This is a genomic window from Pseudarthrobacter sp. NPDC058196 (assembly GCF_042882685.1).
GTDB lineage: Bacteria > Actinomycetota > Actinomycetes > Actinomycetales > Micrococcaceae > Arthrobacter.
Genome location: NZ_JBHVVN010000009.1, coordinates 111,141 through 158,649, shown reverse-complemented (window position 1 = coordinate 158,649; position 47,509 = coordinate 111,141). Strand labels below are relative to the sequence as shown.

The following is a 47,509-nucleotide window of genomic DNA, read 5'->3' as shown; positions in this document are numbered from 1 at the left end:
TACAAGACCACCCGCGTTCCCGCTGTGAAACTTCGGGCCCCCCCCCCCAAACACCTGGGGCGGCCCACCTGCAACAGGTGGGCCGCCGCCGTCGTCTACCGGATTCCGCAGGGACGTGTCAGTCGTTGATGAGGTCGTTCACCACGATGGTCTGGTCACGGTCCGGGCCAACGCCAATAGCGGAGAACCGGGTCCCGGACAGCTTTTCCAGCGCGAGCACGTAGTTCCTGGCATTTTCCGGGAGGTCCGCGAGGGTGCGGGCGCCGGTGATGTCCTCGGTCCAGCCATCGAAGTACTCGAAGATGGGCTTGGCGTGGTGGAACTCTGTCTGCGTCATGGGCATCTCGTCGTGGCGGACGCCGTCGACGTCGTAGGCCACGCACACGGGGATCTGCTCGATGCCGGTGAGCACGTCCAGCTTGGTCACGAAGTAGTCCGTGAAGCCGTTTACGCGAGACGCGTGGCGGGCCAGGACGGCGTCGTACCAGCCGCAGCGGCGCGGACGACCGGTGTTGACACCGAACTCACCGCCGGTCTTCTGCAGGTACATGCCCATCTCGTCGAAGAGCTCGGTGGGGAACGGGCCGGCCCCCACACGGGTGGTGTAGGCCTTGATGATGCCGATCGAGCGGGAAATCCGGGTGGGACCGATGCCGGAGCCCACCGACGCGCCACCGGCCGTGGGGTTGGAGGACGTCACGAACGGGTAGGTTCCGTGATCAACGTCCAGGAACGTTGCCTGGCCGCCTTCCATCAGGACTACCTTGCCCTCATCCAGGGCAGTGTTCAGGACCAGGGTGCTGTCGATGACCAGCGGGCGGAGGCGGTCGGCAAAGGACAGGAAGTACTCAACGATCTCGTCCACCACCACGCCGCGGCGGTTGTAAACCTTGACCAGGAGTTCGTTCTTCTGGCGCAGCGAGCCTTCCACTTTCTGGCGGAGGATGGACTCATCGAAGACGTCCTGCACACGGATGCCCAGCCTGGCCACCTTGTCCATGTAGGCGGGGCCAATGCCGCGGCCGGTGGTTCCGATGGCGCGGCTGCCGAGGAAGCGCTCGGTCACCTTGTCCAGCACCTGGTGGTAGGGGGCCACCAGGTGGGCGTTGGCAGATACCCGGAGCCGCGAGGTATCGGCGCCGCGGGCCTGGAGTCCGTCGATCTCCTGGAAAAGGGCTTCGAGGTTCACCACGCAGCCATTGCCGATGATAGGGACCGCGTTGGGGCTGAGAATGCCTGCGGGCAGCAGTTTGAGTTCGTACTTTTCACCGCCTACGACGACGGTGTGCCCGGCGTTGTTGCCGCCGTTGGGCTTGACGACGTAGTCAACACGGCCGCCCAGAAGGTCGGTGGCCTTGCCTTTTCCTTCGTCGCCCCACTGGGCTCCTACGATCACAATTGCTGGCATGGGATCCTCCCCCATTCGTTCGGGCTGCCCGGGGCCGGCCGCGGGGAGCGGACCTGCGCAGCACCGTTCATGAGAATGCCCCGAACAGACCGGCCTTCGCCGGACCGCAGGGCGGCGCAGCGATGGAAGAGTTCCGGGGCTCTTACCACCCAAGTTTAGCGGATCAGGCACTTTGTCCACTCGATGGGCCCGCCGCGGCCCCGCAATTGCAGTCAGACACATTCTGAACCGCGTTTGCCTCTGACCACGCTCCTGGATTTAGGTGGGAGTGGACCATCCGGAGCGGCTGAGAGACCTGGCTCAATGACGCCGCAGCAACCACGGTCCGGCAGGAATTCTGCCGGCCGATGGTGCTACTGCCAGGACCGATGGAAAGGAAGATTCCAGCATGCCCCTCAACACCGACCACATTCGTGCCACCCACGCCGGGTCCTTGCCCCGCACCCCTGAACTCATCGCGGCCAATACGGCAAAGGAATCCGAGGGGGTCACCCCCGCGTTCCTGGAGCTCCTGGAAGACTCCGTTGTGGACGTGGTGCAGCGCCAGAAGGACCTGGGAATCGACATCCCCAACGACGGCGAGTATGGGCACACGATGTCCAACTCCGTTGATTACGGGGCCTGGTGGAACTACTCCTTTGCCCGGCTCGGCGGCCTGGAGCCGACGAACGTGGACCGGTGGGCAGAAGCCGAAGTACGGCGTTCCTCCCCCGGAAATGTTGTCCTGACATCCTTCCCCGACCGGCGGGACCGGCAGGCCTTCAACGAGGCGTACAACGACCCTTCCTCCGGGATACTCGCGCACCGGAAGAGCGTGTCCCAGCCCAAGATCGCCGGGCCCCTGACCTATACCGGCCATGACCTGGTGGCCTCGGACATCAAGAACCTGAAGACCGGGCTCGCGGCGGCCGGCCTCACCGGAGGGTTCGTGGCGTCCCTCTCCCCCGGTTCCTGCGCCCGCGTAGCCAACGAGTATTACAAGAACGATGAGGAACTCGTCTACGCCTGCGCAGATGCGATGCGCGAGGAATACAAGGCCATCATCGACGCCGGCCTGACGGTCCAGCTCGACGATCCGTGACTGGCCGAGAGCTGGGACCAGATCAACCCGGAGCCGTCCCTGGAGGACTACCTGAAGTTCATCCAGCTGCGCGTGGAGGCCACCAACTGGGCGCTGCGGGACCTTCCGCAGGAACAGATCCGGCTGCACGTCTGCTGGGGCTCCTGGCACGGTCCGCACACCACGGATATCCCGTTCGCGGACATCATCGGCTCAGTGCTGCAGGTCAACGCCGGCGCCTACTCCTTCGAGGCGGCCAACGTCCGCCACGAACACGAATGGCGGGTCTGGGAGGACACCGCACTTCCTGAGGGCAAAGTGATCATCCCCGGCGTAGTCTCGCATGCCACCAACGTGGTGGAGCACCCGGACCTCGTGGCTGACCGCATTGTCAGGTTCGCTGAACTGGTGGGCCGGGAAAGCGTGATCGCCTCGACCGACTGCGGCCTGGGCGGCCGGGTGCATCCGCAGATCGCATTCGCCAAGCTTGAGGCGCTGGGCGAGGGTGCCCGCCGCGCCACCAAGCGCCTCTGGTAGGTATCCGCCCGTTCCGGGAGTGACCGCCGGTCCAACGCGCCACGAATGAGGTGCGCTGGACCGGCGTTTCGTTTCCCCGGGCTTGGTAAACTGGCAGAGGCCGACCCGGAATCGGCCCACCCCAACTAACCACCGTTGAAGAGCTGCGCCGCCGTGCGCCCATTTTCAGCGGTGGACGCAACATCAATCCCCGCAGGAGAACCAGCCCTTCATGACCGCACTGGCCCCCGAAACATTCCACGAACAGCTCATGAGCCGCCGCTACGAACCCAGCGTTGCCGCTGTCAACGAGCTGTGTGATTCCCTGCAGGAAGCAAAGCCCGGAACCGTGGTGCCCTACGTGGACCCCATGCACGATGTTGAGGAATGCCGCATCATCAGCCTGTACTCCAACATTGGCGAGATGGACCAGTCCGGTTTCATCACCGCCGGTGACCAGGACGCCGCGACCCGCATGCTGGGCATCCAGTGGAAGCTGGCCCTGCGCCCGGAATTCGTGATGCCCTGGAATGTCCACCCGTGGCACGTCCCGGGCGAGGCCAACGGAAAATTCACCCCGGACCAGGTGCAGGCCGGTTTGAAGCCGCTGCTGAAGTTCCTGGCCCTCGTCCCCCGCGCCTCCGTGATCGTGGCGCACGGCACCGAGGCCAACCGCCTGGCCAACCTGCTGCTGAAGACCGAAGTTCCGCTGCTGTGGCGCCGAGGCCTCAAGACCTACAAGGTCCGCTCCCTGAGCGGACGCGCCTTCGCCGGTTCCCCGGCCCGCCAGGAGGAGTTCCTGGCGGACATGCGCACGGCCTACGCCGACGCCATGGCACGCACCGGCATCGCCCAGCAGGCCTAGGGTTTTTCGACAGGCTCAACCACCGACGACGGCAGGTCACCTTCCCTGGGAAGGTGACCTGCCGTCGTCGTAATTATTCGAATCTAGCCCTCGATGGCTGCCTTCGCCGCGGGGTCCGAGTCGTTCAGGAACTTCTCGATCCGCTCCGGCTCGTCAGCTTCCCCGATAGCCGAGGAAGCCCTGCCCAGCGAGTAGAGCGCACGCAGGAACCCGCGGTTTGGCTCGTGCTCCCACGGGATGGGCCCGACGCCGCGCCAGCCGTTGCGGCGCAGCGCGTCCAGTCCGCGGTGGTAGCCCACCCGGGCGTACGCGTAGGAGTCGATGGTGCGGCCCTCGGTCCACGCTTCCTCAGCCAGGATCGCCCACAACAGCGAGGACGTCGGGTGCTTTTCCACCAGGTCCAAGGCCTCGTGGCCGGCCTCCAGCTGCGCGTTGACCTCGGTTTCGGCAGGCAGGAGCGTGGGCTCAGGCCCCATCAGGTTCCTGCGGAACTCATCCGACATTTAGAACGTCTTTCCGGCCGAACCGAGCTGCTTGGTGGCTTCCACCACGCGGGCCGCCAGGCCGGCTTCGGCGGAGGCGCCCCAGACGCGGGGGTCGTAGGTCTTCTTGTTGCCTACTTCGCCGTCGACCTTCAGGACGCCGTCGTAGTTCTTGAACATGTGGTCGGCCACCGGACGGGTGTAGGCGTACTGGGTGTCGGTGTCGATGTTCATCTTGATCACGCCGTAGGAGACGGCGTCGGCGATTTCCTGGTCCGAGGATCCGGAGCCGCCGTGGAACACGAGGTCGAACGGGTTGTCCTTGCCGATTTTCGCGCCCACCTGGGCCTGGATGTCCTTGAGGATCTCCGGGCGCAGCTTGACGCCGCCGGGCTTGTACACGCCGTGGACGTTGCCGAAGGTCAGTGCGGTGATGTAGCGGCCGTTTTCGCCGGCGCCCAGGGCGTCGATGGTGGCCAGGGCGTCCTCGACCGTGGTGTAGAGCTTGTCGTTGATGGCGTTCTCGACGCCGTCTTCCTCACCGCCGACCGTGCCGATCTCCACCTCGAGGACCATCTTGGCGGCAGCCGTGCGCTGGAGCAGGTCGCGGGCGATGCGCAGGTTCTCCTGCAGGGTTTCCGCGGAGCCGTCCCACATGTGGGAGTTGAACAGCGGGTTGCGGCCGGCCTTGACCTCAGCTTCGGAAGCCTCAAGCAGCGGCAGGACGAAGCCGTCCAGCTTGTCCTTGGGGCAGTGGTCCGTGTGCAGGGCGATGTTGACGCCGTAGTTCTTGGCAACTTCGCGGGCGAAGGCTGCGAAACCCAAGGAGCCGGCAACCATGTCCTTGGTGGAGGCGCCGGACCAGTAGGCGGCGCCACCGGTGGAGACCTGCACGATGCCGTCTGACTCCGCCTCCGCGAAGCCGCGCAGTGCCGCGTTCAGCGTCTGCGAGGACGTGACGTTGACGGCGGGGAAGGCGAATCCGCCCGCCTTCGCGCGGTCGATCATCTCGGCGTAGATCTCTGGGGTTGCAATGGGCATGCTGGCTCCTCTGCTGAGTTTCGTCTGTGGGTGGATGACCCTCAAGTAGACCGCTTACGGCTAGGCACCATCCTAGCCATTCCCGGGCTGGCAGGGTGTTTCGGGTCACCGGTCGGTAATACTCAGACGTGCTGGCCGAAGACGTGCCGGCGGACCCAGGCGTGCATGGCGATGGCGGCTGCGGAGGCGGCGTTGATGGACCGGGTGGAGCCAAACTGCTCGATGGACAGGGTGGCGACAGCGGCCTCGTGGACCTCCGGAGTCAGGCCCGGGCCCTCCTGGCCGAAGACCAGCACGCAGTCCCGGGGCAGTTCGTAGGTCTCCAGGGGGACGGAGTCCGGGAAGATGTCGATCCCGATAATGGCGAGACCCTCCCCGTGCGCCCACTGGACGAAATCCTCCACGGTGGGGTGGTGGCGGACGTGCTGGTAGCGGTCGGTGACCATGGCACCGCGCCGGTTCCACCGCCGTCGGCCAATAATGTGGACCTCCTTGGCGAGGAAGGCGTTGGCGGTGCGCACCACCGTGCCGATATTGAGGTCGTGCTGCCAGTTCTCGATGGCCACATGGAAGTTGTGCCGCCGGGAGTCCAGCTCCGCCACGATCGCCTCGTGTTTCCAGTAGCGGTACTTGTCCAGCACGTTGCGCCGGTCCCCGTCCGCCAGGAGGTCAGGGTCCCAGTGGTCGCCTTCGGGCAATTCGCCCTCCCAGGGCCCGACGCCGACCTCCGCCTTGGCGGGTTCGGCATCCCCGGGCGCGTGGTTGGGTTCGTCTGTCATCCCGGGCGTTTGGTTCACCCTTCAACACTAGACTGGACCACTGGAGCATTCATCACCGGTGGAGGTAGACGTGGCAGAAGAAGTCCAGGCAGCAGGAAACCCCGCGGTTTACCGCAACGGCCAGGAGATTGAATGCTGGCTGACGGACATGGACGGCGTCCTGGTCCACGAGAACCAGCCTATTCCGGGCGCTGCGGAGCTGATCCAACGCTGGGTGGATACGTCCAAGCGGTTCCTGGTGCTGACCAACAACTCGATCTTTACCCCGCGCGACCTCGCCGCCCGCCTGCGCTCCTCCGGCTTGGAAATCCCGGAGGAGAACATCTGGACCTCGGCGCTGGCCACGGCCCAGTTCCTGAAGGATCAGGTGGGCGGCTCGGACTCCGGAAACCGCGCCTACACGATCGGCGAGGCGGGGCTGACGACGGCGCTGCACGAGGCGGGCTTCATCCTCACGGACCAGAATCCGGACTTCGTGGTGCTCGGCGAGACGCGCACCTACAGTTTCGAGGCGATAACCACGGCCATCCGGCTGATCCTGGCCGGCGCCAGGTTCATCGCCACCAACCCGGATGCCACCGGCCCGTCCAAGGACGGCCCCATGCCCGCTACCGGCGCCATTGCCGCCCTGATCACCAAGGCCACCGGCCGCGAACCGTACATTGTGGGCAAGCCGAACCCGATGATGTTCCGTTCCGCCATGAACCAGATCGACGCCCACTCCGAAACCACCGCCATGATCGGTGACCGGATGGACACGGACATCATCGCCGGCATGGAGGCAGGCCTGCACACTGTGTTGGTGCTCAGCGGCATCACGCACAAGGACGATATTGCCGCCTACCCGTTCAGGCCCAACCAGGTGCTGAACTCGGTGGCGGACCTGAAGAACCAGATCTAGAAGATACTCACCCGGGAGCCGCCCCGCGGCAAGGGGAAGTATTCATCCAGCAACTCCGTCAGGAGGGGCCGGTAGATCTGCGGGTTCCAGCCGGGGCTGGCGTGGGCCGGCGCGGCTCCGATGGTTTGCAGGCCGCTGGAGACCATGTTGTCTTTGAACGCCACCGCCCACGTCTCCGACGCGGTCTCGTAGTCGACGGTCTGGTCCTTGGGGTTGCCGAGATAGGCCATCTTGGCGGTTCCGAGCTGCCCCGCGAACTGGCTGCCTTCGAAGTGGTAGATGTAGGCCGACTCGGTTTGGATGAGCACGCTGGAGGGTGCGATCGGCGACAGTTGTTCGAGCGTCTGGTCCAGGATCTGGCGCCAGCTCCGCTCGTCCTTGTGGATGATCCGCTCCCCCAGTTCGTAGCCGCCGCGGAGGGTGGACGGGAACCTGAAGCCGCGCTCGTAGAGGAACACCACGCCGTCGAACCAGCTCTGGTCCAGGACGTCATGCGCACTGTAGGGGCTTGAGTCCAGCAGGATGAACTGCACCTGGATGCCTGCCACGGCAAGGAGCCGGGCGGCCACCTGGGTGGCCAGCATGCCGCCGAAGCTGTGACCGTAGAAGAACAGCTTGGTGATCTTCTCCACCGCTACGTACTCGGAGATCGCGCGGACCACCTCGGTGACGTCGAGGCCCAGGTTGGAATAGCCGACGGCGGCGAGCCGGGCCCGCTTGTTCAGCGAGCCGCGGAGGGTGTTGAGGATCCACTGGGCCTCTTCCCAGCTGGTTTTGTACCCGGGGAAGAGGAACCAGCAGGCGTCCGGGTAATAGGCGTCGGCGAAATCATCCGGGACTGGCAGGATTTTTGTGGTTTGGCGCTGCGACTGCACTTCACGGGTCAGCAGCATGTCCGCGGCGAGCAAACCGGAAGCCCCGGCGCCGGCGAGTAACGTCCGACGGGAAAAGCGTTTGAGGGCAGCGGCCTCCGCCAGCAGCCGGGCCTGGGGGACCCCGCGCCGGTTCTGTGGACCTGTCTCCCCCTCATACGGCACACCACTACCGTAAGCACACCTGAAGTAAACGCCGCAAGGAGCGGCACGTAACCATTCCGCGACGCAGCGGTCAGCTTGCCGCCTGGCCCTCCGTGGCGGGGAAAGGAGCCTGGGGTTTTTGCTGCCGGCGGATGATTTCCAGGCCGATGTCGTTGTAGCGGCCCAGCAGGTCCGCGCCGTCGAACGCCTGCGGGTTATCCAGCAGGGCGAAAACGGAATCGCTGGCGTTGAACAGTTCCTCGTCCGAATACTCGGCCAGTGGGCGGCCGTACAGGACTTCGAAGAAAATCACCGGCAGCTGCGGGAGCCCCTCGGCAAAGTCACCGCCGCCGGTGAACAGCTCCGTGACGTCGTCGTCCATGAGGAGCGGTTGGGTGGTCGAAGGGCCTTCGGGCTTGCGGCCGTAACTTGCGGACACAAGCTGGAGGGTCACCCCGGCGGACGGAAGGCCTGGCAGGGAGTTGGTGTCCATGGCGTTCAGGTCGCCGCGCAACCCGGACAGCGCGGATGATTCAATGAGGTCAGCCTGCGAAAGGTCAACACAGATGCGGCAACGCAGGCCCATCCGCCGAACACGTCGAATAATGTGGACGAGTTCCGCACGGGTGTCGTGGCGGAGGGTTCCCCGGACTTCAATCCGGACGATGTCAGCAGAGACATCGAGGTCAACAAGTGCGTCAAGCGCGCGGTCCATAGGTACTCCAAATGAGGTTCTATGGCCGACGGCTCAACCTCCGCAAGCGTAACCTCCAGCGGGAGCCCCGCACAAGCCGTCCCTCAGGCGCTCTGGCCCGGCCTGATGCTGCCCGGCTCCTGGTAGTGGGTGTGCGCGCCTGCGCCGCCGACGGAATCAACCAGCGACTTGGCGATGTCCCGCAGCTTGGTGTTGCTGTTGCTGGAGGCCTCCGTGAGGATTTCGACGGCGGCCGCTTGGCTGCAGCGGTTTTGCGCCATGACAATGCCGATGGCGATGTCGATGATGGTCCGCGATTCCAGGGTGGCGCGGAGATTGGAGGCGCTGTCCGCATGCAGTGAGAACCTGACCGCGAGGCGCAGCGCCTGCGAGATCTCCCTGGTGAAGTCCCGCGCACGGGCAGCCGCCTGGCCATCGAACTTGTGCGGGACATCCGAGTAGAGGTTCAGGGCAGCCTTGGCCTCGCCCTGCAGGTTAAAGGGCAGTGAGAGCACCGACCGAAGCCCGTGGGACGCAACCGCGGTGGCGTAGTCCGGCCCCCACCGGTCCTCCTGGAAAAGGTCCGGAACGTAGACCTCACGTTCGTCCTTTGCCGCAGTAAGGCACGGCCCCTGGGACAGGGAGTACTGGATTTCATCCACTTCCCGCGCCGAGTCACTGCTCCAGCCGATCGTGGCTGCCTTGCGGTCACGGAGCAGCGTGATGCCGCACAGGGCGTCGTCGCCGTCGCCTGCCATCTGGTGCGCGGAAAACCGCGCAAGCTCGTTGAGGAAGTCCTCAAAGTCAGCGCTGTCCAGGATCAGGTTCTGGACCTTGTCGGTAGCGCTCAAAGGCTGTTCTGTGGTGGGCAAATGCATGGTCTCCAAGCAACTGAAGGGTGATAAGGCAAATATTAGGTCACCCGGTGTCCCTGACCAAGTGCGGCCCACAGTCCGCTTCGACGCGACGTGAGCCGCTGCCCTTACCGGGTACTAGGCGAGGCCGAGCTCGTCCTTGCCAAACGCGAACAGGTAGGGAACGCCCGTTTCGGCCTCGATCTTTTCCTTGGCCCCGGTGTCGCGGTCAACGATGACGGCCACGGCCACCACGTTCCCTCCAGCCTTCCGCACGCCTTCCACTGCCGTCAGCGCAGATCCTCCGGTGGTGGACGTATCCTCCAGGACCAGCACGTTCCGTCCTTCGACGGACGGGCCCTCCACCTGGCGGCCCATGCCGTAGGACTTCTGTGCTTTGCGGACCACGAAAGCGTCAACGGGCCGGCCAGCGTCAACCGCGGCGTGCATCACCGCGGTACCGACGGGGTCTGCGCCCATGGTGAGGCCGCCTGCGCACTCAAAGTCGATCCCGGCGTCGTCAGCCAAGGCCAACATCACCTGGCCCACCAACTTGGAGGCTTCGTGGTGCAGGGTGATCCTGCGCAGGTCGATGTAGTAGTCGGCCTCGGCCCCGCTGGAAAGGATCACCTTGCCGCGGACAACGGCGAGTTCCTTGATCAGTTCGAGCAGTCGGGCGCGGGCAGCGGCAGCGTCTGGCGCAGTATGAGTGGGCGAAGTCATGGGCTCCAGTTTAGTGGGTGAGCGGGCGGGCAAAGCCTGGCGCGTGCTCCGGACGCGGACCGAAGGCGATGACCCGCGGCAGGATCCGCCTCAACACCGGGTTGTGCCGCATTACGAAAAGCAGCGCCTGGCGGAGCCGCGACGTGTTTCCGGCTGCAGCGGCTGCCGGAAACTTCCCCGCGAACAGCGGAACGAACACTGCCCGGTGCATGATCCGCTGCACCGTTTGCACCACCACCGTGGGCATCCAGCGGCGGCGCTGGACCGCAATAAGGGTGGCGGTGCGCACCTGTCCGCGGCGCAGGTCCGGAGCCAGCCGCTTCGCCGCGGCCACCGCGTCCTGGATGGCCAGGTTGATTCCTACGCCCCCGGCCGGGGACATGGCATGCGCGGCATCCCCGACACACAGGAAACCGTCGGCATACCACCGGTGCAGGCGGTTCAGCCTTACATCCAGCCAGTGCAGGTCCTCCACGCTGCTGATCGAACCGACGCTGTCCGCCAGGTCGGGGCGGAGTGCGGCCACACGCCGGCGGAACCTTTCCACACCCTCGGCCCGGATCCTTGCATCCGCGCCTTTCGGGGCGAGATATCCCATCTGGTAATAGTCGGTCCTGGTCAGTGCGATCATCGCTTCCCGGTCACCGAACGCCGGGACCACCCCGGCCACCTCACCCCCTCCTGACGCCCGGCGCGGAAGTCTGAACCACCACACATCAAATGGCACCGGATACTCCTTCGGGGACAAGCCCGCGGCCCGGCGCAACACCGAATGCCGGCCGTCAGCCGCCACCACCACATCGGCGTGAAGCACCTGCTCCCCGCCGGCCGCGGTGTCACCGGCGGCCCGGAAGCGCACCCCGGTGACGCGTCCGCCGTCGTCGATCTCCAACCCCGTAGCTTCGCATTCCATCAAAAGGGTGAATGTCGGTTCAGCCTTGGCGGCGGATGCAAGGAAATCCAGGAAGTCCCACTGCGGCATCATGGCCACGTAGTTGTACGGGGGCTTCAAGGAGTCGAAATCAGCCAGGGTGACCAGGCCGGCGCCCGGCACCGGGAATGCGACATTCTGCAAGCGGCTCTGCGGCAGGGCGCGGAATCCGGGGCCCAAACCCAGCTCGTCCATCAGCCGGATCGTGGACGCATGCACCGTGTCGCCGCGGAAATCCCGCAGGAAATCGCCGTGTTTCTCCAGGACGGCCACGTCCACGCCGGCCCTGGCCAGCAAGAGGCCGAGCATCATTCCCGCCGGGCCGCCGCCCACCACTGCACACCCCGTCCGCTCCATGCAGTTACGCTACGCCGGGCGCCGCGCGTCTGGAACAGTTGAGGGTTGTTGACAGCGCTGGCTAGGCTGGACCACATGCGCGAACTCCAGGCCAAGATCATTGAAGAAATGGGCGTTCTGCCCCGGATCGACCCCGCAGGGGAGGTGCGCAAGCGCGTCACATTCCTCAAGGAATACCTCAAGGCAACGCATACCAAGGGCTTCGTCCTGGGCATTTCCGGCGGGCTGGATTCCTCCCTGGCCGGGCGCCTTGCGCAGCTGGCGGTGGAGGAACTCCAGTCCGAGGGCGTGGAAGCGAACTTCGTGGCCGTGCGCCTGCCCTATGGCGTGCAGCATGATGAGGATGACGCGCAGGCAGCCCTGGACTTTATCAAGGCCAAGACCGAGTGGACCTTCAACATCTCCGCTGCGGTGGACGGTTTTGAGGACGAGTTCGAAAAAACGGTTGGTTCGGAGATTTCCGATTTCCACAAGGGCAACACGAAGGCCCGCACCCGCATGATCGCCCAGTACGCACTGGCTGGGGAATTCAACTACCTGGTGATCGGCACCGACCACGGCGCCGAATCCGTGACCGGCTTCTTCACCAAGTACGGTGACGGCGGCGCAGACATCCTGCCCCTGTTCGGCCTCAACAAGAGGCAGAACCGGGCCCTGTTGGCCGAACTCGGAGCGCCGGCCCGCATCTGGGAGAAGGTGCCCACCGCGGACCTCCTCGATGACCGGCCCGGCCGCACTGACGAAGACGAACTCGGCATCAGCTACGACCAGATCGACGACTACCTCGAAGGCCGCGGCGTTCCGGAAGCGGTGGCCGAATCGATCGAACAGAAGTTCCTCCGCACCCGGCACAAGCGCACGGTTCCGGTGACCATCTTTGACACCTGGTGGAAGGACCAGCTGCCGGAGTAGCCCCGCGCCGGACCCTACGAGCGTTTCCCGGACCTGCATATCAGCGGGTACGCCTCCCGCCGTCCGCACCGCCGCCCAGCTGCTGCGTAATCCGGTGCGCCTCCGCCATCAAAAGGCCGCCCAGTTCCTCCTGCCGTTCCGGTTTGAAGCGAGGCTCGATGCCGGTCAACGACAAAGCCCAGGCCGGCTTCCCGGATCGGTCGAACACAGCAGCGCCCATCCCCCAGCTTCCTTCCAGGACCAGGCCGGGGTTCACCGCGTAGCCGGCCAGCCGGGTGCGGGCAAGGCTCTTCCGGACCATCGCGGCGGTGTGGTTCGCCGCAAATGCCCCTGCGTGGTCAGTCCAGCGGTCCAGCAGTTCCTCCTGCTCGCTTTCCGGGAGGAAGGCCAGGATGGCTGTGCCTGCTGACGCGACTCCCAGCGGGAACCGCACGCCCTCATGCAGGACGAAGGAACGCACGGGGAAGCTTCCCTCCTCGCGCAGCAGGCAGACCGTCTCGGCGCCGCGCCGGATCGAAAAGAAGGCGCTCTCCCCTGTGGCCTCGGCAAGCCGTCGAAGGCTGGGGCGGGCAATGTCCTCCATCGGAAACCGTGCCGCGGCCACCGACCCCATGAGCAGCACCTCCGGGCCGAGCACCCAGTTGCCGGTGGCGGGATCGTGGTCCAGCAAGCCTTCAGAGGCGAGGGACGAAAGGAGCCGGTGGACCGTGGGGCGGGTCAGCCCTGATTCGCGGACCAGCCCGGCCAGCGGCATACCCTCCGCGCTTCGGCCCACCAACCGCAGCAGTCCGGCAATCCGCGTCACCACCTGGGCGCCCTGCACCGGTGTCGTGGTCACAACTCCTCCTCTTGTCCACAATATGGATGCTTTGAAGCATACCGTCCATACTGTAATTCGCCGACAATGTTTCCTTGACACGCTCCGTGGGCCGCCCGTAGTCTCCAGAAGCAGATCCTGCGTCCACTAAGTGGACGCCATACTGCGCTCAACGAGGAGACGTCATGAATAAACTCCAGCCTTCTGCCATCGCAGCCCTGGAAGGCGCATTGCGGGACGGGATGACCCTCGCCGTCGGCGGCTTTGGCCTGAGCGGCATCCCCGCTGACCTGATCGAAGCCGTGCGCGACTCCGGCGTGAAGGACCTTACCGTCGTCTCAAACAACATGGGTGTGGACGGCAAGGGCCTGGGCATCCTGATCGAAGCCGGCCAGGTCCGCAAGGTCATCGCTTCCTACGTCGGCGAGAACAAGCTCTTCGCGGAGCAGTACCTCGCAGGGAAACTCGAGGTGGAGTTCACTCCGCAGGGCACGCTGGCAGAACGCCTCCGCGCCGCCGGCGCCGGTATCCCGGCGTTCTACACCAAGACCGGCGTGGGTACCCTCGTGGCCGAGGGCAAGCCGCACGAGGTGTTCGACGGCGAAACTTTCGTCCAGGAGCGCGCCATCAAGGCCGACGTCGCACTGGTCCACGCGCACACCGCGGACACGGACGGCAACCTCACCTACCGCTACACTGCCCGGAACTTCAACCCGGTGGTGGCAACCGCCGCGGTCCTCACCATCGCCGAAGCGGAAGCCGTCGTCTCCCCCGGCGAACTGGACCCGAACCACATCGTCACCCCCGGTGTCTTTGTCCAGCGGCTGGTCCAGGCCACGGCCCGGGCGAAGGACATCGAGCAGCGGACTGTCCGTCAGCGCACCGTGGCTGCCGGTGCCGATGCGCTGGCCGTCTGAGCCGGGGCCCGGAAACTCAATGGAGGGAACCACCTCATGACCAGCACGCAACCCGATGACCTGGATGTCCGCCAGAAGGGCCTGGCCCGGATGGCGGAGAAGCTGGCCGGATGGACACAGAAATGGTTCCCGGACGCATACATCTTTGCCCTGGCAGGCGTCCTGCTCGTAGCCGTCGCCGCGTTGGCGGCAGGCGCTTCACCCAAGGCCGTGGTGGATTCCTTCGGCAACGGTTTCTGGGACCTCACCGCTTTCACCCTGCAGATGTCCATGGTTGTCCTGACCGGCTACGTCGTGGCAACCTCACCCCCGGTGGCCCGGCTGATTGAACGCCTGGCCCAGGTCCCCGGCTCCGCGCGGACCGCCGTCAGCTTCGTCGCCGTCATGTCCATGTCGGTGTCATTCGTCAACTGGGGCCTGAGCCTGATTTTCGGCGGACTCCTGGCCCGTGCTGTGGCCCGGCGAGCGGACCTCCGCGTCGATTACCGGGCCCTCGGCGCGGCGGCGTTCATGGGACTGGGCGCAGTCTGGGCGCTGGGCATGTCCTCCTCCGCGGCCCAGCTCCAGGCAACCAAGGCTTCCATTCCGCCGGCGCTCCTGAAGATCACCGGCATCCTGGATTTCGGCGCCACCATCTTCACCTGGCAGTCCCTGCTGACGCTCGTCATCCTGATGCTGCTGACCACCGTCATTGCCCACTTTTCCGCGCCGACCGGGAAGGCCATCAAAACGGCCGCAGATCTCGGCGTCGACCTTGACGACCAGCCCGAGCCGCCGGACGAAAAGTCCCGGCCCGGCGAGTGGCTCGAATACAGCAGGGTACTGCCCATCCTGGCGGGTGTGCTCACCCTCGGCTGGCTGGTGTCCCAGCTCCTGACCCTGCCCATCCTGAGCGTGGTCAGCTCACTGAACGGTTACCTCCTGGTCTTCCTCATGCTGGGGCTGGTGCTGCACGGAACGCCGCGCAGGTTCCTGCAGTCAGTGGCCAAGGCGGTGCCCGCAACAGCCGGAATCCTGGTCCAGTTCCCGCTCTATGCCGCGATGGCGGCCATCCTCACCAAGGCGACGGGCGCCGGCGGCCTCTCCGTATCCGAGCACCTGGCGCAGTTCTTCACCAGCATCGGCGGTAACGGGGCGTTCGCCATCATCATCGCCCTCTACACAGCCTTCCTGGGGATGTTCGTCCCTTCCGGGGGAGGCAAGTGGCTGGTCGAGGCACCCTATGTCATGCAATCCGCGACGGACGTGAACATGAACCTTGGCTGGACCGTGCAGATCTACAACATGGCCGAGGCACTCCCCAACCTGGTCAACCCGTTCTTCATGCTGCCGCTGCTGGCCGTCCTGGGCTTGCGGGCTCGAGACCTGGTGGGCTTCACGTTCCAGCAGTTCCTGTTCCACCTGCCGGTAGTGCTGCTGTTGGCCTGGCTGCTGGGCATGACATTCGAATTCGTGCCGCCGGTTATACCCAACTGACCACAGACACCCGATTACTGCGAGAAAGAAAAGGAGTTTCGCCATGGCATGGACCAGGGATGAAATGGCTGCGATTGCGGCCGAGGAACTGAATGACGGCGACTACGTAAACCTGGGGATCGGCATCCCCACGCTGGTGGCCAACAACCTGCCCGAGGGCGTGCGGGTGGTGCTGCAGAGCGAGAACGGGCTGCTCGGCATGGGGCCGTTCCCGTACGAGGGCGAAGAAGACGCGGACCTCATCAACGCCGGCAAGCAGACCGTCACGGTGTTGCCCGGCGGCAGCATCTTCGACTCCGCGACCTCGTTCGGCATGATCCGCGGCGGCCACGTCAAGGTGGCCATCCTGGGCGCCATGCAGGTCTCCGGCAACGGTGACCTGGCCAACTGGACCATCCCCGGCAAGATGGTCAAAGGCATGGGCGGGGCCATGGACCTGGTGGCGGGAACCCCGCGGGTGGTGGTCCTCACCGAACACAACGCCAAGGACGGCACCGCCAAGATCGTCCGCGAATGCACCCTCCCGCTGACGGGGCTCAGCTGCGTGGACCGGATCATCAGCGACCTCGCCGTGTTTGATCTTTACAAAGCGGACGACGGCGGGCGGCAGCTGACGCTGACCCGCCTGGCACCGGGCGTCACCGAAGAGGAGATTCGGGAAAAGACCGACGCCGGTTTCGATGTCCGGCTTGAGAATGAGGACGTGGCAGCATGAGCCTGAAGGAACAGTTCGGCAAGGATGTACTGATCACCGGCTGGGGGCACAGCAGGTTTGGGAAGCTGGTGGACGAGACCCTCGAATCGCTGATTGTGCAGGTGGCCACGGACGCCATCAGCACTGCGGGCGTCGAACCATCGCAGATCGACGAGGTCTACGTGGGCCAGTTCAACGCCGGCATGATGCCGCTGGCCTTCCCCTCGTCGCTGGCCCTGCAGGTTTCCCCGGACCTGGCCAACGTCCCGGCCACCCGTGTGGAGAACGCGTGTGCTTCCGGCTCGGCGGCCTTCCAGCAGGGCACCAAGTCGTTGCTGGCCGGTACCGCAAGGACGGTCCTGGTGATCGGCGCGGAAAAAATGACCCACGCCGGGGCAGACGTGGTGGGCGCCGCGCTGCTCGGGGCCGACTATGACATGGCCGGGAAACAGTCCACCACCGGTTTCACCGGGCTCTTCGCCGAGGTGGCAAAGCACTACGCCAAGCGCTACGACGCCGCCGGCAGCCTGGGCGACGTTCTGGGCAGCATCGCCGCGAAGAACCACCGCAACGGCGTTGACAACCCGTACGCCCAGCTCCGCAAGGACCTTGGCGAAGAGTTCTGCCGGACCGTCTCGGACAAGAACCCGCTGGTGGCCGATCCCCTGCGCCGCACCGACTGCTCCCCCGTCTCGGACGGTGCAGCCGCCGTCGTACTGTCCGCCTCCCCCACCGGCGGGGCCACGGCTCCGGTCCGGCTGGCCGGCTTCGGGCAAGCCAACGACTTCTTCCCCACCGACCGCCGCGACCCCACGGCGTTCGAGGCCACCCGGGCCTCCTGGCAGCGCGCCTTGGCGATGGCCGGCGTCGGACTCGAAGACCTGGACCTGGCCGAAGTCCACGACTGCTTCACCATCGCGGAACTGCTCATGTACGAGGCCATGGGCCTGACCGCCCCCGGCGAAGGTGCCCGCGCCCTCGAGGAAGGCTGGGTGTACAAGGACGGCAAGCTGCCGGTCAACGTCTCCGGCGGCCTCAAGGCCAAGGGCCACCCTGTGGGCGCCACGGGCGTCTCGCAGCATGTGCTCGCCGCGATGCAGCTGACCGGCACGGCCGGCGACATGCAGCTGGCAGCCCCACGCAGGGCAGCGGTGCAGAACATGGGCGGCGTCGGCATCGCCAACTACGTAAGCATCCTCGAGGCCGTCTGAGGCACCGGGATGACCAGGCGTTGACGCCCGGACGGGCAGGCGGTATCGCTGCCGCCATCCGCCGTGAGGGGAGGCGTTAACAACACATTATTGCCGCCACCCTTGCACCCGGGGCCTGCGCCCCGTACGTTGGGGACTGTGGGGGATTAACTCCCGCGCACCCCGGGACGATTCCGGGGAGAGAATCAGAGTCACATGAAGGAATGCAGCCATGGCAACAGGCACAGTTAAATGGTTCAACGCCGAAAAGGGTTTTGGCTTCATTGCCCCCGATGACGGGTCCGCTGACGTATTCGCCCACTACTCGGCAATCGCCACCAGCGGCTACCGCTCACTGGACGAAAACCAGAAGGTCGAATTCGATGTGACCCAGGGCCCCAAGGGTCCGCAGGCAGAGAACATCCGCCCGCTCTAAGTCTTCGGCGGCTCCGGCACCTGCCGGGACCCCAACCAGCGGCCCCTCCAACGAAAGTTGGAGGGGCCGCTGTTTTTCGTCGGCAGAGTTATTCGCCGCATTGCGGGTTTGGGATAATTGACCCATGACCGGAAAGGACCAGGACAAGGATCCGTGGGTCGAGTTCGACGCACTCGGTCCCGCCGCACCCGACCGCGTCCCGGGCCAGCCCGGAGGCGAACCCCACGGCTTCGGATTCCGCACCGGCGTACGCAGCGCCCGGGTCGCCGTCGGCTTTGCCGTCTATGCCCTGGCGTTGGGCACCATCCTGGCCCTGACCGGTTGCATCGTGTTCATCGCCCGGCAGCAGTGGCTGCTGGTGGGCCTCATGCTGATGTTCGAATCCATCTTTGTCTTTGCATTCACGCGGCTTGTGGCCCAGGCGCGGCACCGGACACCGCGAGACGGTCCGGCCAAATAAGCGGACAAGTGCCCTTGACCTTGACGCTGCGTCAACCCGTAGGCTCAGGGGCATGGAAGGAATCCGCGGCAACGGCGTAAGGGATTGGCCCATCCAGGATGTGGCCAGGATGGCCGGCACCACCAGCCGCACCCTCAGGCACTACGACGACATCGGGCTCTTGAAGCCCAGCCGGGTGGGCGGGAACGGCTACCGATATTACGACGGCGCGGCCCTCCTTCAGCTGCAGCGCATCCTTTTGCTGCGGGAACTGGGCCTGGGCCTGCCGGCCATCGCCGAGGTCTTCGAGCGCCAGGCCGACCCCGTCGCGGCGCTCTCCCGCCACCTCGAGTGGCTGGGAAAGGAGCAGCAACGGCTGGACCGGCAAGCGCAGTCCGTGCGGCAAACCATCGAAACAGTGAAGGCAGGAGGCCAACTGATGGCTGAGAACATGTTTGACGGCTTTGACCATACCCAGTACCGGGATGAGGTCGAAGAACGCTGGGGCAAGGACGCCTACGCGGCGTCGGACGCGTGGTGGCGGGGGATGGACGCCGCAGAAAAGCGGGCGTGGAAGTCCAAGGTGGAGGATCTGGGAAGGGACTGGATCGCCGCCGGCGCTTCAGGGGTGCCGGCGGATGGACCTGAGGCCCAGGACCTGGCACGCAGGCACGTGGCCTGGCTCCAGTCCATTCCCGGAACTCCGGCTGCAGCCGCCGGCGGCGACATCAGGGCATACGTCACAGGACTCGCTGACATGTACGTCGCGGATCCGCGCTTCGCCGCCAACTACGGGGGCAAGGACGGGGCCGCCTTCGTGCGGAGCGCCCTTCGCATGTTTGCGGAGAAACACCTCTAGGGCACCTGTTAGCGGTTGGCGTTGACCCGCTTGGCCCTCTTGACCCGCCGGACGATGAGCAGGACCACGGCAACGGCGAGAGCCGCGTAGACGGCGTAGTTCAGGAAGTGTGAGTACTTCTCGATGAGCTGGTACTGGGTGCCCAACAGGTAGCCAAGGCCAATGAGGGCCCCGTTCCACAGCCCGCTGCCGGCGAGGGTGAAGAGGCTGAAGGTCGCCGGCGGCATGGCCGCGGCCCCGGCCGGCAGCGAGATCAGGCTGCGGATACCGGGGAGGAGGCGGCCAAAGAAAATAGACGATTTGCCGTGGCGGCGGAACCAGGCTGTGGCCTGTTCAAAGTCCTCCCGGTCCACCAGGGGCAGTTTGGAAAGCCACCGGATTGAACGTTCCAGGCCCAGTTTCGCGCCGAGCCAATAGAGCAGCAGGGCACCCAGGTACGCGCCCAGGGTGCTGGTGGCGAAGACGAGGAGGAGGTTGAGGGAACCTTGCTTGGCAAGGTAGCCCGCCAGGGGAAGGATCACCTCGCTGGGGATGGGAGGCACCCCGTTCGCTGGCATGGCATGGCCGTCTGTTAACCGTCATGTCCACACTACGGGCCGCGGAATTCGTCGGGCGCCACCGGGTCCCGGACAGGGCGCCCAGTGGTCACCGGTGCTTGAACTGCGGCTCACGCTTTTCTGCGAACGCCGCCATCCCTTCCTTTTGGTCATCGGTGGCGAACAGCGAGTGGAAAAGCCGCCGTTCGAACAGGACCCCTTGGGCCAGCCCGGTTTCGAAGGCTGCATTCACGGCTTCCTTTGCCGCCATGGCTGCCGGCTTCGACTTGGCAGCGATCAGCCCGGCCGCCTTGAGGGCCTCGGACACCACCTCCTCCGCCGGGACCACCCGGGAGACCAGTCCGCACCGGTCCGCTTCCTCGGCGCCGATGAACCTGCCGGTGAGAATCAGGTCCATGGCCTTGGCCTTGCCGATCGCGCGGGTGAGCCGCTGCGAACCGCCCATCCCGGGGAGCACGGCAAGGTTGATTTCCGGCTGGCCGAACTTGGCGTTGTCCCCCGCAATGATGAGGTCGCACATCATTGCGAGCTCGCAGCCGCCGCCCAGGGCAAACCCGGACACGGCTGCGATGGTGGGGATCCGCAGCCGGGTGAAATCCTCCCAGCCGCGGAACCAGTCCGCGGTGTACATGTCCATGTAGCCTTTGTCCGCCATCTCCTTGATGTCGGCTCCGGCAGCGAACGCCTTAGCCGAGCCCGTGATCACCACGGCGCCTACGCCGGGATCGGAGTCCATCACGGTAACGGCGGCGACCAGTTCTTCCATGGTGGCCTTGTTGAGCGCATTCAGCGCCGATGGCCGGTTGAGGGTCACCAGTCCCACCCTGCCTTGTTGCTCCACCAGGATGTTGGCGTATTCAGTCATTCGGGGCTCCCGTCGTCGTGTGCTGCCGTGGTCCGGCTCCGGCCCGTTGCGTCCGTTCCTGTTCCCGCCGCCGCTGCGGTGTCCGCGGCAGCCGGTTCCGCGCTGGCGCGGATGTCCGTAATGATGGCGGAGAAGTCTCGGCCGGCGCCGCCCTCCGCGGCAAACGTATCGTAGATGCGGGCGGCGAGCGCCCCCATCTGTCCCGCCACTCCCGTGCTGTTGAGGGCGTTGACCGCCAGGTTGAGGTCCTTGGCCATCAGCGCCGCCGCGAAGCCCGGCTGGTAGTCCCTGTTGGCCGGGCTGGCGGGAACCGGTCCCGGTACCGGGCAGTTGGTGGTCAGCGCCCAGCACTGGCCCGAGGCCGCGGAGGCGACGTCGAACAGGGCCTGGTGGCTCAGCCCCAGCTGTTCGCCGAGGACAAAAGCCTCGCTGACCGCGATCATGGACACGCCCAGGATGAGGTTGTTGCAGATCTTGGCAGCCTGGCCCGCGCCGTGGCCGCCGCAGTGGACCACGCGTCTTCCCATCACCTCCAGGAGCGGCCGCACCGACTCGAAGTCCCGCACCTCGCCGCCGGCCATGAACGTCAACGTCGCCGCTTCGGCGCCCACGACGCCGCCGGAAACAGGCGCGTCGATGGAACGGTGGCCGGCATCACCGGCCAGGCGCGCAGCTTCCCGTGCCTCATCGACATTGATGGTGGAGCAGTCCAGGAACATGGTGTCCGGCGGTGCGGCGGCCAGCAGTCCAGGTTGTCCGGCTCTGCCGCGGTAGGCGTCCAGGACGTGTCCACCGCTGGGGAACATGGTCAGCACGACGTCGGCCCCGGCGACGGCGACAGCCGCGCTGTCCGCGACCGGCACACCACGTTCCCGTGCCGTTTGGACGGCTGCAGGCACCACGTCGAAACCAACTACCGTATAGCCGGCCCGGACCAGGTTCACGGCCATGGGGCCACCCATATGCCCCAGGCCGAGGAAGGCCACGGTTCCCTTGTCAGGCATGGTCCGCCTCCTCGGGTGCACGTTCCGGGTGCAGGTCCAGCTCTCCGCCGTCCAGCGGTTCGAAGAACCTGTCCACCTGCCCGGGAAGCACGTCACCCAATGTTGCCGGTTTCCACTGCGGATTCCTGTCCTTGTCCACCACTTGGGCGCGGATGCCTTCGCGGAAGTCAGGACCGGCCAGGAAGCGGATCCCGGCACGGTACTCCTGGGCAAGCGCTTCATCCAGTGTCAACGCGGCGGCCCGGCGCAGCGACGCCAGGGTGACCTTGACCGAGGTGGGTGACTTCGCTTCGATCGTGTCGGCCGCCTCCACCGCAGCGTCCTTCCCGGGCCCCGCCCAGTCCCGGAGGCGCCTGACGATCCCGGCTGCGTCATCCGAGGCGTAGCAGGCGTCGATCCAGTCACGCTGCCCGGCGAGCGGCGAGGCCGGAGCCGGCCGGGCATACCGTTCGACGACGTCTTCCGCACTGTGGTCCTCAAGGGCGGCCGCCAGGTCCGGCAGCGATTGGGACGGGACGTAGTGGTCTGCCAGGCCCAGGAACACCGCATCGCCGGCGCCAAGATGCGCGCCGGTCAGGGCGGCGTGCGTTCCGGACTGGCCGGGTGCGCGTGAGAGCAGGAAGGTCCCGCCGACGTCCGGGGCGAACCCGATGGTGGTTTCGGGCATGCCCATCCTGGTCCGCTCCGTGACCACCCGGACGCTGCCGTGGGCGGAGATCCCCACCCCGCCGCCGAGGACCAGGCCATCCATGAGGGCCACGTATGGCTTGGGATACCCGGCGATCAGGGAGTTCAGGCGGTACTCGGCCTGCCAGAAACCGGCCGTCCGGTTTCCGCCGTGCAGCATGTCCTCGTAGATGGCCACGATGTCGCCGCCGGCGCAGAGGCCACGTTCCCCGGCACCCTGCACCAGGACGGTGGCGACGTCGTCGTCCCCGGCCCACGCGGTGAGCTGCCGGAGCATCAGATCCACCATGCCGGCGGTGAGTGCGTTCACGGCTTTAGGCCTGTTGAGCGTGACCACGCCCAGCCGGCCGCGGCGTTCAAACAGTACTTCCGGGTGCCCGTTGTCGGCGGCACCATCCATTCCCTTGGCTGCGGTCATCGGCTGGCTGCTCCTTCGCATGGTGGCCGGATGAGTGATCCAGGTCATTCTGGTTGCGAATATACCCGCCGCGTCACGCTTGGGACCAACCCCGCGGGTGGTACCGGCCGCCACCCGGGGGTCTTTACCCGGCGAAGGACTGCCAAGGTAAGTTAGGAACCGTGAAGATAGCTACCTGGAATGTGAATTCGCTCCGTGCCCGCGCCGACCGTGTTGAAGCCTGGCTCCAGCGCAGCGACTGCGATGTCCTGGCCATCCAGGAGACCAAGTGCAAGGACGAGAACTTTCCTTGGGAACTCTTTGAACGGATGGGCTACGAAGTTGCCCACTTCGGCGTCAACCAGTGGAACGGCGTGGCCATCGCCTCACGCGTGGGGCTTGACGACGTCGAGCGGACGTTCCTGGACCAGCCCTCGTTCGGCAAGGCCGGCAAGGATCCCGTCCAGGAGGCCCGCGCCATGGCTGCCACCTGCGGCGGCGTCCGGGTCTGGAGCCTGTATGTCCCCAACGGTCGCTCCCTGGACGACGAACACATGCCCTACAAGCTCAAATGGCTGGAGAGCCTGAAAACCCACGCCCAGGGCCTGGTCACGGACAACCCGCAGGCGCAGGTCGCGTTGATGGGCGACTGGAACATTGCCCCGTTCGACGACGACGTCTGGGATATCGACTTGTTCGTCAACAACCGCTACACCCATGTCAGCCCGCCGGAGCGTGCGGCGTTCCATGCCTTCGAGTCCGCCGGGTTCACCGATGTTGTCCGCCCTTACACCCCCGGCCCGGGCGTCTACACCTACTGGGATTACACCCAGCTCCGGTTCCCCAAGAAGGAGGGCATGCGGATCGACTTCGTCCTGGCCTCCCCCGCCTTGGCGGCCCGCGTCACCGGCGCCGCCATCGACCGCGAGGAACGCAAGGGCAAGGGCGCCTCGGATCACGCCCCCGTGCTGGTGGAACTGGCGGACTGATGACAGCCCCTTGCGCCCAACCAAGGAGACCGTCATGACGGGAAACCTCTACCGGGGCCAGGCAGGCCTGCCTTTTTCCTCCACCCTGCGCGTCTACGAACCCCTGGACGCTTTTCCGGCGGAAGAACGCCCTGCCCTGCAGGCCGCCGGCGCACGCGCAGCGTCCCGTGCCGCCGTCGAAAACGCTGAACTGTTGGCCTCGCTGGGACGGATCACGCGCTCCGGCGGGGACCCGTTCCCCACCGGGCGCACCGACCTGGTGCGCGTCACCACCGCGCCGGCACCGGACGGCGGAACGGCCGACGACGGCGCTGCCGCCGCCACGGCGCCAGTGGTGCTGTACTGCCCCAGCCAGCTGGTCCTGCGCGCCGGGCTGGCCGCCAATGCCTTGATGGAGGGGATCCACGGCCCGCTGGCCGAGCTGCTGATTCCTGAGGAGCAACGCGACCGGCACCAGGAGCGGATCGACCTGGTGAAGGCGCGGGACGGCTCCATCCGCGTGCACACGCGGGCCTCCACCTGGGGCATCCCGTTCAGTTGGTTCTCGCTGTTCATGGAGTCCGACCGCAAGGACGTGGTGGAAGCCGCCGGCCGCATCCTCACGGTCCGCGTCTGGGCGCCCATCACCGATGCGTTGGAGCGGGCCCGCTACGCCGTGGCCAACCTGGCCCTGGCCGCCCCGGACCTGGACATGCTTGACGACCTGGCACAGCTGACCGAATGGCTGGAGCTGTTCCACGTGAACTCCATGGTGGAGCTGGACTACGGTGCCGTGGCAGACAAGGTGTACCCGGACGAATCACCCATGGACATCAGGCTGGGTATCGAGTGCCTGGCTGAGGGCGACATGACCGGCGCCGCGGCCGCCTACCGCAGGCTGGCCTCGCGCTGGATCCCCATCCGGCAGCTTGCCCGCGCCTCCTGAGGCAGTTTCAGCTTTTGGGCGGCGCTGTGGTGCGCCGGACTATCAGTTCATGTGGCGCCACGGCGGAACGGACGGACCCGATGTCCCCGTCCAGTTCGTCGAGGAGCATCTTGGTGGCCAGTTCGGCCTGCTCGTCCGGGCGTTGTCCCACCGTGGTGAGCCCCATGGCGTCGGCAAAGTCGTGGTTGTCGATCCCCACCACGGACAGGTCCCCGGGGATGCTGACGCCGAGGCGGCTGGCTTCGAAGATGACCCCCATGGCCATTTCGTCCGAGGCGCAGAAGATCGCGGTCGGCTTCGGCCCTGGGCCGGACCAGAGGCGGCGGAAGGCTTCCTGGCCGCTGCGCACCGTGAAGTCGCCCCATTCGTCCCATTCCGGCCGGGTGGGAAGGCCTGCTGCGGCCATGACGTCCTTGAACGCCAGGATGCGCACCCTCGGGACGTCGAAGTTCAGGTCGGTCTCGTCGTCGCCGTGCAGCAACGCGATGTCGCGGTGGCCCAGGTCAATCAGGTGCCGGACCGCGGTTGAGGCTGCCGCGTAGTCGTCAATGCCGATGTAGGGGCATTCTTCGACGTGCCCGCCCACCACGACCAGCGGAATATCGATCTTTTGCAGGTGTTCGATTTCTTCGTGGCTAAGCGCCATGCAGAGCACCAGCAGGGCATCGATCTGCTTGTAGACCATGGTCTTGCTGAAGAGCCGCTCGCGGTTGCTGCCATGGCCGCCGAGGTTGAACAGGGAGAGGTTGTAATGCCGGGCGTGCAACTCCCGGTCCGCGCCCTCGATGGCCTTGGAGAAGAACCAGCGGCTCACGAACGGGGCCAGGACGCCAATGGTCTTGGTGCGTCCCGTGGCCAGGCCGGAGGCGGAGGACGAAGCCACGTAGCCCAGGTTCCCCGCGACTTCGAGGATCTTCTCCCTGGTGGCCGGGGAAACGCGGGGCAAACCCCGTACGGCGCGGGATACGGTTGCGGTTGAGACTCCGGCGGCCGCCGCCACGTCCTCGATGCTGACGCCATTGTGGCCGCCCCGTTGGGACCTTTCCGTTGTCCGTGCCACCGTGTCCCCTCATAACTCCTGCGCGGCGCAGGGCCGGTTGGCCCTGCGTCTACCCCAAGCCTCGTATTTTTCCATTCCGCGGCCGGGCAGTGGTAACTGTGGCGGGGACCGCTGTTGTGAATGCTCCTACTTGCGGGCCGGAAGCTTTCGCCGCAGGCGCACCATTCCGTAAAGGGCCAGCAGCGTTGCCAGCAGGCCCAGCGCCCAGCCCATGGCCGGCTGCGCAGTGATCTCCATCCACACGGTGACCACCAGGAGGACCACCGCCCAGAAACCAAGGAAGCCGATGATGATGTCGAAATCCTCGCCCGACCTGACCAGCCGGCTGCGGTTGCCCGCCCCCGCTGGTGTGCGGGGGCGGGAACCGTGGTCCGTCACTTGACCGCGCCTGCCGTAAGGCCGGCGACGATCTTGCGCTGGAAGACCAGGACCAGGATCACCAGCGGGATGGTGACAATGGTGCCGGCGGCCATGATGGCCGTGTACGGAATCTGGTTGGGCTGTGCACCGGCGAAGTTGGCGATTGCCACCGTCACCGGCTGGGTTGCGTCACTGGACAGCTGGCTGGCAATCAGGAACTCATTCCAGGATGAAATGAAGGCCAGGATTGCCGTGGTGAAGATCGCCGGCGCCGCCAGGGGCATGATGACCTTGCGGAACGCCTGTCCCTGGGTGCAGCCGTCAACACGGGCCGATTCCTCCAGCTCCCACGGCATTTCCCGGAAGAACGAGGTCATGGTGTAGACCGTCAGCGGGAGCACGAAGGAGATGTTGGGGATAATCAGCGCCTGGTAGGTGCCCATCCAGCCGATGTTGGTGAACAGCTGGAAAAGCGGTGTGATCAGGGCGACGCCCGGGAACATCGAAGCCCCCAGGATGAAGCCGAGCACCAGGTACTTGAACCTGAAGTTCAACCGGGCCAGCGCGTAGGCGGCAAACACGCCGATCACCAGCGATACCACCGTTACTACGCCGCCGATGAACACGCTGTTCAGCAGTGCCTGTCCGAACCTGTTGCCGAAGGACGTATCAAAGGCGGTGATGAAGTTGTCCATGGTGACGTGGGTGGGCAGGATCGAGGTGTCGTACGTGAACCCGACTTCGCGGAAGGCGGTGACCACCATCCAGTAGGCCGGCGCCAGGCACCAGATCAGGACGACGACGGCACTGATGTAGGTCCTGCCCTGGGCCCACTTTTCCCGGTTCTGGGCATTCTTGCGGCCCTTGTCCTGGCGCGCCCGCAGCGCGGTGGCGTCTGCCGTTGCCGTGGTCATTTCTTCCCCTTTCCGGTTGCGCCGCTCTGCTCAACCACGTTTGCCCCAAGGAAGCGGACAAAGATGAAGGCGACGAGGAAGATGATGATGAAGGTGATGGTGGACAACGCCGCCGCGGAATTGAAGCCCTGCCTGATCTGGTTGATGACCAGGATGGACAGCGTGGTGGTGTTGTTCGCACCGCCGGTGAGGATGTACGGCAGGTCGAACATGCGCAGTGCATCCAGGGTGCGGAAGAGGACCGCCACCATCAGCGCCGGCTTGACCAGCGGCAAGGTAATGAGCCGGAACCGCTGCCAGGCGGACGCACCGTCCACCTTGGCCGCCTCATAGACTTCGGCCGGAATCATCTGCAGGCCCGCGAGGATCAGCAGTGCCATGAACGGCGTGGTCTTCCAGACGTCGGCAATGATGACGGCCCACTTGGCCGGCCACTCGCTGCCGGTCCACAGGATGGTGGTGTTGAACAGCTTATTGGCGATGCCCTCGAAGGCGAAGATGAAGAACCAGAGCTTTGCCGTGACAGCCGTGGGGATGGCCCACGGCACCAGGACGGCGGCGCGGACGAGGCTCCGGCCACGGAAGGTACGGGCCATGATCATGGCCATCCAGAAACCCAGCACCGTTTCCAGCGTCACCGTCACGATGGTGAAGAAGAACGTGGTGGCAGTGGCGGACCAGAACTGGCCGCCCAGGGTGCCCGGCGGGCAGGCGACGGTACCGCCGGCAGGCGCCGAACACTGTTGCGCCAGCCAGTTGACATAGTTTTGGATGCCGGCTGAGCCGCCGGCCGTGAACAGGCCGGTGGCGGGATCCAGGCCGGCGTCCTTCTGGAAGGACATCACGATCGCGCTGACGATGGGGTACACGATCACAATGCCCAAGGCCACGATGGTCGGGGCGAGCAGCCAGGATGCCCAGCGGCCCTGGCTCGCGATCCTGTTGTCTTCCCCTACGCCCTTGGGCGCGTGATGGACAGGGGCAGCGCCCGACGCCGGTGACTTGACCGGCGTCGGGCCTAGTTCGGTTGCCATGGCAGGACTACGATCCTGCACCGGCGGATTGGATGGCGTTCTGCATGTCGGAAAGTGCAGCGTCCACTGTCTTCTCTCCCTTGATAGCGGAGTAGGCGTTATCTTGGATTGCCTTGGTGACAGCCGGGTAGAAAGGCGTTACGGGACGCGGTACGGCGTTCTCGATGGACGTCTTCAGGACCGGCAGGTAGGGCAGCTTGGCAACCAGGTCCTTGTCCTCATACAGCGAACCGAGGACCGGAGCCAGGGAACCCTGGGTGGCGTAGAACTTCTCGGTCTCCGCGGAGGTCATGAACTTCATGAAGTCCAGTGCGGTGGCCTTGTTCTTGGAGTACACGCTGGTGGCGAGGTTGTGGCCGCCGAGCGAGGACGCACCCGGGCCGCTCTTGCCCGGCAGTGCCGCAAGGCCGGTCTTGTCCTTCACAGCCGAAGATCCTTCGGTGGTGATCAGGTTGAAGGCGTAGGGCCAGTTGCGCAGGAACAGGAGCTTGCCGCTCTGGAATGCCTGGCGGCTGTCCTCTTCCTTGTAGGTGATGGCTTCCTTGGGGATGTTCCCGTCAGCGTAGGCCTTGGCCAGGTTGCCCAGGCCAGCCTTCGCTTCCGCGGTGTTCACGCTGGGCTTGCCGTCCTTGTCCAGGACTGAACCGCCGGCGGAGTTGATGGCCTCGGAAGCATTGACGGTCAGGCCTTCATACTTGCTGAACTGGCCGGCGTAGCAACCGATGTTGTTCTGCTTGGCGATGGAGCACATGCTCATCATCTCGTCCCAGGTCTTGGGAGGAGTGGGGACCAGGTCCTTCCGGTAGTACAGGATGCCGCCGTCAGAGGTCTGCGGGGCCGCATACAGGGTGCCCTTGTAGGTGGCGCTGTCCACGGTCGGCTTCAGCATGGCGCTGGTGTCAATCGCCATCTTGTCCTTCAGCGGCTGCAGCCAGCCCTTGGCCGCGAACTCTGCGGTCCAGACAACGTCAACGTCGACAACGTCGTAGTCGGACTGCTTGGCCTGGAAGTGCTGGACCAGGTCATCGTGCTGCTGGTCGGCCTGGTCGGTCTGCTCCTTGAAGGTGACCTTTTCATTCGGGTGCGCGGCATTCCACTTATCAATGAGCGGACGGACGACGTTGCTGTTGTCCTTGCCCTGGACATACGTGATGGGGCCGCGGCCGTCGAGGTTGGCGTCAGCGTCGCTGCCTCCCCCGCCGGTGGTGCCCCCTCCGCCGCCGCCACCGCAGGCGGACAATGTCAGGGCCAGAATGCCGGCCGTGGCGGCCGGAAGCAGGAATCTCGGGGTTTTCATTAGCTTGAAGCTCCTCGCTGAGTGACAAGTAAGTCGACAGTGCGCTTGCTAGGTGAGGTTGATGTGGTGACCATCACACTAGTAAGGTTGCTGTCTCGAATGCAAGCGTTTACATCAAAAAGTTATCTTAGGGGAACCAAATGCCCAACCCGTCCGTTCCGGTGCCCCGTTCCGTCCCCTCCGCATGGTGGGCGGACGCGGTTGTCTACCAGATCTACCCCCGGTCCTTCGCCGATGGCAATGGCGACGGAATGGGCGATTTGCGGGGGGTCCTGCACCGCCTGCCCTACCTGAAGGAGCTAGGCGTAGACGCCATCTGGCTCTCCCCCTTCTACAAGTCGCCCCAGGCCGACGGCGGCTACGACGTCGCCGATTACCGCCAAGTGGATCCGCTGTTCGGCACGTTGGCGGACTTCGATGCGATGTTGCAGGAAGCTCACCGCCGCGGCCTGAAGGTCATCGTGGACCTGGTCCCAAACCACACTTCGGACGAACACGCCTGGTTCCAGGAGGCGCTGGTGGCAGGCCCGGGAAGCCCGGAACGGGACAGATACATCTTCCGTGACGGCAAGGACGAGGTGCCGGGATCGGGGGACGGCAGACTGGCGCCCAACAATTGGAAATCCATCTTCGGCGGACCGGCATGGAGCCGCCTTACCGGCCCGGACGGCTCACCCGGCCAGTGGTACCTGCACTTGTTCGACACCAAGCAACCCGACCTGAACTGGGAAAACCCGGAAGTGCAGGAAGAGATGCGTTCAGTCCTGCGCTTCTGGCTGGACCGCGGGGCGGACGGCTTCCGGGTGGACGTGGCCCACGGACTGGTCAAGGAGCCTGGCCTTCCTGACTGGGACGGAGCCGCTGCGATGGTGGAAGGAACAACGGGTCCGCGCAGGGAAAGCCACCTGCCCGGTGACGCTCCCCACGCCCACACCGATGCCGAGGAACCGCACCGGGCCGTCTCCCCGATGTACCCGCCGTCGCCCTTCTTCGACCAGGATGGCGTGCACGAGATCTACCGCGACTGGAACCGGGTCCTGGCCGAGTACGGAGGGGACCGGATGATGGTGGCGGAGGCCTGGGTTGAACCGGCCGAACGCCTTGCCAGGTACGTCAGGCCGGATGAGATGCAACAGGCCTTCAATTTTGACTTCCTGCTGGCCGGCTGGGATGCCGAGCGGATGGCTGACGCCATCAATGCGTCCTTGGCAGCGGCCGCGTCCGTGGGCGCGCCGTGCACGTGGGTGCTCAGCAACCACGACACCGTCCGGCACAGCACAAGGTTCGGACTCAAGGATCCGACCACGTTCCCGAAGGGCATTGGTGCCGGCGACGAACAACCGGACGCTGCCTTGGGCCTTGCCCGCGCCCGCGCCGCCACGTTGGTTGCGCTGGCATTGCCGGGTTCGGCCTACCTTTACCAGGGCGAGGAGTTGGGGCTTCCGGAACACACCACCCTGCCGGCGTCGGCCAGGCAGGATCCGACATTCTTCAGGACCCGGGGAGCCGAGATCGGCCGCGACGGGGGCCGCGTCCCGCTGCCGTGGGCCCAGGGCGAACCGGGTTTCGGGTTCTCCGGCGGGCACTCCGGCAAGGCGCCCGAGCCCTGGCTCCCGCAGCCGGACAGCTTCGGACCCTTGGCTGCGGACCAGCAGGACGGCGAGGAGGGTTCAACCCTTGAGCTCTACCGGGCCGCTATTGCGTTCAGGTCGGCGCACCACCTTGGCAAGGGGACGGTGGAGTGGACAGATGAGCACGCCCCGGACAGCGGGCTGCTGGCGTTCCGGAACGGAGATGCCATTGTCCTGTCCAACCTGGGCTTCGCCTCCGCGCCCGTGCCCGACGGTTACAGCGTAGCGCTCTCCAGCGGGCCTGAACCGGCCCACGACCGGGCATCGATGCGGGAAGTTCCCGTGGACTGCACCGTCTACCTTCTCCAGGACTGACCCGGCAGGCCCGCAGGCGGGTCAGCGGACGCGCTCAGCCCGGCTGAAGCGCGTCCGCGCCCCTGCACCGATGTGGATGAGGACGGGAATCTCCTTGCCCACCACGGCGTCCAAGGCGTCCAGGAGCCCTGATACCTCGGCAGCCAACAGGTGTGGTGCCACACCCTGCCGGGGCAAGAGCCTGACCTTGAGCGCGGGCGATCCCTTCACGTCATAGGTGGTGACGGTGGAACCGGCAAGGTCCGGACGCCCCTCGAGGGCCTGCTTGAGTGCCTGTTCGGCAACACCGCCACCGATCCGGATATCGCCGGGGACGTCACCGGGGTCGTACGCGGCCGCAAGGACGTTGGCCCGGCCCTTTCCCTGCTGCGCCATCCAGGCCACCATGAGTCCCATCAGGACCAGCAGTGCCAGGGCCACCGCGATCCACAGCCAGCTTTCCTGCTGTCCGGGGAAACGGGTGGAATTGAAGGCCTGGTTGATGCCGTCCCATGCCCCGGAGGCCCAGGCGTGCCACCATGGACCGGTTGCGGGCACAGCTGCCAGCAAGACCAGCAGCAGGCCCACCGTCAGCAGGATAACGCCCAGCAGGGTGAGGAGGATCCGGTTCAGCAGCGCAGGGGTGCTGTTCATGCGCCGATCACCCCGGACGGGGCCACGTTGACGCGGGCAGCGGGGGCCGGTTCCAGCTGCATCTGGTCCAGTTCATCGCTGACGGCGTCAAGAACGCGGTCCTGGTCCACCGCGACACCTGAGGTGGGCCGGACATTCACCATTACCTGGCGCTGGGACACCACCACCATGACTTGCTCAGGCGTGACGTTCGCGGCCAGCCGGGCACGGCGTGCGATCGAGGAAGCCACGACTTCGTCGTCCACCACTGCGGCCGAGGAACCGCCACGACGGCCGCCGGCCAACAGGTGGCGCGCCCGCCGTCCCGGAAGTATCCCGTTGAGGAAGAAAATCACACCCAGCATGCCGAGCACACCGCCGATCGCTCCCAGCAGAAGCGGCGGTACGCCGGAAGGAAGGTCAACGATCCGTTGGGCCGCCACCTGCGGCTCAATCAGCCAGGCAGGCTGCCCGACGGCATGGACGCCGGATTCGAGGACGCCGTAACCGGCCAGCACCAGGACCAGTGCGGCAGCAACCACCGAGACCGCGGCGCGCGTCGAATGCGTCTCGCGGTAGGTGATCCGGCGCATGTCCGGCCCGCTGCTCCCCCGGGAACCAGCCCTTGCACGGCGGCTTTCGACGCTGCTGCTCATTGCACCCGTCCTCCTGTGCTGATCTTTGCCCCGCTGATGCGGATATCCACCCGGCTCAGCCTGGAGCCGCTGAGCTCCGAGACGGACTCCAGAATGGCTGCCTTGGCTTTGACCGTGCGATCCCAGATGGATCCGCCGGATGCCCGGACCCGCGCCGGATCAAGCACCACCGACTCCAAAGGCGGGATGCTGATTGGCGTGACGAGGGACAAAGCCAGCAGGCCGTCGTCGTCCGTCCAATCCGCGCGCACGTCCTGCGCCTCCACGCCCAGGGCGTCGGCGGCGGCAGCCTTGGCGAGGCTGCTCAATGCCTGGGTACTGATCCGGTTGTGGCCGCTGAGCGCCTGCCCACTCGCAGCGGGCGCTGGTGAACTCATGAGGACGAACGCCGGCCGATGATGGCATCGATCACGCCGCGCAGATCCAGCTTCCCCTCGGCGGCGCGGCCGAGGATCGCGCCGATAGCCATGAAGAGCAGGGACACGATGAATCCCCACAAGCCGAATTGCAGTGACATAAAGGCCACGAAGGCGCCCACGGCCGTACCCGCAACGGTGAGGTTCACAGCAACGCCTCCCGGTCCACAGCCGCCGGCGCCGGTTTGACCGGCGGTGGCACGTACACGTCCGTAACCTCGACGTTCACTTCGATGACCTGCAGGCCAACGAGTTCTTCGACGGCGCGGTAAACGGCGGCGCGGACGTCATTGGCCAGCGAATGCAGGGGGGTCCCGTAGCTTGCCACCAGGGTGATGTCCACGGCTACCTGCGTTTCGCCCACCTCCGCGTGGACTCCTGCTGAGTGGTCCGAACTTCCGACGGCGTCCCGGATGGCACCCAGTGCACGGGACGGCCCCGAGCCAAGGGAGTAGACGCCAGGAACGGCGCGCGCCGCAATTCCAGCGACCTTGGCGACGGCGGTTTCGGAGATTACTGTGCGTCCCGGCCCCGGATTCTTCACCGGGTTGGCGGCAGGACGGCTTGGTACCACGGGTTGTGGGTTCTGGTATTCCATCAGGCACTCCCCCTTCTGTTGATTCCACCCTATCCCCAGCCTGCGGCAGATGCGCCGGAAACACTGCGGGCCGCCGCGGCGAAGGTGTTGCCCGTTGAAAAAGACCCAGGCGGGGAAGCCCCCAAGGACATCCCCGCCTGGGCGGTATACAGCCGGACTTACCGGCGGTGGTGCAAAACGGCCTACTTGTAGAGGCCCTCGCCGCCTACCCTGACGTTGGTGGGCAGGTAGCCGTACGGCCCAAGGCCGTTCCGGCCAAAGCTGCGGTCAACCTGGGATACGCCGTTGCGGAAGTTGATCTTCACGGTCGGCGAGAGCGAGCCGCCTCGGACGCCGTTGACGTTGTCGATGAACGACTGCACCAGGCCACCGGGCTGAACGTAGTGCGAATAGGCCTGGAACTGCCGCCCGTTCTGCTTCGCGGACGGGCTCTCCGGTGCGTTGGCTGCCAGGTTGAGGTCCGTCGGGGATCCCAGTGCCAGGCCGCTGTTGTTCATCGGCTGGAAGTCGGAACGGACGCCGTCGCCCGCGAAGCCGTAGACGCCGTCGGGACCGCGCATACCGGCTGCATAGGTGAACTGGTGGCTGATGGTGAAGAGATAGTACTTGTTCTTCCCGCCCTCATTCTGGATGAAGATCTGCGGCCGCTCGGTCTGGTCGTTCACGCAGTTCGCGGAAAGGATCGGCGGGAGGAAGGACCACTTGGTCAGGTCCTTGTTGTCAGCCACAGCAAGGCCAACGTTTGCGGTCTGGTAGTAGGCGCCGCTGTTCTGGACGTCGTTGACGTTCTCGGCGCGCGGATCGCCCGGCTTGTAGCCGAGGTCCTCGTCCTTGCACTTGTAATCACCGCGGGTGCCGCCGGTGTTGCCTTCGAACACCATGTAGGTCTTGCCGGGGTGGGCCGGGTCAACGAACGTGTAGGGGTCGCGGAACGCGAAGCCGGGGTTCTGCGCCTTGGTCTGGTACATCTTGCCGTCCGGTTCCAGGAGCTTGGTGTGCTGGAAGCCATCGAACGTGACGCCGTTCTTGTCAGCGTGGATGTTGCCCAGGGCCTTCGCGATCGCAGCGTCGGGAGCAATTCCGCCGCCACCGGCATTGCGCTGGGCGATGTCGTAGAACGTGGTGGCCGTGTAGAACACGTTGACGTGGTCACCCTGCATCAGGCGGGTGGAGCCGGACCACTCGGTGTTGCCGATAGAGGTGTTGTCCAGGAACAGGTGGCCGCCGTAGTTCCATTTGTCCTTGGCCGGGTCGGCGTTGGTCTTGCGGAAGAAGTACCCGATCCGGGCGTTCCAGTGGCGCTGGTCGAAGCCGTAGCCGGCATGGCGGTCTGCCACCAGGGAGAAGATGACATCCCAGCCCTTGTAGCTGATCTGGTTGGCATTCTCGTCGGTCAGGGACCAGGTGTCCCAGACCCACACGTCGTCGTTCATGGTGGGGAAATCCTGGGGAATCTCCGGCATGGTGACGTCGGGGCTCATGGAGTTTTCACCCGGGGTGACCGTCGAGTCGCTCTGGGCCATGATCTGCTTGGCGTCGGCACGGGTCCACTTGGAAGTGAAGTCCGACGCCGGATCGAACGCCTGCTGCGTGTGTCCGGTCGGGAGGGGGAAGCCCGGGGCGGGTGCCGGCATTTGCTGCACGGCGGGCGGATCGGACGGCTCGTTGGCCTGTGCGGAGGGGACGGCCAGAAAGGCCGAGGCGGCGAACGCCGCCGCCAATGCTGCGGCGGCGGGGCGCCACCGCAGCATCCGGTTCTGGGGGTGCTTGTGCATTGTTGCTCTTCTCGCGGAGTGGTAACTGTTCGTGGAAGACGGGCGTGTGCCCATTGCCCCGACAACGTCCGCGGCCCCGGCAACACCGCAGGTGCCGTCGGAGACGCCTTTGTGTGTCGGGAATCAACAGGGCCTGGGTAGGACCCCGGGCACATGGAAAGCATGCTTCCCTGGCCGCGATCCACGCTATGGGGCTTTCAGCAGCCATTTCAAACCCTGTTTCGCAGCCTCGAAACGGCTACCGGCGAGTAGGATGCAAGCGCTTACGCAAGCCAATGCGCGCGCGTGCCACAACGGTTTGGCGCAGGTCAAATGTTTCGTGGCCGCGTGGATTTTTTTCTTGCGGCGCACGCAGATGTTTCGCAGGCCACGCTGGCCGGAGTCGGACTGGCACGCGGAGGGGGGCAGGACGTGATGTGTGCGCGGCGCCGGCTCGTACGGACCGGGAGTGGTGGGCGGGGCCGGACCATTTGGGCCAGGGTTCGAGGTTGGGATTCAGGGCCGGCCGCGGGCGGCGCACAATTCCACCCCTTAAACGAAGAAAAGCACCAGTTCCGAAGAACTGATGCTTCCCAGTGGTGGCTCCGACCGGCGTCGATCCGGTGACCTTTCGATTTTCAGTCGAACGCTCTACCAACTGAGCTACAGAGCCTAGGTGACTAGTCACCATGAGAGCCGGAATTGCTTCCAACAATCAGAGCGACCCTGACGGGACTTGAACCCGCGACCTCCGCCGTGACAGGGCGGCGCGCTAACCAACTGCGCTACAGGGCCTTGCTTTTCTTGCTTTTGCAGTATCTCTACCGCTTTTTTCAAGGCTTCCAGCCTACCAGACTTTTTCAGCCTGCCTGACCAGTTCCTTGCGTACCCCCAACGGGATTCGAACCCGTGCCGCCGCCGTGAAAGGGCGGTGTCCTAGGCCGCTAGACGATGGGGGCCAGAACCCGTTCGGAACAAAATAAAAGGCGTCAAGCGAGGCTTTTCGTCTTTGTCCTTTGCGTTTCTCCGAACTGGACTCAACAACTATAGGGCCTCTGCAGGAATTATCCAAAATCGGCCAAAAACACCGCCATTCCGCCACTGCAGGGGCCAAGATGGACGGATGGATGCCGTCGCAGCCCTCAACGAGATTGCTTTCTGGCTTGAGCGCGGACGCGCTGCCACCTTCAAGGTGCAGGCCTTCCGGAAGGCGGCCGCCGCCATCGGCGCCCTGGGCCCGGACGAACTGGCCTCCCGCGCACGGTCGGGGCGGCTGAAGTCCATGAAGGGGATCGGCGACCGCACCTATACGGTGATCCGGGAGGCTGTGGACGGCAAGGTTCCCGAGTACCTCGCGGACCTCCGGGAGAAGGGCGCCCAGCCGCTGGCGGCCGGCGGCATGGACATCCAGGAGGCACTTCGCGGCGACCTCCACAGCCACAGCGAATGGTCCGACGGCGGCTCCCCCATCGAGCTGATGGTGGCCGCCGCGGAGGTACTGGGCAGGGAGTACCTGGCCCTGACCGACCACTCCCCCAACCTCACCATCGCCAACGGCCTCTCGCCCGAACGCCTGCGGGACCAGCTGGACGTGGTGGCGGGCATCAACGGCAAGGGCGGACCCACCCGGCTCCTGGCTGGCATCGAGGTGGACATCCTGGAATCTGGCGAGCTGGACCAGGAACCGGAACTGCTGGAGAGGCTGGACATCGTGGTGGCCAGCGTCCATTCGAAGCTGCGCGCCGACCGCAAGACCATGACCACGCGGATGCTCGGCGGGATCACCGACCCTCGGACCAACGTCCTGGGCCACTGCACCGGCCGCCTGGTGGAGGGCTCGCGCGGGACCAGGCCGCCGTCGGAGTTCGATGCCATGGAAGTGTTTGCCGCCTGCGCAGAGCACAACGTTGCCGTGGAGATCAATTCCCGGCCGGAGCGGCAGGATCCGCCCGACGCCCTGATCCAGCTGGCCTTGGAGGCCGGCTGCCTCTTCTCGATCGACAGCGATGCCCACGCACCAGGGCAGCTGGATTTCCTGCAATACGGCGCCGAACGGGCGGCCCGGAACAACGTTCCGGTTGAGCGGATCATCACCACCTGGCCGGTGGACAAGTTGCTGGCCTGGGCTGCCTCACCGTAGAGCCCCACCGGGGCATCGGGGGCGTCCACCGCCGCACCTCCATGGCCGATTCCCGCCAGCCGGGCCATGCCGCCGCCGCTACATTTGGTTCATGCCCTCATCCAGCCCCGCGCACGAACCCCTCACTCCCCCAGCTCCCACAGCCGCCCCGGTGAAGGCCCTCGGCGTGGCGGCCATGGCGGTCACCGTGCTGCTGTGGGCTTCGGCATTCGTGGGAATCCGCGCGATCGGTCCGCATTTCTCCCCCGGCTCCCTGACGTTGGGCAGACTGGCGGTTGCCGCCGTCGTCCTGGCCCTCCTGGTGGTGCCGCAACTGCTCAGGAGCCGCGTGGTGCCCCGGGGACGGGAGTGGCTGCCCATCCTGGCCTACGGCGTGATGTGGTTCGGTGGCTACAACGTCGCGCTGAACGCCGCCGAGCACATCCTGGACGCCGGCACCAGCGCCCTCCTGATCAACGTCAATCCCATCCTGGTGGCGATCATGGCCGGCATCGTCCTCAAGGAAGGGTTTCCACGGTGGCTGCTGATCGGCAGTACGGTGGCCTTTGCCGGCGTCGCGATGATTGCCATCGGCTCCGGGCAGCCGCGCACCCCCGGCGGCAGCACGACAGCGGACCTCGCGGGTGTGGCGCTGTGCCTCATTGCCGCGGTGCTCGCCGCCGTCAGCGTCATCGTCCAGAAGCCGGTGGTGCGGAAGTTCCCCGCAGCCCAGGCCACCTGGTTCGGCATCGTGGTGGGGGCCCTGTGCTGCCTGCCCTTCGCCGGGCAGCTCGTGGCCGAAGTACAGGCCGCCCCGCCGCAGGCCACCTGGGGGCTGGTGTACCTGGGAGTCTTCCCTACCGCCATCGCCTTCACCACGTGGGCTTACGCATTGTCCCTGGTGGATGCCGGGAAGCTGGCGGCCACCACCTACCTGGTGCCGGGAACCACCGTCCTCATCTCATGGCTGCTGCTGGGCGAGATCCCCACCGCCTGGGGACTGGCGGGTGGCTTGGTGTGCCTGGCGGGCGTCGGCCTGACCCGGCGCAGGACCTGGGCGCCCGGCGGGCGGCGCCGCCCGCATCGGGCCTAAAGTCGACCTATGCCAGCCAGCCTGCCACCGGGCCTGCCGATTGTCCCCTCGAGCCCGGACGGAGCAGCCCCGAACGAACCGGCCGCGGACGCGACCTCCGGATTCGCGATGTCCCCGGACGAGTTCGAGACCGCCGTCCAGGATGCCTTGGACAGCATTCCGGACCGCCTGGCCCGCGCTATGGACAACGTAGCCGTCTTCATCGAAGACGACTACGTTCCCGGCCCCGGGGAAGATCCGGACACCGTGCTGCTGGGGCTCTATGAAGGGGTGCCGCTGACGGAACGCGACTCGTGGTGGGACGCCGGATCCCTGCCGGACCGCATCACTATCTTCCGCGAACCCATCCTGGAGATCTGCGGCTCCCGGGATGAGGTGATCCACGAAGTGGCCGTGACCGTTGTGCACGAAATCGCCCACCACTTCGGCATCTCCGATGCCCGGCTGCACGAGTTGGGCTGGGGCTGAACCGGCTCCAGCGTGCGACCGGCCGCGCGACACGCCCCCTCGACCAACGCCACGAATGACATTCTTGTGGTTTATGTTATTGATGTGACTCCTGTTGCCAATGTGTAGCCAGTCACGTAACCTCGGACTGCTGGCGAGCAGCTGAGGGGCACCGTCGTGCCGCATCCAGAACCTCACTCCCAGCCCAATTGTTGCGAGGTCTCTGCACATGGTTTTATCCGGATCCGGCCGCAAAACGGCCGTGCTGTGCGCCGCCGTCGTACTCTTTGCCTCCGTCGCAACACCCGCAGCAGCCGTACCGGCGCCTTCCGCGCCGCTGTCCGTTCCGGCGTCGCCGGACATCCCGTCGCCGGAGGACATTGCCGCGGCAAAAGCCAGCGAGACCGCGACGGCGGACCAGGTCACCGCGATCGAGCACATCCTCGCCGACGCATCCACGGCCCAGCAGGCAGCCTTCGCCGTGGCGATGCAGGCAAACAACTCCTACAGCGAGGCGCTGGTGGAGCTGCAGCACCGGACCCAGGCCGCGTCCGCAGCCTCCGCCCGGGCCTCGTCTGCGAAGGAACAGCTGGACAAGACCCGGAAACAGGTGGGGCAACTCGCCGGCGACCTTTACCGTAACGGCGGCCTGAACCCGACGCTTGGAACCTTGGCCGGCGGCGGGGACAGCCTGCAGCAGGCCGCCACCCTCGAAGCCCTGTCCGCCAGCCGGAGCCGCGCTTTTGAAGCTGCGGATGCGGCGGCCACCGCGTACCGCTCCCTGACGGCAGCCGCCGACGATGCCACCAAAGCCGCTGACGATGCTGCGAAAACCGCCGAACAGCGGAAGTCCCAGGCCGAAGATGCCAACGCCGCGCAGGCCAAGGCCGTGTCCGACGCGAAAGCGCAGCGGACCATCCTGGTGGACCAGCTGGCGCAGCTCCGCAACACCACCGTGGCGCTGGAATCGGCCCGGGTGGATGCCTTGGAGAAGCAGCGTGAAGAAGCCCGGCTTGCGGCGTTGTCTGCCGCTGCCGACAAGGCCGCGCAGGAGAAAGCGGTGCAGGACAAAGCGGTGCAGGACCAGGCCGCTTCGCAGAACACCCCGCCCCGGAACGCGACGGCCCAGGACGCGGCACCTGCTCCTGCCGCTCCGGCACCGGCTGCCCCGGCCCCGGTACCAGCCCAGCCGCCTGCCGCTCCAGCACCGGCACCGGCACCGGCCGCGCCTGCTCCCGCGGCCCCCGCCCCCGCTGCGCCTGCCCCGGCCCCGGCCCCTGCTCCGGCCGACCCCGCACCGGCACCGGCCGCGCCTGCTCCCGCCCCGGCGCCCCCGTCAACCGGCGCAGGCACCTACGAGACAGCGATCTCCGTCGCCCTGGGGAAGGTCGGCGCCCCGTACTACTACCAGTGGGGCGGTACCGGCGTGTATGGCTTTGACTGCTCTGGCCTGGTGCAGAACGCCTTCGCCGCAGCCGGAAAGTACCTCCCGCGCACCGCGTCCCAGCAGTACGCTGCCGCCCCCATCCACGTCCCGATCTCCCAGGCGCGCCGCGGCGATCTCCTGGTGTGGGGTTCGGCTCCGAATTTCTACCACGTGGCCATCTACCTCGGAAACGGTCAGGTGGTGCAGGCGCTGAATCCGCAGGAAGGCATCACCGTCTCCAGCATCAGCTCCATGGTGGGAATGGACCTCTACCCGTACGCCGCCCGCTACTGAACCGTATTGCGGGGGTCCGCCCTCCACTCAGCTCAGGATGTCCTTGGTGACGAAACGGCCGTACGCCAGCGCCCCGAACACCGCCACATAGCCTGCTTGGAGCAGTGCGTTGGCGGCGAATGAGTCCCAAAGCACCGGTTGGCGCAGCATGTCACCGAAACCGAGCCAGTAATGGCTGAACAGCCACGGATGCAGCCAGTCCAGCTGGGGAAGCTGGTCCAGGACCTCGGAAACGACCGAGACCACCACGGTGGCCGCCATCGCACCGACGGGGACCACGGTCATGGTGGACAGGAACAGCCCAATCGCTGAGAGGCCCGCCAGGGACACGGCGATGTAGGCGGCAATGAGCACGATCCGCACGGCAGCCTCAGCGGGCTGGACCACTCCGCCGGACAGCAGGGTCACCGGCCCTACCGGAAAGAGCGCCGCGCCGATGGCCGCCCCCACCAGGCCGATGGTCAACGGTGCCACGATGCAAAAGGCCAGGGCACCCATGTACTTGACCAGGAGCAGCCGCACCCTGCCCGCCGGGGCCACCAGCAAATAACGGAGGGTTCCCAGGCTCGCTTCCCCGGCGATGGTGTCGCCGGCCACCACGCCCACGGCGAGCGGCATGAACAGCGGTACGGACACCAGCATGGCGGTGAAGGCCACGAAAAGGCCGTTTTGGGTGATCCGGTCAAGGAAGGCAGGGCCGCGCCCGGGCGGGACGGCGGACGAGACCTTGACCGCGACGGCGATGAGCACCGGAATGGCAGCCAGGGCCAGCAGCAGCGCCCAGGTGCGCCGCCGGGTGAACAGGACCCTGAGTTCCGAGGCCAGCAAGGACAAACCGGCACCTGCCGTCCTGGAACCGGACCGCCTGGACGTACTCTGCGGGGCTGCGGCCCGGGCGGTTCCCGCGGCCTGTGGGATGTCGGCAGGCACGCTACTGGGCAACGTCGAATCCTTCCCCGGTAAGGGCAACAAAGCGGTCTTCGAGGCTTTCGCGTTCGACGGCGAAGCCCCGGACACGCACGCCGGCCTGGACCAGGTGCGCCACCACTTCTTCCGGGAGCGGGGCGGCTTGCTGCCCGGCGGCGCCCAGCCCCGCCACGATGGTCTCGCCGTCCGGCGACTGCTTGCCGGCTTCCCCTTCCGGAGGTGCAGGTGCCAGCCCGAGCCGGGCGAGGACGTCCCGCGCCGCGCCGCCGTCCGGGGTGACCAGCCGGAGGCGGGCGCTGCCGGCCTGCCGGAGTTCGGCCAGCGGCCCTTGCGCCACAAGCTTGCCGGCGCTCATCACCGCGGCGTGGGTACACATCTGGTCCACCTCGGCCAGCAGGTGGCTGGAGACGAACACGGTGGTGCCCTCGTGGGCCAGGGACCGGACCAGGTTGCGCACCTCCCGCGTACCTTGCGGATCCAGCCCGTTGGTGGGCTCATCCAGCACCAGCAGGTCCCGGGGAGACAGCAGCGCGTTGGCTATGCCCAGCCGCTGCTTCATGCCCAGCGAGTATGCGTGGACCCGCTTACCGGCCGCGTGTTCCAGGCCCACGCGCTCCAAGGCCCGTTCCACCCTGGCCTTGCGGGTGGCCGGAACGGTGTGCCGCCCGGCGGCATCAAGCCGGTGGAGGTTGGCGGCCCCGGAGAGAAAGGGATAGAACGCCGGTCCTTCCACCAAGGCACCGACCCGCGGGAGCACGTCGTGGAACTCATCCGGCATCTGCCTGCCGAGCATTTTCACGGTTCCGGCGGACGCGGCCGCCAGACCAAGCAGCATGCGGATGGTGGTGGTCTTGCCGGACCCGTTGGGCCCGAGGAAACCGAACACCGCACCGTGCGGGACGGCAAGGTCCACAGCGTCGACGGCGGTCTGGTGGCCGAACCGCTTGCTCAGGCCATGGGTCTCGATCGCAAGCCCGGCAGCCGCCGGACCAGCGCCCGCCGGGCCCGTACTCACCGAGCCGCTGCCGCTGCGGCCTGCAGTGCTTCTGGCGGCACCATGCCGGCGAACATCCGGCCGTCGTCAGTGACCAGTACGTTCAGCAAGGCGGTGGAAAGAAGGCGGCCGCCCGAGACGGGGACTGCGGCCTGTGCCAGCAGCGGATCGGCCAGCAGGGACGCTGCAGCTGAACCGGATGCGCCCGCTGCCGTCCCCACTACCGTTTCCCAGCCGGTTCCGGCCACTGAGACGTGTGCCTTCGCTTCGAGCTGGGGCAGCAGCTGGTCCGGGTTGGTCAATGGCCCCGGATGCGGAGCATCTGCGGGCTCATGGGATTTGTCCGGAACCGGCACGTCCTTGACCGTGCTGCCGGGCGGTGGCGTGAAGCTGAACAGGGACTGGTCCGGCGTGTCCAGGGTAAGTGCGGTGAATCCGGAACGGAAAGCCGGCTTGTCGGCTCCGCGTGCGGTCACCTGTACGGACAGCGGCATGCCCGTTTGGCCATCGACCGCGATGGCCACATTGCCCACCAGCGTGGCGCCGGTGCGGGGCTCAATCACCAGGTTGTAGGCACTCCGGCCGGCAACGACGACGTCCGGTCCCACGGTGACGGAGGTGGTGGGATCGACCTTGGACAGGAACTGCTGGGCCAGGTCGCCCGGCGCGGGCAGGCCCGGTGTACCCTGCGCGTCCTTCGAGGGCGTCGGATCCTTTGTTTTTGCCGGCAGCGTCAGGTGCTCGGCGGTGTTGTCCTTCGATGAGTAGAACCAGACGTCACTGCCGTGCCGGACGACGTCCCGCTCGGCCAACTGGTCCACTACCTGCACGCGGGCGTTGTCCTTGCCGTCGACGTAGATGCGCGCGGTGTGCTGGCCGGACAAGAGTTCAATCACGGAAGCTGCGCTCCCGGCTGATGCAGGGGCAGAGGTCTTTCCGGCGGCCGGAAGCTCGGGCAGGCCCAGGTCCGCCACCTGTTCCAACGTTCCCGAGAATGCTTGCACCTGATGGGTGCCCACCAGTTCCAGGACTTGGGCGGGGGTTTTCGCAGGCAACGGGTCTCCGGCGCTGGCCGGGAGTGAGCCGGTGAGGGCGCCCACGGCGATCACCACCGGGGCCGCGGCGGCAGGCATCCACCGAAGCCATGTCCGGCGGCTCAACCTGCTGCGCTGCTGCAACTCTCCACTGGAATCCAGCGTGTTGGAACCCATAGATCAAGGTTACGCCCGCGCGGCCGGGTCCGTGCCGGTATGGGCCCCTGAACCTTCGGCACCGGCCGGGCGTTCGGGCACGACGGTTCCCGCACCGCCGTCGACCGCTACTCTCTGGCCGGTGGTTATCAGCCTGGTGGCATCCGCCACCCCAACGACCGCGGGAATCCCGTATTCCCTGGCCACGACGGCGCCGTGGGAGTTGGCGCCGCCCATCTCCATCACCAGCCCTCCCGCAGTGAGGAACAACGGTGTCCACCCGGGGTCAGTGGACGGGGCAACCAGGATTTCGCCCGGTTCAAGGCGGGCGCCGACGGGGTCCAGGACCACCCGTGCCGCCGCCGTCACCGTCCCTGCCGAGGCAGGGCTTCCCCCCAGCGTTCCTTCAACCATGCCGACGGCGGTCCGCACCGCTTCGGGTTCCGTGCCGTCGGAGAGGAGCACCCGGGGTATATGGCGGCGTCCGAGCTCCCGGCGGTAGTCCGCCCGCCGGGCCGCGATGAGCTCCCGGAGGTCCGGGAGCGTTGCTCTCCGGTCCCCTGTTTCACCAGACAAGGCCTGCCGCGCCTCGTCGAGTTCCAGGAAGAAGACGTCGTCCGGGCGGTCGAGGGCCCCGGCCTCCGCGAGTTCGACGCCCACCATGAGCAGTTGCCTGCGGACCTCGCCAAGGCCAACCACAAGCTGGTACTTAGGCATTTCACGCAGGCCGGCGAACAGCCGTGCCCGGCGCAAGGCAGCGCGCACCAGCACTCCCCTGATCCTGCCGCGCCCGGCTGCACGGGCCACGAGCCGGTTAACCTGGGCTTCAGCGTCCTCGGCCGCCTTGCCGAACTGCCGGTCCGGCGCGAGGGCGGGATCCTCCAGCCGGAGGTAGTTGGCCAGGATGCCCAGGATGTGTGCGGGCTCTTCCGACCAGCGCGGCAGCCCGACGTCGATCTCAGCCACCGCCCGGTGTCCGTAGCGGTCAAGGAACCTCGCGAGCCCGGCGTCCAGACGCGCGGGCAGCCGCCCGGCCTTGAAATCTTCCGCCAGTGCCGTTGGATCCGACCCCGTCAGGGCGGCACTCGATTCGCCATCGTCCTTGATGGCCGTGGCGAGGCGCCACAGCTCAAGGTCCATCTCGGTGGTGACGTTGTTCGGCAGGCCCCGGATAACGGGCTGGAGTTCATCCCACGCGTCATCGCCGAGGAGCTTTCCTGCGAGGCCCAGCATGGCGAAACCGACCAAGGGAAGGGGAAGTATGGCTGGAACAATCGGAAACAGGCGGCCTCCGAGGAGGGCCTCGACGTGCGCCAGCCTGGCCAGGGTCCCGGCATCGTCGCCGGGGGCCAGCGATGCCTCGAATTCCCGCGTAAAGCGGTCCAGCCGGCGGAGGGCTGCCGCGGGCCGGAGCAGGGCCCGGAGTATTGCTTGCGGAACCCCGGCGTGCACTGCTGCCGGGCCCGCGTGCCGTAGGAGCCCGAAGGGCGTCCTGCTGGTTACCGCAAAGGCAGGGTCCTCGAACAATTGCCGCATGACCGCTGCGGTCCGTGCCTCCATGACGTCAAAGACCCTGGGAACGATGCGGCGGCCCACGGCGCTGCGAAGTGGGGTGGTGAAATCGATGTACATCCGCTGCCCTGCCTCGGCGTACGGGGACGGCCCCCGCCGGGGTTCGGGAACCGGGAACCGTGCGGCCGTGGCCACGGACGAGGCGACCAGGCGCAACGCAGCGAGCCCCATGGGGGTAAGTGGCCGGGTGAGTCCCTGCGCCAGGCTGAAGCACAGGTACGCCCTGGTGCCGCCGGCGCCGGGCCGGCCCTGGCGGAGGTGGGCGGCCCCGTGGCTTTCCGGGACCGGGTAGAGAGTGGTGATGGGCCGGGATTGGGTCAACCACAGGGTGCCCGTGTTGTCGATAGCCCACTCGGTGTCCTGTGGGGTGCCGAAATGGTCTTCGGCCTCCAGGCCAAGCCCCGCCAAGGCAGCCAGCTGGCGCTCCGTCAGGCAGGGCGTTCCGGTGCTGCCCGGCAATGTCCTGGTCTCCGTGCCGCCGCCGGGAAGGGGCCGGACCTCGACGCCTTCCCCACCAAGGCGCTGCTCCACCACCTTGCCTGTCAGGCCGTCCACCACAAAGTGGTCCGGGTTGACCGCGCCGGAAACCACGGCTTCGCCGAGGCCCGGGCCGGCATCGATAACCACCTGCCGGCGCCGACCGGTGAGTGGGTTCGCCGTGAACATGACACCCGCCGTGTCCGCATCCACCATCCGCTGCACCACCACGGCGAGGGCCACTCCGGCGGGCTCGATGCCCAGGCTTGCCCGGTAGGCAGTTGCACGGTCGGTCCAGAGCGAGGCCCAACAATTGCGGACAGCTTCAAGGACCGCGTCCACTCCAACGACGTTGAGGTAGGTGTCCTGCTGGCCGGCGAAACTCGCAAACGGCAGGTCCTCGGCGGTGGCGGAGGACCTCACCGCCACCGGTACGTCCGGCCCCATCGCGGCATACGCCTGGCTGACGGCGTCGGATACTGCTCCCGGAAGCGGCGCCGCCAGGATTGCGGCGCGAGCGGTTCCGGCCAGTTCGGCAAGGTGGGGCGACTCGTTGGTGGCAGGATCGTGGCCCGTGGCCCGTGCTGCTGCCTGCAGGGCTGCATAGACATCCGCAAGTTCTGGCAGGACGGGATCAGGGGCACCTACCACCTGCCAGTATGCCTGCGTGGTCAGGCAGAAACCTTCCGGGACGGGCAGCCCAGCGGAGAGCAACTCGCCGAGGTTCGCTGCCTTGCCGCCCACGAGGGCCAGCATTCCGGCGTCGAGGGCGGCAAGCGCCAGGACCGGTCCGGCGTCCCCGCTGGTGCCCGGTGACGGTATCCCGTGCTGCTCCATGGTGCGGCTGCCTTGCCGGCGGACCTGGTGTGCCTAGGCGGCGTCGCCCAGGATGGGCCCGAACCGTGCCCGGTCGGCCAGGCGGGGGTCTTCCCGGTCCGGGACCACCATGACCGGCCCCTTGGCGTGATGGAGCACACCGTCCGATGTTGAGCCGAGGAGCATGCCGGTGAAGCCGCCGCGTCCGCGGGTGCCCACCACCACCAGCTCCACGTGCCGGCTCTCCTCCACGAGCACATCGACGGGCGAACCATCCTTGAGCTCGTAGTCGGCCCGTAAGTGGGGATAGTGGCTGCGAAGCCAGGCCATGCCGGCGTCCAGGGTGACGCGGATGTCCTCAAACAGGGCCTTCCGGTCCATCGGGGCGGGAACCCAGGCCAGGGAACCGCTGTACTGCGGGACGGCGCAGATCACACGGAGCGCGGCGCCGAGCCGTTCGGCCTGGTCAGCCGCTTCCAGCACGGCCACCCGGGCCTGCTCGGAACCGTCGACGCCGACCACCACGACGTTCTCCACGGGCCGGTGGCCGGATCTGGCCTGCTCTGCCTTGATGCGCCGGTCCTCGGTGGTCTCACCCAGGCGCTCCGAGCAGAACAGCGGCACGGTCACCGTGGGGCATTTGGCGTGCGCGGGCAGCGCGCTGCTGACCGAACCCAGGAGCCGGCCCACGAAACCGCCGCGGCCGCGGGTGCCCA

Annotated in this window: 47 protein-coding genes, 3 tRNA genes, 1 pseudogene and 1 riboswitch (1 of these 52 running past the window's edge); of the genes and pseudogenes, 18 read left to right on the top strand and 33 right to left on the bottom strand. The window is 66.4% G+C overall.

Features of this window, described 5'->3' with window-relative positions:
• Positions 1-118 precede the first annotated feature (118 nt).
• The gene (locus ACFVVC_RS14600; protein WP_285247304.1) at positions 119-1,408 is read right to left on the bottom strand and encodes an adenylosuccinate synthase; all 1,290 of its coding nucleotides are present in this window, start codon (positions 1,406-1,408) and stop codon (positions 119-121) included.
• A 270-nt stretch (positions 1,409-1,678) separates the two neighbouring features.
• Positions 1,679-1,783, top strand: a riboswitch (SAM riboswitch).
• Between the two features lie 13 nt (positions 1,784-1,796).
• Between ACFVVC_RS14600 and ACFVVC_RS14595 the strand changes: the two are divergent.
• Positions 1,797-3,005, top strand: a pseudogene (locus ACFVVC_RS14595) (cobalamin-independent methionine synthase II family protein).
• A gap of 211 nt (positions 3,006-3,216) precedes the next feature.
• The gene (locus ACFVVC_RS14590; protein ID WP_387454534.1) at positions 3,217-3,849 is read left to right on the top strand and encodes a uracil-DNA glycosylase; all 633 of its coding nucleotides are present in this window, start codon (positions 3,217-3,219) and stop codon (positions 3,847-3,849) included.
• Positions 3,850-3,932: 83 nt separating this feature from the next.
• On the opposite strand, the gene ACFVVC_RS14585 is transcribed toward ACFVVC_RS14590, so the two are convergent.
• The 3 genes from ACFVVC_RS14585 to ACFVVC_RS14575 all read right to left on the bottom strand — a co-directional run bounded on the left by ACFVVC_RS14585 (position 3,933) and on the right by ACFVVC_RS14575 (position 6,151).
• A complete protein-coding gene (locus ACFVVC_RS14585; RefSeq protein WP_387454532.1) occupies positions 3,933-4,352 on the bottom strand; it encodes a DUF3151 domain-containing protein in 420 nt (139 codons plus the stop codon).
• Positions 4,353-5,372 carry a class II fructose-bisphosphate aldolase gene (gene fbaA / locus ACFVVC_RS14580; RefSeq protein ID WP_387454529.1) on the bottom strand — a complete coding sequence of 340 codons (1,020 nt, stop codon included), beginning with the start codon at positions 5,370-5,372 and terminating at the stop codon, positions 4,353-4,355. It lies immediately after the preceding gene.
• Positions 5,373-5,494: 122 nt separating this feature from the next.
• Positions 5,495-6,151 (bottom strand): TrmH family RNA methyltransferase, encoded by a 657-nt coding sequence (locus tag ACFVVC_RS14575; protein ID WP_387454526.1) that lies wholly within the window; start codon positions 6,149-6,151, stop codon positions 5,495-5,497.
• A gap of 58 nt (positions 6,152-6,209) precedes the next feature.
• On the opposite strand from ACFVVC_RS14575, the gene ACFVVC_RS14570 reads away from it, so the two are divergent.
• A complete protein-coding gene (locus ACFVVC_RS14570; protein WP_387454523.1) occupies positions 6,210-7,052 on the top strand; it encodes an HAD-IIA family hydrolase in 843 nt (280 codons plus the stop codon).
• On the opposite strand, the gene ACFVVC_RS14565 is transcribed toward ACFVVC_RS14570, so the two are convergent.
• From ACFVVC_RS14565 to ACFVVC_RS14545, 5 genes are all read right to left on the bottom strand, one after another.
• Positions 7,049-8,089: an alpha/beta fold hydrolase gene (locus tag ACFVVC_RS14565; protein ID WP_387454520.1), complete on the bottom strand. Its 1,041-nt coding sequence runs from the start codon at positions 8,087-8,089 to the stop codon at positions 7,049-7,051. The genes ACFVVC_RS14570 and ACFVVC_RS14565 overlap by 4 nt on opposite strands.
• Before the next feature lie 70 nt (positions 8,090-8,159).
• Positions 8,160-8,783, bottom strand: a complete 624-nt coding sequence (locus ACFVVC_RS14560) for a hypothetical protein (protein ID WP_387454517.1) — start codon at positions 8,781-8,783, stop codon at positions 8,160-8,162.
• A gap of 83 nt (positions 8,784-8,866) precedes the next feature.
• Entirely contained in the window at positions 8,867-9,640 is a 774-nt protein-coding gene (locus ACFVVC_RS14555) for a GAF and ANTAR domain-containing protein (RefSeq protein WP_387454514.1), read from the bottom strand.
• Positions 9,641-9,754: 114 nt separating this feature from the next.
• Positions 9,755-10,339 carry an orotate phosphoribosyltransferase gene (pyrE, locus tag ACFVVC_RS14550; RefSeq protein ID WP_387454512.1) on the bottom strand — a complete coding sequence of 195 codons (585 nt, stop codon included), beginning with the start codon at positions 10,337-10,339 and terminating at the stop codon, positions 9,755-9,757.
• Positions 10,340-10,349: 10 nt separating this feature from the next.
• Entirely contained in the window at positions 10,350-11,627 is a 1,278-nt protein-coding gene (locus ACFVVC_RS14545; protein WP_387454509.1) for an FAD-dependent oxidoreductase, read from the bottom strand.
• Between the two features lie 75 nt (positions 11,628-11,702).
• Between ACFVVC_RS14545 and nadE the strand changes: the two genes are divergently transcribed.
• Positions 11,703-12,539 carry an ammonia-dependent NAD(+) synthetase gene (nadE, locus tag ACFVVC_RS14540; protein WP_387454506.1) on the top strand — a complete coding sequence of 279 codons (837 nt, stop codon included), beginning with the start codon at positions 11,703-11,705 and terminating at the stop codon, positions 12,537-12,539.
• A 40-nt stretch (positions 12,540-12,579) separates the two neighbouring features.
• Here the strand turns inward: nadE and ACFVVC_RS14535 are convergent, their stop codons facing one another.
• Entirely contained in the window at positions 12,580-13,377 is a 798-nt protein-coding gene (locus ACFVVC_RS14535) for an IclR family transcriptional regulator (RefSeq protein ID WP_387454503.1), read from the bottom strand.
• Between the two features lie 164 nt (positions 13,378-13,541).
• Here ACFVVC_RS14535 and ACFVVC_RS14530 point away from each other — a divergent pair, with 164 nt between their 5' ends.
• From ACFVVC_RS14530 to ACFVVC_RS14500, 7 genes are all read left to right on the top strand, one after another.
• On the top strand, positions 13,542-14,273 hold the full coding sequence (locus tag ACFVVC_RS14530; RefSeq protein WP_387454500.1) for a CoA transferase subunit A: 732 nt from the start codon (positions 13,542-13,544) through the stop codon (positions 14,271-14,273).
• A 36-nt stretch (positions 14,274-14,309) separates the two neighbouring features.
• A complete protein-coding gene (locus tag ACFVVC_RS14525) occupies positions 14,310-15,749 on the top strand; it encodes a short-chain fatty acid transporter (RefSeq protein WP_387454498.1) in 1,440 nt (479 codons plus the stop codon).
• A gap of 43 nt (positions 15,750-15,792) precedes the next feature.
• Positions 15,793-16,464: a CoA transferase subunit B gene (locus tag ACFVVC_RS14520; protein WP_387454496.1), complete on the top strand. Its 672-nt coding sequence runs from the start codon at positions 15,793-15,795 to the stop codon at positions 16,462-16,464.
• Positions 16,461-17,654, top strand: coding sequence for an acetyl-CoA acetyltransferase (locus tag ACFVVC_RS14515; protein WP_387454493.1), 1,194 nt, complete (start codon positions 16,461-16,463; stop codon positions 17,652-17,654). Before ACFVVC_RS14520 ends, ACFVVC_RS14515 begins: the two co-directional genes overlap by 4 nt.
• A 211-nt stretch (positions 17,655-17,865) precedes the next feature.
• Positions 17,866-18,069, top strand: coding sequence for a cold-shock protein (locus tag ACFVVC_RS14510; RefSeq protein ID WP_009357211.1), 204 nt, complete (start codon positions 17,866-17,868; stop codon positions 18,067-18,069).
• Between the two features lie 124 nt (positions 18,070-18,193).
• Positions 18,194-18,529 carry a hypothetical protein gene (locus ACFVVC_RS14505; protein WP_387454491.1) on the top strand — a complete coding sequence of 112 codons (336 nt, stop codon included), beginning with the start codon at positions 18,194-18,196 and terminating at the stop codon, positions 18,527-18,529.
• Positions 18,530-18,581: 52 nt separating this feature from the next.
• A complete protein-coding gene (locus ACFVVC_RS14500; protein WP_387454488.1) occupies positions 18,582-19,367 on the top strand; it encodes a TipAS antibiotic-recognition domain-containing protein in 786 nt (261 codons plus the stop codon).
• Between the two features lie 8 nt (positions 19,368-19,375).
• Here the strand turns inward: ACFVVC_RS14500 and ACFVVC_RS14495 are convergent, their stop codons facing one another.
• From ACFVVC_RS14495 to ACFVVC_RS14480, 4 genes are all read right to left on the bottom strand, one after another.
• Positions 19,376-19,924 carry a DedA family protein gene (locus ACFVVC_RS14495; protein ID WP_387454485.1) on the bottom strand — a complete coding sequence of 183 codons (549 nt, stop codon included), beginning with the start codon at positions 19,922-19,924 and terminating at the stop codon, positions 19,376-19,378.
• Positions 19,925-20,012: 88 nt separating this feature from the next.
• On the bottom strand, positions 20,013-20,789 hold the full coding sequence (locus ACFVVC_RS14490) for an enoyl-CoA hydratase (RefSeq protein WP_387454482.1): 777 nt from the start codon (positions 20,787-20,789) through the stop codon (positions 20,013-20,015).
• Complete coding sequence (mmsB, locus tag ACFVVC_RS14485; RefSeq protein WP_387454479.1) at positions 20,786-21,793, bottom strand: 3-hydroxyisobutyrate dehydrogenase; 1,008 nt, start codon at positions 21,791-21,793, stop codon at positions 20,786-20,788. The genes ACFVVC_RS14490 and mmsB overlap by 4 nt, the downstream gene beginning before the upstream one ends.
• Positions 21,786-22,898 (bottom strand): enoyl-CoA hydratase/isomerase family protein, encoded by a 1,113-nt coding sequence (locus ACFVVC_RS14480; RefSeq protein ID WP_387454476.1) that lies wholly within the window; start codon positions 22,896-22,898, stop codon positions 21,786-21,788. The genes mmsB and ACFVVC_RS14480 overlap by 8 nt, the downstream gene beginning before the upstream one ends.
• Before the next feature lie 161 nt (positions 22,899-23,059).
• On the opposite strand from ACFVVC_RS14480, the gene ACFVVC_RS14475 reads away from it, so the two are divergent.
• Both ACFVVC_RS14475 and ACFVVC_RS14470 read left to right on the top strand, forming a co-directional pair.
• Entirely contained in the window at positions 23,060-23,866 is an 807-nt protein-coding gene (locus tag ACFVVC_RS14475) for an exodeoxyribonuclease III (RefSeq protein WP_387454473.1), read from the top strand.
• A 34-nt stretch (positions 23,867-23,900) separates the two neighbouring features.
• The gene (locus ACFVVC_RS14470; RefSeq protein WP_387454470.1) at positions 23,901-24,791 is read left to right on the top strand and encodes a hypothetical protein; all 891 of its coding nucleotides are present in this window, start codon (positions 23,901-23,903) and stop codon (positions 24,789-24,791) included.
• Positions 24,792-24,798: 7 nt separating this feature from the next.
• On the opposite strand, the gene ACFVVC_RS14465 is transcribed toward ACFVVC_RS14470, so the two are convergent.
• The 5 genes from ACFVVC_RS14465 to ACFVVC_RS14445 all read right to left on the bottom strand — a co-directional run bounded on the left by ACFVVC_RS14465 (position 24,799) and on the right by ACFVVC_RS14445 (position 29,456).
• Positions 24,799-25,851: a LacI family DNA-binding transcriptional regulator gene (locus ACFVVC_RS14465; RefSeq protein WP_387454468.1), complete on the bottom strand. Its 1,053-nt coding sequence runs from the start codon at positions 25,849-25,851 to the stop codon at positions 24,799-24,801.
• Between the two features lie 126 nt (positions 25,852-25,977).
• The gene (locus tag ACFVVC_RS14460) at positions 25,978-26,229 is read right to left on the bottom strand and encodes a hypothetical protein (RefSeq protein ID WP_387454465.1); all 252 of its coding nucleotides are present in this window, start codon (positions 26,227-26,229) and stop codon (positions 25,978-25,980) included.
• Positions 26,226-27,125, bottom strand: a complete 900-nt coding sequence (locus tag ACFVVC_RS14455) for a carbohydrate ABC transporter permease (RefSeq protein ID WP_387454462.1) — start codon at positions 27,123-27,125, stop codon at positions 26,226-26,228. Before ACFVVC_RS14455 ends, ACFVVC_RS14460 begins: the two co-directional genes overlap by 4 nt.
• Entirely contained in the window at positions 27,122-28,159 is a 1,038-nt protein-coding gene (locus ACFVVC_RS14450; RefSeq protein WP_387454459.1) for a carbohydrate ABC transporter permease, read from the bottom strand. Before ACFVVC_RS14450 ends, ACFVVC_RS14455 begins: the two co-directional genes overlap by 4 nt.
• A gap of 7 nt (positions 28,160-28,166) precedes the next feature.
• Entirely contained in the window at positions 28,167-29,456 is a 1,290-nt protein-coding gene (locus ACFVVC_RS14445; protein WP_387454456.1) for an ABC transporter substrate-binding protein, read from the bottom strand.
• A gap of 140 nt (positions 29,457-29,596) precedes the next feature.
• On the opposite strand from ACFVVC_RS14445, the gene ACFVVC_RS14440 reads away from it, so the two are divergent.
• Positions 29,597-31,402: a glycoside hydrolase family 13 protein gene (locus ACFVVC_RS14440; RefSeq protein ID WP_387454453.1), complete on the top strand. Its 1,806-nt coding sequence runs from the start codon at positions 29,597-29,599 to the stop codon at positions 31,400-31,402.
• Between the two features lie 21 nt (positions 31,403-31,423).
• Here ACFVVC_RS14440 and ACFVVC_RS14435 read toward each other — a convergent pair whose 3' ends face one another.
• From ACFVVC_RS14435 to ACFVVC_RS14395, 9 genes are all read right to left on the bottom strand, one after another.
• Entirely contained in the window at positions 31,424-32,035 is a 612-nt protein-coding gene (locus tag ACFVVC_RS14435; RefSeq protein ID WP_387454450.1) for a hypothetical protein, read from the bottom strand.
• The gene (locus ACFVVC_RS14430; protein WP_387454448.1) at positions 32,032-32,670 is read right to left on the bottom strand and encodes a hypothetical protein; all 639 of its coding nucleotides are present in this window, start codon (positions 32,668-32,670) and stop codon (positions 32,032-32,034) included. Before ACFVVC_RS14430 ends, ACFVVC_RS14435 begins: the two co-directional genes overlap by 4 nt.
• Entirely contained in the window at positions 32,667-33,047 is a 381-nt protein-coding gene (locus ACFVVC_RS14425; protein WP_387454445.1) for a hypothetical protein, read from the bottom strand. Before ACFVVC_RS14425 ends, ACFVVC_RS14430 begins: the two co-directional genes overlap by 4 nt.
• Complete coding sequence (locus tag ACFVVC_RS14420) at positions 33,044-33,235, bottom strand: hypothetical protein (protein ID WP_387454442.1); 192 nt, start codon at positions 33,233-33,235, stop codon at positions 33,044-33,046. Before ACFVVC_RS14420 ends, ACFVVC_RS14425 begins: the two co-directional genes overlap by 4 nt.
• Positions 33,232-33,684 carry an Asp23/Gls24 family envelope stress response protein gene (locus ACFVVC_RS14415; RefSeq protein ID WP_387454439.1) on the bottom strand — a complete coding sequence of 151 codons (453 nt, stop codon included), beginning with the start codon at positions 33,682-33,684 and terminating at the stop codon, positions 33,232-33,234. The genes ACFVVC_RS14420 and ACFVVC_RS14415 overlap by 4 nt, the downstream gene beginning before the upstream one ends.
• 182 nt (positions 33,685-33,866) lie before the next feature.
• Positions 33,867-35,459 (bottom strand): glycoside hydrolase family 68 protein, encoded by a 1,593-nt coding sequence (locus tag ACFVVC_RS14410; protein ID WP_387454436.1) that lies wholly within the window; start codon positions 35,457-35,459, stop codon positions 33,867-33,869.
• Between the two features lie 576 nt (positions 35,460-36,035).
• Positions 36,036-36,111, bottom strand: a tRNA-Phe gene (locus ACFVVC_RS14405).
• 48 nt (positions 36,112-36,159) lie between these two features.
• Positions 36,160-36,233: transfer RNA gene (locus tag ACFVVC_RS14400), tRNA-Asp, on the bottom strand.
• 91 nt (positions 36,234-36,324) lie between these two features.
• A tRNA-Glu gene (locus ACFVVC_RS14395) sits at positions 36,325-36,397 on the bottom strand.
• A gap of 164 nt (positions 36,398-36,561) precedes the next feature.
• On the opposite strand from ACFVVC_RS14395, the gene ACFVVC_RS14390 reads away from it, so the two are divergent.
• From ACFVVC_RS14390 to ACFVVC_RS14375, 4 genes are all read left to right on the top strand, one after another.
• Entirely contained in the window at positions 36,562-37,578 is a 1,017-nt protein-coding gene (locus ACFVVC_RS14390) for a PHP domain-containing protein (protein ID WP_387454434.1), read from the top strand.
• A 91-nt stretch (positions 37,579-37,669) separates the two neighbouring features.
• Positions 37,670-38,650: a DMT family transporter gene (locus tag ACFVVC_RS14385; RefSeq protein ID WP_387454432.1), complete on the top strand. Its 981-nt coding sequence runs from the start codon at positions 37,670-37,672 to the stop codon at positions 38,648-38,650.
• Between the two features lie 9 nt (positions 38,651-38,659).
• Entirely contained in the window at positions 38,660-39,118 is a 459-nt protein-coding gene (locus ACFVVC_RS14380; protein WP_387454429.1) for a metallopeptidase family protein, read from the top strand.
• 208 nt (positions 39,119-39,326) lie between these two features.
• Positions 39,327-40,817, top strand: coding sequence for a C40 family peptidase (locus ACFVVC_RS14375; RefSeq protein ID WP_387454426.1), 1,491 nt, complete (start codon positions 39,327-39,329; stop codon positions 40,815-40,817).
• A gap of 27 nt (positions 40,818-40,844) precedes the next feature.
• Here the strand turns inward: ACFVVC_RS14375 and ACFVVC_RS14370 are convergent, their stop codons facing one another.
• The 5 genes from ACFVVC_RS14370 to ACFVVC_RS14350 form a co-directional block, all read right to left on the bottom strand.
• Positions 40,845-41,759, bottom strand: a complete 915-nt coding sequence (locus tag ACFVVC_RS14370; RefSeq protein ID WP_387454423.1) for an ABC transporter permease — start codon at positions 41,757-41,759, stop codon at positions 40,845-40,847.
• On the bottom strand, positions 41,749-42,759 hold the full coding sequence (locus tag ACFVVC_RS14365) for an ABC transporter ATP-binding protein (RefSeq protein ID WP_387454421.1): 1,011 nt from the start codon (positions 42,757-42,759) through the stop codon (positions 41,749-41,751). The genes ACFVVC_RS14370 and ACFVVC_RS14365 overlap by 11 nt, the downstream gene beginning before the upstream one ends.
• Positions 42,756-43,871: an outer membrane lipoprotein carrier protein LolA gene (locus ACFVVC_RS14360; RefSeq protein ID WP_387454751.1), complete on the bottom strand. Its 1,116-nt coding sequence runs from the start codon at positions 43,869-43,871 to the stop codon at positions 42,756-42,758. The genes ACFVVC_RS14365 and ACFVVC_RS14360 overlap by 4 nt, the downstream gene beginning before the upstream one ends.
• An 87-nt stretch (positions 43,872-43,958) precedes the next feature.
• On the bottom strand, positions 43,959-46,814 hold the full coding sequence (locus ACFVVC_RS14355; protein ID WP_387454418.1) for a PEP/pyruvate-binding domain-containing protein: 2,856 nt from the start codon (positions 46,812-46,814) through the stop codon (positions 43,959-43,961).
• A gap of 33 nt (positions 46,815-46,847) precedes the next feature.
• Positions 46,848-47,509, bottom strand: partial view of a universal stress protein gene (locus ACFVVC_RS14350; protein ID WP_387454415.1) — the 3' portion only. Its footprint extends 379 nt past the window's final position; 662 of the gene's 1,041 nt are visible here — the last part of the coding sequence; the start codon falls outside the window, past its right edge — the gene reads right to left on this strand; it ends in the stop codon at positions 46,848-46,850.

What these genes read in the sequence shown, in the direction of transcription:
- ACFVVC_RS14510 (WP_009357211.1), top strand. Translation starts at nt 17,866, where the DNA reads ATGGCAACAGGCACAGTTAAATGGTTCAACGCCGAAAAGGGTTTTGGC.
- ACFVVC_RS14525 (WP_387454498.1), top strand. Translation starts at nt 14,310, where the DNA reads ATGACCAGCACGCAACCCGATGACCTGGATGTCCGCCAGAAGGGCCTG.
- ACFVVC_RS14545 (WP_387454509.1), bottom strand. Translation starts at nt 11,627, where the DNA reads ATGGAGCGGACGGGGTGTGCAGTGGTGGGCGGCGGCCCGGCGGGAATG.
- fbaA (WP_387454529.1), bottom strand. Translation starts at nt 5,372, where the DNA reads ATGCCCATTGCAACCCCAGAGATCTACGCCGAGATGATCGACCGCGCG.
- ACFVVC_RS14470 (WP_387454470.1), top strand. Translation starts at nt 23,901, where the DNA reads ATGACGGGAAACCTCTACCGGGGCCAGGCAGGCCTGCCTTTTTCCTCC.
- ACFVVC_RS14385 (WP_387454432.1), top strand. Translation starts at nt 37,670, where the DNA reads ATGCCCTCATCCAGCCCCGCGCACGAACCCCTCACTCCCCCAGCTCCC.
- ACFVVC_RS14560 (WP_387454517.1), bottom strand. Translation starts at nt 8,783, where the DNA reads ATGGACCGCGCGCTTGACGCACTTGTTGACCTCGATGTCTCTGCTGAC.
- ACFVVC_RS14440 (WP_387454453.1), top strand. Translation starts at nt 29,597, where the DNA reads ATGCCCAACCCGTCCGTTCCGGTGCCCCGTTCCGTCCCCTCCGCATGG.
- ACFVVC_RS14490 (WP_387454482.1), bottom strand. Translation starts at nt 20,789, where the DNA reads ATGACTGAATACGCCAACATCCTGGTGGAGCAACAAGGCAGGGTGGGA.
- ACFVVC_RS14505 (WP_387454491.1), top strand. Translation starts at nt 18,194, where the DNA reads ATGACCGGAAAGGACCAGGACAAGGATCCGTGGGTCGAGTTCGACGCA.
- ACFVVC_RS14495 (WP_387454485.1), bottom strand. Translation starts at nt 19,924, where the DNA reads ATGCCAGCGAACGGGGTGCCTCCCATCCCCAGCGAGGTGATCCTTCCC.
- ACFVVC_RS14380 (WP_387454429.1), top strand. Translation starts at nt 38,660, where the DNA reads ATGCCAGCCAGCCTGCCACCGGGCCTGCCGATTGTCCCCTCGAGCCCG.
- ACFVVC_RS14410 (WP_387454436.1), bottom strand. Translation starts at nt 35,459, where the DNA reads ATGCACAAGCACCCCCAGAACCGGATGCTGCGGTGGCGCCCCGCCGCC.
- ACFVVC_RS14575 (WP_387454526.1), bottom strand. Translation starts at nt 6,151, where the DNA reads ATGACAGACGAACCCAACCACGCGCCCGGGGATGCCGAACCCGCCAAG.
- ACFVVC_RS14455 (WP_387454462.1), bottom strand. Translation starts at nt 27,125, where the DNA reads ATGACCACGGCAACGGCAGACGCCACCGCGCTGCGGGCGCGCCAGGAC.
- ACFVVC_RS14600 (WP_285247304.1), bottom strand. Translation starts at nt 1,408, where the DNA reads ATGCCAGCAATTGTGATCGTAGGAGCCCAGTGGGGCGACGAAGGAAAA.
- ACFVVC_RS14500 (WP_387454488.1), top strand. Translation starts at nt 18,582, where the DNA reads ATGGAAGGAATCCGCGGCAACGGCGTAAGGGATTGGCCCATCCAGGAT.
- ACFVVC_RS14415 (WP_387454439.1), bottom strand. Translation starts at nt 33,684, where the DNA reads ATGGAATACCAGAACCCACAACCCGTGGTACCAAGCCGTCCTGCCGCC.
- ACFVVC_RS14445 (WP_387454456.1), bottom strand. Translation starts at nt 29,456, where the DNA reads ATGAAAACCCCGAGATTCCTGCTTCCGGCCGCCACGGCCGGCATTCTG.
- ACFVVC_RS14360 (WP_387454751.1), bottom strand. Translation starts at nt 43,871, where the DNA reads ATGCCTGCCGCCGCGGCCCCGGTGGTGATCGCCGTGGGCGCCCTCACC.
- ACFVVC_RS14530 (WP_387454500.1), top strand. Translation starts at nt 13,542, where the DNA reads ATGAATAAACTCCAGCCTTCTGCCATCGCAGCCCTGGAAGGCGCATTG.
- ACFVVC_RS14375 (WP_387454426.1), top strand. Translation starts at nt 39,327, where the DNA reads ATGGTTTTATCCGGATCCGGCCGCAAAACGGCCGTGCTGTGCGCCGCC.
- ACFVVC_RS14450 (WP_387454459.1), bottom strand. Translation starts at nt 28,159, where the DNA reads ATGGCAACCGAACTAGGCCCGACGCCGGTCAAGTCACCGGCGTCGGGC.
- mmsB (WP_387454479.1), bottom strand. Translation starts at nt 21,793, where the DNA reads ATGCCTGACAAGGGAACCGTGGCCTTCCTCGGCCTGGGGCATATGGGT.
- ACFVVC_RS14425 (WP_387454445.1), bottom strand. Translation starts at nt 33,047, where the DNA reads ATGAGTTCACCAGCGCCCGCTGCGAGTGGGCAGGCGCTCAGCGGCCAC.
- pyrE (WP_387454512.1), bottom strand. Translation starts at nt 10,339, where the DNA reads ATGACTTCGCCCACTCATACTGCGCCAGACGCTGCCGCTGCCCGCGCC.
- ACFVVC_RS14585 (WP_387454532.1), bottom strand. Translation starts at nt 4,352, where the DNA reads ATGTCGGATGAGTTCCGCAGGAACCTGATGGGGCCTGAGCCCACGCTC.
- ACFVVC_RS14430 (WP_387454448.1), bottom strand. Translation starts at nt 32,670, where the DNA reads ATGAGCAGCAGCGTCGAAAGCCGCCGTGCAAGGGCTGGTTCCCGGGGG.
- ACFVVC_RS14555 (WP_387454514.1), bottom strand. Translation starts at nt 9,640, where the DNA reads ATGCATTTGCCCACCACAGAACAGCCTTTGAGCGCTACCGACAAGGTC.
- ACFVVC_RS14435 (WP_387454450.1), bottom strand. Translation starts at nt 32,035, where the DNA reads ATGAACAGCACCCCTGCGCTGCTGAACCGGATCCTCCTCACCCTGCTG.
- ACFVVC_RS14590 (WP_387454534.1), top strand. Translation starts at nt 3,217, where the DNA reads ATGACCGCACTGGCCCCCGAAACATTCCACGAACAGCTCATGAGCCGC.
- nadE (WP_387454506.1), top strand. Translation starts at nt 11,703, where the DNA reads ATGCGCGAACTCCAGGCCAAGATCATTGAAGAAATGGGCGTTCTGCCC.
- ACFVVC_RS14390 (WP_387454434.1), top strand. Translation starts at nt 36,562, where the DNA reads ATGGATGCCGTCGCAGCCCTCAACGAGATTGCTTTCTGGCTTGAGCGC.
- ACFVVC_RS14355 (WP_387454418.1), bottom strand. Translation starts at nt 46,814, where the DNA reads ATGGAGCAGCACGGGATACCGTCACCGGGCACCAGCGGGGACGCCGGA.
- ACFVVC_RS14520 (WP_387454496.1), top strand. Translation starts at nt 15,793, where the DNA reads ATGGCATGGACCAGGGATGAAATGGCTGCGATTGCGGCCGAGGAACTG.
- ACFVVC_RS14480 (WP_387454476.1), bottom strand. Translation starts at nt 22,898, where the DNA reads ATGACCGCAGCCAAGGGAATGGATGGTGCCGCCGACAACGGGCACCCG.
- ACFVVC_RS14515 (WP_387454493.1), top strand. Translation starts at nt 16,461, where the DNA reads ATGAGCCTGAAGGAACAGTTCGGCAAGGATGTACTGATCACCGGCTGG.